Here is a 57671-nt window from a genome sequence, read left to right on the forward strand (position 1 = left end):
GAACGATTAATTTATATTTCAACATACTAAATATCAACATATTAATCATACAAACATCCATATTTAAATTCCATAATCAATTGTAAGTAATCAAATACCTGCAACCATGGCATAACAGAATTTACCATGAAAATAGAAATGAAAATCTCTGATCCGAATTGGGGCCTACAATCAACAGAACTTCTGTAACAATGCTGAATTATATAGTACTTTCAATTGCAAATTTCCAATTGAAATCTACCTGAAAAAACTTATAAATGAATAAATTCAATTAATATTTGCTTTTATGCAAATGAATGTTGAAATTCGTAAATTCAGAGTAATTTAATCCTTCAACATATGAAAAGATTTGTTCTTCTATTTGTTCTATGCAGTAGTATACAGCTAATTGCACAAGAATACCACCCCGAAGAAGCCTATTACGGCAGTGCATTCTGGGAACCGGATTCCTTGGGTAATCACCGGATTATCGTACGGATAAATGAAAAAACGGATATCGCACGGGCAGTTCTCCCTTGGAGAAGAAGAGATTCGGAACCGGAGAAAAAAGGCATGATCATTGTGGATGCAAATACAGGCAAAAAAATCGATAACTTTTACAGGGAAAATATCAATTCCGAATGCGGTACGATTTTATTCCAACCGCAGACTGTTCCCGGAGAATATTACATTTACTACATGCCTTACCACTCTTCCGGGGGACCTTATCCCCGGGTAAATTATCCCCGGGAAATAACCCGGGCGGCATCAGCCTGGGTTGCTAAGGCACAAAAAGCCATCGAAAGCAAACAGGCTATCCCGGAAACAAAACTGATACAGTTTCAATCCCGAGGGACATTCAACAGTTTTTATCCCATGGAAATTGTCGCTACTGAAGCAGAAAAAGAAAAACTGCTTCAAAACTATCCGGATAAAAATTACCTGATATTTCCGGAAGACCGGCAACATCCGATAAAAATGTACAAACAAATACCTTTCCGCTGGACAATACAAGGAGCCCGGGAATCATTCTGGGCAGAAGCCGATCAAAACGAATACTTCGTTTTTCAATTAGGCATATGGGCCTTGCATAAAAATATGGAAAACGTAAAGGTCGAATTTACTTCTTTACAAGGCAATGGCAACAATATCCCCGCATCTGCGTTTACTTGCTTTAATACCTCCGGAACGGATTGGTTACAAAGACCTATGGACATCAGTTACCGGATACCGGAAAATGAAGTGCGTCCGCTGTGGATCGGGTTACAAATACCTACAGGTATAAAACCCGGAGTCTACAAGGGAAAAATTACCGTTTCAGCAGTTGGGACCGAATCACAATCCGTAAATATCAATATCTGGATTTCAGACCGTATTTTAACCGACCACGGCGACAGCGATATCAACCGTTTATCGCGTCTGCGCTGGTTGAATTCGGAACTGGCCTGCAATAACGATATCGTGCGCCCTTTTATTCCTTTATCCGTCAACGAGCGCACCATACGTTGCTTAGGACGTTCCGTAAAATTAAACGAATACGGCCTTCCGGAGGCAATATCCAGCTACTACACGGAAGAAATGACGGCAATCGGTTCGAAAGCGACACCTATACTTCAAGCCCCTTTTCGTTTTATCTTGGAACAAAACCGTAAAATCATTCCGTGGCAAAACAAATCATTCCGTTTCGTTCAAAAAGAACAAGGGAAAACAAGCTGGGAATCTCTCAATAAGGCCGGAAATATCGGGATAAAATGCGAGGCGAATATGGAATTCGATGGATTCATGGAATATAAAATAACCCTCAAAGCCGAAGAAACGACCGCATTGAACGATATCCGGCTTGAAATTCCGATGAATGCTCAAATTGCAGAATACTGGCTCGGCATGGGACATATCGGATCAGTCGTTCCCAACCGGTACGAATGGAAATGGGATGTCCGGAAAAACCAGGAAGGTTTCTGGATCGGGACAACGAATGCAGGATTACATTGTGTATTCCGGGATGAAAATTACATCCGCCCATTAAATACGAATTTTTACCATTCCAAACCGCTGATTATTCCGGAATGTTGGAATAATCGAGGAAAAGGCGGTATTAAATTTGTACGTAAAGGAAAAGAAATGCTGATCCAGACCTATAGCGGCAACCGCACTTTAAAAAAGGGAGAAGAAATAACGTTTATCTTCCTGACTTCCGTAACCCCGTTTAAACCGATCGACACGGAAAAACAATGGCATGACCGGTATTTACATAGTTACGAGCCGATCAGTCGTGTTGTAAACGAAGGCGCTAATACGATCAATATCCATCACGGGACAGCCATTAATCCTCACATCAATTATCCGTTTTTCCGCCCGGATTATATGAAAGCATATATAGACGAAGCACACGGGAAAGGATGTAAAGTGAAAATATATTACACCGTACGGGAATTAACAAACCGGGCGCCGGAAATCTGGGCCCTGCGCTCATTAGGCCATGAAATATTCTCTGCAGGTCCGGGCAACGGCTATTCCTGGTTACAGGAACATTTGGGAGAGGACTATATCGCTGCCTGGTTTGTCGAGAAATACAAAGACGCTGCCATTGTTAACTCGGGTGTATCCCGCTGGCATAATTTCTATGTAGAAGGCTTAAACTGGCTCGTTAAAAACGTAGGAATAGACGGCTTGTATATCGATGACCTGGCTTTCGACCGGACCACGATGAAACGCATCCGCAAAATTCTGGATGCCGGTTGTCCTGAACCCCGTATCGATTTACATTCTGCAAACCAATTCAATGAAAAAGACGGCTATATCAACAGTGCCTGCTTATACATGGAACATATGCCCTACCTCGACCGCCTGTGGCTGGGTGAATACTTCGACTATAACGCCGGACCGGACTACTGGCTTACAGAAGTCTCCGGTATACCTTTCGGAATGATGGGTGAAATGCTACAGGACTGCGGAAATCCGTGGAGAGGAATGATATACGGCATGACGTCCCGCCTCCATTGGGAAGGATGCGAGATTGCCCGGCACATCTGGAAAGCATGGGATAATTTCGGCATAAAAGGAAGCCGCATGGTAGGTTATTGGGTTTCTTCAAATCCGGTAAAAACAAATAAAAAAGATATTTTAGCAACCACATACATAAAAGACGGGAAAGCCATGATCGCAATTGCAAGCTGGGCAAAGAAAGACTGTGAAGTAAAACTGGATATCGACTGGAAAAAATTAGGTCTGAATGCCCAAACGGCAAAACTGTATGCCCCTGAAATTCCCCAATTTCAGCCGGCAGCCGATTTTGATCCGAACAAACCGATACAGATTCCCGAAGGCAAAGGCTATTTACTGATACTTGAAACAAATAACAACAAATAAAACCGATATGTATTACCTATCCATTCTCATTCTCACATTGTTCTTCTTTTCCGGATTACACGGACAAGATTGGAAACCTTATGACAATCAAAGTAAGAAACAAAAAAACCTGGAAAAGTACGACTACATTTATTTGCTGGACAGCACTGGTGTAAATGTTACGGAAAACGGTTCAGGCTCGTTTGCCATCCGGCAAGTCATTAAAATTCAAACACCGGCAGGAGCTCTGAAAAACCGGATCATACGCTATGACTACGATCCCCTCACCGCTTATGCAGAATTTAAAAGCGTAAAGATATACAAGCCCGATGGACGGGTCATCGAACTGGATCCGGCAAAATCATATGATTATGCGGCTCCGGCAAGGGCTATTTATTGGGGAGCCAGACAAATTATGATTGAACCGGGACGTTTGGATTGCGGAGATATCATCGATTATGAAATATCCAAAAAAGGTTTCACTTACGCTCTTTTAGCTGCAAATGACGACGAAGAACGATTTATTCCGCCGATGCGCGGACAATTCTACGACATTGTCCCTTTCTGGAGCAATCAACCGGCAATACACAAAGTCTATAGAGTAAGTATTCCCCAGGAAAAGGAAATGCAATACGAATTTTACCAGGGGAAATGCACTTCTTCCGCCAGAATCGAAGGAGACCGTAAAATTTTCACCTTCGTTTCCGACAACATACTGCCTTTCCCTAAAGAGCCCAACATGCTGGACCTTTACGACGTCGCTCCGAAATTAATGATGTCAACAACAGCCGATTGGAAAGCCAAATCGCGATGGTTCTATAAAGTCAATGAAGACTACGGGAGTTTCGAAGCTACCCCGGAAGCACAAGCAAAAGTAAATACATTGATTAAAAATTGCCGTTCTGAAATGGAAAAAATTGCCGTTCTGACCCATTGGGTCGCCGATAATATGCGTTATTCGGGTATTTCTATGGGCAAAGGGGAAGGCTATACATTACACAATACACAAATGAATTTCACTGACCGCTGCGGCGTATGTAAAGACAAAGCCGCATTGCTCATTTCCATGCTGCGCATGGCCGGATTTGAAGCTTATCCGGCCATGACAATGGCAGGCTCCCGGGTAGAATCCATCCCGGCAGACCATTTCAACCACAGTGTAGCCGTAGTAAAACTTTCAAACGGGACATATATACCGCTGGACCCCACATGGGTACCATTTTTAAGAGAATTATGGTCCAGTGCGGAACAACAGCAAAATTACCTGCCCGGTTTGCCGGAAGGCTCCGATTTACTGATTACGCCGGTGTCCGATCCCGAAAACCATTATTTCAAATTAAATATTACGTCAAATCTGGACAGTAAAGGGACTCTGACCGGAGAATTTACAGTGGAAGCCGAGGGACAATCCGACGGAAGTATACGCCGGATATTTACCGGAAGATTTATGAGCGAATGGAAAAACTACCTCGAAAAAGAATTGCTGAATGTTTCTCCCCGTGCCTCCTTACTGAGTGTGGATTACGGCAAAGACCCCAAAAATTATACGGCTGCCCCGATCAAAATCAAAATGAAATTTTCAATTCCCAACTATGCAATAACCGGAAAAGACATTCTGATATTCAAACCTATGGCTCTGAATAATTTATACAACAGTGTACGTTCTTACTTGCGTATCAATACCCAATTGGAAGAACGCAAATACGGTTTTAAAGATGCCTGCTCCCGGCAAATCCTACTGAATGAAAAAATAAACCTGCCGGAAGGATACAGAATGATTCAAAATAAAAAAGAAGACCATTTCACAAGTCCCGCAGCCGATTTTTCAGGCTATTTAAAACAGGAAAATAATTCTATCTTATTAAATAACAACCTGAAACTCAAGAAAAGAGTTTATGAAGCAGAAGATTGGGACGGTTTCAGAACAGCTGTCAATACGCATAAATCATACGGAAAAGAGTTGATTTTAGAAAAAATAAAATAAGTATATAGATTATACTTAAAATAAATGGATTACAATTAATAATATAATGTGATGAAAAAAATAAAATATACTATATTACTGATTATTTGTATTCTTTCCATATCCACAGTCAGCAAAGCACTTCCGGAAGCTGAATTTACAAAATTGTTGAAGGAATATACATATAAACCCGACGGAAGCCTTGAATTACATTACAGTAAAATATTGAAAATCAATTCTCATATTGCATTCAATAATTTATATGGAGAGACATTCGTCGTATACAATCCGGCTTTTCAGGAATTGAAAATCAACGAATCCTATACGAAGCAAGCCGGAGGAAACATTGTAAAAACACCTCAAAATGCATTTAATGAAGTACTTCCCCGTGCCGCAAGCGGAGCTCCATACTATAATCATTTGAAAGAGATGGTTATAACCCATACAGGACTTGAAATAGGAGCGACTATTTATTTGGATTATACGCTATTCAGCAAACCGGTATCCTATAACTGTATTGATATAGATGAAATCTTACAGGAAGCATGTCCGATAAAAGAATATACCGTCATTCTCAATATTCCCGCCGATCAGGAATTAAACTACACTTTGTGCAATCTATCGGCAAAACCGAAAATAACAACCCAAAACGGTATCAAGCAATATCGCTGGACATTCAAAAATATTCCCGCTGCATCTCAGGAAGCTTTTCAACCGGTCAACCGGGAAAATAAACCGAGATTTATCGCCTCCGGAAATAAATCCTGTAAAGAAGCCCTGGAGATATTAAAGAGTAAAATCCAACCGGTATTATCTCCCGAAAACACGGCCTTTGCCCAAAAATTGGCTGAAAAAGCAGAAAATGAAAGAGAAAAAGTATTTTGCATTCAAAACTATATGGTCAATCAGGTAAATACAATTGACCTGTCGTTGGAAAACACAGCCTATACTTTACGTACTCCGGATGAAGTACTCCAAACTTCCTACGGTACAAAAGCAGAGAAAACGGCATTATTTGCAGCCCTGTTGAAAGCTAACGGGCTCACACCCGAGCCGGTAGCTGTTTATCCCGGGAATTTGAAAAACAAGTCCAAAGGAATCAATACCATACAAGAACTTAAAATAAAAGTCAATGCCGACAAACATCCTCTATTCCTTTCTGCTATGTATCAACCGGCAGAATCATTGGAATTAAGAGGTGGTAAAAACGAAATCTGGCTATTGTCGGATTCCGGTATACGGCCCTTGACGGTAATACAAAGCCAAGGGCAAATCCGCTGTCAGGCAGATATCATTTTAAAACCCACAGAAACGACTGCTAAAGGTATTATAGACATCCAGGGCGGTCTCCTGCCTATGGCATCAAAAAACAGCCTGGAAAAGCGTATAAAAGCTTTTTCAGAGCCATTCGGTCAAACAACGGAATCACAAATCAGTTCCGAATCGGCAGTCAACTATCGTTTGAGCTTTAAAGCCAACTCACCTTTGGTATCTCAGGACGGATACATCGTATACAATCTACCGGAAACGGAACAAGGCATAAAAAGTTGGGAAATGTCCCGGCTCAACACCGACAGAAAATCGACATTGGAAATTCCATACCTAATCACAGAAACTTATGATTATCTCCTTTCTATTGAACCCGGGATCGAATTTAAAAGCAATCCTGTAGAAATCAAAAAACAAAACAAAATCGGATCTGTAAATATCCGAATCCGTCAAATCAATAACACAATTCAGGTTCATAAAGAAATCCAACTGTCCAAAAATACAATCACTCCGGCAGAATATGGAGATTTCAGAGCATTATTAACAGAATGGCAAAATCCGCTGGGACAAAAATTAATCTTTAAGAAAAACGATATAAATAAATAAATCGGATAAAATACGGCATGGAATTCAGATTCCATGCCTAATCAATACCCCACAGATCTTGCGGATATCTGAATTCCAAAAGGCTGTGGGGTATTGATTTTTATAATTAAAGAAAAACATCATATATAATATCTTATCCATCTGTAATATAATTCGTTTCATTCAAAATGCTGAAAATCGCCCGATCTTTTAAATTAAAAAATTGATTTACAAACAGTTATACCATTCATCCTATCTTATAAAATAAAATACAATACTTATTTTTGAATTCAAGATTTTTCCCACACTCCGCAAAAGCCCTTTATCAGCCTCACAAACCGAACGCCTGTATTACAGGTTGAACCCATCGAATGAAAAATTTAAGTAGCAAGATACCTTACCACCATTGAAAAGAAGAATACAGAGCCTTTCCCGGCTGAAATTTGAAGGAATAATAAATACTGTTTCATACTTAAAAGAACGATTAAAATCCCTTTACAAACGGCTCCATACAGAATATTAAAAACCGAAATCCAACAGTATCGGTCAACTTATCAGGGAAGTATCGGGATGGAAATAAACATATACCATTTCAGCTTTTTTTATGCCGACCACAGTAGCCAATTCTGCAATAGAGGCTTTCTTTATGTTCTCTACGGATTTAAAATGCCGGACCAACTGTTCCTCGCTTTTGCCACCGATTCCTTTAATAGAATTTAATTCACTCTTAGTCAACGGTTTCTCTCTTAATTGACGATGAAAAGTAATGCCGAAACGATGAGCTTCATCCCGGATATGCATCAATGTCTTCAAAGCGATTGAATTTTTAGCCAGCAAATAAGGATCTTTATCTCCCGGATAATAAACCTCCTCCATCCTTTTGGCCAAACCGATGACCGGAACCTTACCGTACAAATCCAGTTTTTTCAAGCTATTTACAGCCGAATGCAACTGTCCTTTCCCGCCGTCGATAACAATCAGATCCGGTAACTCGCGGCCTTCATCCAACACACGTTTATAACGTCTGAAAATAATTTCTTCCATAGAAGCAAAATCGTCCGGTCCCTCAACAGTTTTCACGTGAAACTTACGATATTCCCTTTTAGCCGGTTTCCCGTCTATAAAAACCACACAGGAAGCCACTGGATTGGTCCCTTGTGTATTCGAATTATCGAAACATTCCATCCGGTGAGGAATTGCCGGCAATTTCAATTCAGTTTTAATCGTTTTCAAAATGTTGAATTTTGAATCTTCCTTCACAACTGCCCGTTGGCGATCTTTGTCCAGCTTAAAATAAGCCACATTTCGTTCCGAAAGCTCCAAAAGTTGTTTCTTATCTCCTATTTTAGGTATAATATATTGTAAACCAGACAATTGAACATCCGGAAGAAAAGGAACAATGATTTCTTTAGATTCACTGCGCATCAATTGACGGATCTCATAGATAGCAAAAGAAAACAAAGCCTCTTTATCCTCGTCCATCTTCTTCTCCAATGCTATAGTATGAACCTGATTGATGGCCCCATGCACAATCCGTAAATAATTTATATAAGCATAGCGCTCGTCTTCCAAATAAGAAAAAACATCGATATTATTCAGTGATGTACTGACAATCGTTGATTTAGACTGATAATTACGCAAAGCTTCTACAGACTCTTTCATAAACTGGGCCTTCTCAAACTGCATGTCAGTGGCATACTTTTTCATACGGCCCGTCATAAATTCGATCACCTGGGAAACATTTCCTTTTAAAATATTCCGGATATTGACAATAAATTCGTTATACTCTTCTTCCGAAACAATACCAACACAAGGCCCCAGGCAATTTCCGATATGATACTCCAAGCAAACCCGGAATTTACCGGCAGCAATAGTTGCAGGAGACAATTGCAAATTACAATTGCGCAGTTTATACAATGAATTGATCAGAGACATCAGCATATGAGCAAAGCGGCCCGAAGTATAAGGTCCGAAATATTCAGATCCGTCCCTCACCAAACGCCTGGTAATAAATACCCGCGGGAAATACTCTTTCTTTATACAAATCCAGGGATAAGTCTTATCATCTTTGAGTAAAATATTATAGCGGGGCTTGTATTTTTTAATCAGATTGTTTTCAAGTAATAAAGCATCCTGCTCCGTATCAACGACAATATAACGTAAATCATTGATTTTACGAACCAATAATAACGTCTTATTAGATTGATTTGTTTTATTAAGATAAGATAATACTCTGTTCTTTAAATTTTTAGCCTTACCTATATAAATAATATTACCCGAAGCATCAAAATATTGATAAACTCCGGGTTGTGCCGGTAATTTACTGATCTTTTCCCGTAAAGCGTCATCATACAAAGCCATACCTTGTCCAATTAATCATTTATATGAATTGCCGTTATAGCGTTAATCGGCAATAAAATCAAATTTATTAAAATCGAACAAACCCTTTTCTCCGATCTTCAATTCAGGAATTACCAAAAGAGACATAAAAGCAAGAGTCATAAACGGAGATTTTAAGATACAACCTGATCTTTTCAATTCTTCATTTAAAAAATTATAACGTTCTGCGACATGCTCCGCAGGTTGATCCGTCATTATTCCGGCTATCGGCAAAGACAATACATGTATGCCGTTTTGATTCTTCACAGCTAAACCACCTTTCAATCCGATAACCCGATTGATCACCTCTGCCAAATCCGCATCAGTTACTCCTACGGCCAAGAGATTATGAGAATCATGAGCGATTGTTGTTGCAAACGCTCCTTCTTTCAACCCGAATCCCCGAATAAATGCAATCTGAGGTTTTCGATTTGCATAACGATTCAAATAAACAATTTTCAATATATCCTGAGAAAGATCTGATTCCAGGTTATTGAGCGGAACCGAAGGAAGATTATATTCGTACTTTGCCGTTACAATTTCATTTTCCTTAATTTGTATGACAGGTATATGCTCCATAGTCACCGGCTTTTGCAAATCCGTAAATGAAATCAAATCGTGTTGAAAACAATTCAACCCCTCATGATTCAACCGATTTTGATTCGACAGATCGGGAAAAACAGTCAAATTATACTTTTCGATACCATCAATATAAGTAGACAATATACGGAATGACTCCAAATTTTCGACTATTACGAAATCTGCATCATCGCCTTTTCGAAGCATACCGACAGGTAAATGATAATGTTCTATCGCATTTATTGAAGCAATTTTCAAAACATCAAACAAATCATACCCCAAACGAATAGATTCTTTCACCAACCTATCGATTTCACCATTACGCAGAATATCGTCCGGATGAGCATCATCCACACAGAACATCAAACGATCGGGATACATTTGAATCAATGGATGCAGATTTTGAAAATTTTGAGCAGCACTTCCTTCCCGAATGATAATTTTCATTCCTGAAGCAATTTTTTCCAATGCCTCCTCCAAACTCACACACTCATGATCCGTAGAAATACCGGCTTCAGCATAGGCTTTCAATTCGTACTTACTTAAACCAGGTGCATGTCCGTCAACCGGCAATTTCCGGTTCCGGGCAATTTCTAATTTCCGTATCACCTCCGCATCCTTTTGCAATACCCCAGGAACATTCATCATCTCTGACAAAGCCACAAACTGATCATGTCCAGACAAAGCCAATATATCGTCAGAGGTTAATTCACTCCCGGCAGAATCAAATGGAGTTGCCGGTACACAGGAAGGAATTCCGAAAAATATTTTAATCTCAGCTTTCGTTGCATTTTCCAACATAAACTGCACACCGGCTATTCCCATCACATTGGCAATTTCATGCGGATCGTTTACAACAGCTACGGTTCCTCTCCGAATAACCATCTTTGAAAATTCTACAGGGATCAGCATAGAGCTTTCAATATGCACATGAGCATCGACAAAACCGGGAAGAATGAAACAATCATATTTCTTATTCGTAGGCAGAATTTCAGAAATTTTTCCATCGGGAGAAATTAAAATTTCTCCCGGATAAATCCGCCGTTCAAAAACATCTACAATATTTCCTTCTACTTTCTTCATAATACATCAAAGAAAAAAAATGTTTCACGTGGAACATTCAAAAAAGGTGCGACTACCTGCCCATCAAAATTAACAATACATTGATATCAGCCGGAGAAACACCGCTGATCCGGGAAGCTTGCCCAATGGTACGAGGCTGAATCTTCGATAACTTTTGCCGGGCCTCAATTGACAAATTTGTCAGTTCATCGTAATTAAATTTTCCTGCAATAACCAAATTTTCCAAACGAGCCAATTTATCAGCAATCATTTTCTCTCTTTCAATATAACCGGAATATTTAATCAAAATCTCCGCCGCTTCCAAAATTTCATCCCGGATAGAATGCTCGGATACAAATTCTTTCAAAGGACTAAAATGATTCAATAAATCAAAAAGAGAAACCTGAGGACGTCCGAGTACATCCGTCAATTTAACACTTTGCCGCAAAGAAGCCGATCCGATCGAAACCAAATAATCATTGATCACATCCGGTTTAACACTAGAATTTCGAATAAAATCAATCAAAATATCTCTTTTATTCAATTTATCAATAAAAATATTATATCTATCTTGATTAACTAATCCTAGGGCATAGCCTTTAGGCGTCAAACGGACATCGGCATCATCCTGACGCAACAAAATACGATACTCAGCCCGGGAAGTAAACATCCGGTATGGCTCATCCACTCCTTTAGTCACCAAATCATCAATCAAAACACCGATATAGGCTTCGTCACGCTGGAGAACAAACTCCTGGTCCGAATGCAAAGACAAATGTGCATTAATACCGGCCATCAATCCCTGAGCTGCCGCTTCTTCATATCCTGTCGTTCCGTTTATCTGACCGGCAAAATAAAGTCCTGCCATTCGTTTCGTCTCCAAAGTATGATAAAGCTGAAGCGGCGGAAAATAATCATATTCGATAGCATAACCGGGACGATAAATCCTCACATGCTCAAAACCTTCTACCAGACGAAGCCCTTTCAATTGCACATCCCAGGGTAAAGAAGAAGAAAAACCGTTCAAATAAAATTCAGTCGTCGTTTCCCCCTCCGGCTCCAAAAAAAGATGATGACTGTTGCGGTCCGAAAAAGTATTTAATTTAGTCTCTATACTCGGACAATAACGCGGTCCGATACTCTGAATGGTTCCATTGAATAAAGGACTGTCTTCAAAACCTTCCCGAAGGGCATGATGAACACATTCGTTCGTATAAGCCATGTAACAAGACCTTTGAACCAAAGTATTCACATAATCAAAATTCAAATAAGAAAAACGGTGGAAATCGTTATCTCCGCTTTGTTCAGTCAATTTTGAAAAATCAACACTCCGGCCATCGATCCGGACAGGAGTCCCTGTTTTCATACGCCCCGTCTCAAATCCCAATTCCTTTAACTGGGCTGTAAGCCCATAAGAAGAAGGTTCCCCAATTCTTCCACCGGGAAAACTCACATTTCCGACATGCATCAAACCATTTAAAAACGTCCCGTTTGTCAAAATAACCCGCTCTGCCCTAAAATCGACCCCCAAAGCAGTCTTCACGCCTATAACCCTATTTTCCTGCGTCAACAAACCTATTACATCATCCTGCCATAAATCAAGATTATCCGTATTTTCCACAATAGAACGCCAGGTAGCCGAAAATTTCATCCGGTCACATTGAGCACGCGGACTCCACATTGCCGGTCCCTTCGACCGGTTTAATATCCGAAACTGAATAGAACTTCGATCCGTAACTATAGCCGTCATTCCGCCCAATGCATCTATTTCCCTGACTATCTGACCTTTAGCTATACCACCAATGGCAGGGTTACAGGACATTTGAGCTATCTTATTCATATCCAATGTAATAAGTAGTGTCTTCGATCCCAGATGTGCAGCGGCACAAGCCGCTTCACATCCTGCATGACCCGCCCCTACGACAATAACATCATAATCGGGTAACAAATTTGCCATTTTAAAGCGTTTTAAGAAGTTCTAAGCAAATATTTTCATTCAGACGCATAATTTTACTATCTGCATCTGTTTTATCTTTATAGCCTATTAAATGAAGCACAGAGTGACAAATCACCCGATGAAACTCATTTTCAAATCCGGATTGAAACTGAAGAGAATTAGAATAAACAGTATCGAGGCTAATAAAAACATCCCCGGAAAGAAGGTCTCCCTCACAATAATCAAAAGTAATTACATCCGTGTAATAATCGTGGGATAAATAGTTACGATTAACATCCAGGATATAATCATCAGAACAAAAAATAAAAGACAATGCACCTATCTTTTTCGAATAATAAACAGCTATTGAATCAAGCCATTTATTAATCAGAGCTTCTGAAAAAAAAACAGGATATTCTACACCCTCTTTAAAAAACAAAACCTCCCTCATCAGAATAAGGATTACAAATTGAAAACCAAAGTCACTTTCGAACCGTTGTTTTCAAATACGAGTTCGTCAGTCAGGGTTTTCATCAAATAAAGTCCCCGTCCGGCATCTTTTGTCAGATTATCGGGCAAAGTAGGATCAGGAATATGCGTATAATCAAAACCTTCACCTTCATCAGCCACAGAGACATAAAATTTCTCCGGATCCATCCAGGCTTCAAGAGTCACCAGTTTGTCCGCCGACAGTTTATTTCCGGATAAAATAGCATTATTCACTGCTTCAATCACAGACAAACTAATCTTTCCAAAAAGTTCAGGCTGCAAATTGAAAGTTTCCGTAAAACTTTCAATAAAATTCTCAACTTTGATAATATTTCCGATTTCAGACGGAATAGATAATTCTGCTTTATTCATCACCAAGCTTGATATAATAATTATTGTACAAACTCTTAAAATAAGGATTCAATTTCATATCCGATTTATTTAGATCAGTTTTCACCATACGAATACGACGTTCTGCCGATTTAAAATACGCTTCCGGTCGTTTATATTTCATCTCTGTAGCCGTCACTGACTTTCTTTTCTCTTCATATTCTTCCCTTTCCTTAGAAGCTTTTTCAGAAAGAAGTAATTTATTACAAACCTGATTATTTCTATACATCAAATTATCCGAAATCGAATAATTAGACAAATCCCGGATATTATCATCCAGAAGTTGATTGATTTCGTTCAATAATTGCCTTTCAGCCGGAGAAAGAGTAGCAGCTTGTGACATAAAATCATTCAGACTTTTTCTAAAAAGTTCATTTTCCCGAATCATATTACTGACACCTTGCTGTAAAGGTTTACCTTTTTCCCCGTTTTTCATTTGAGAAATCAAATTTTCCAATTGTTTTTTCAAACCACTCTGAATTTTTTTCATCCCTTCATACCCCTCTTTTCCACTTCCCTGACCTTCCCCGTTTCCTTTCTTCCCCTTCTGATCAGAACCCTTACCGGAACCTTTACCCTCTGATTGACTCTTTTGCAAAGCATCACTCAACGCCAAAGCCATATCATTCAAATAGCTGATAATATACTGCTGTTCTCTGGACAACTCGCTACGCTTATTATTTTGAATATAACCAGGCAACAAACCGAATTTAATTTCTATATCGTAAAATTTATCACTCAATACCGAAGCTAACATCAAATTACTTTTCGCCAAAAGAGACAAACTGTCTTTGACAATCTTATATTCCATTTTTTTCAAATCCTGCAACCGACCTAATTCATTATAACGCGCGCTTTGAGCAGGAGTTTCCGAGAACTGTTTTAACAACTCTTCCTGAGATAACGAAATTACTAAAATATTTTGAATAATCAATTCAATATCATTCTCAGGAATTGACATTTTCGTAAAATTTTGTTGCCGTTGCTCTTCCAACTCTTTGGAAATTTCCCCGGATTTTTCCTTTATATCTTCAGATGTCTTTGAATTGTCTTTCTTATTCGAAATATTATCTTTTTGTTTATCAATCATTTGTGACAATTCACTAAAATCATCACTCATTTTTTTCAAATCAAAAGGTTTTGATAACTGCTGATTATCATTCAACATTCGATCATAATTATTCCTGATATTTTCTAACTTATTTTTTAATTCATTATTTATTTTATTCAAGGAATCCCTACTCAAATCGTTCGATTTCAACGCTTCCTCCAAATTTTTCTGAGACTGTTTAAAGCCATCGAATTGTTGGGAAAGCATGTGATGCTGTTCTTCTACCTGATAACGTTTCAATAATTCAATATTCCGATCCAACTCTTCACTCATTTGATCAAAACTAAGCTTCATCTTTTCATCCAAATCCTGAAACTTATCTTTGGAAAATTCATCGGATAACCTGGAAAATTCATCCATCAGTTTTTTCATCTCGTCATCCATAATTTTATCCAAAAGCTCCTGAATCTTTTCCTGCTTAGATATCAGAATACTGTCCTGACTGGTAAAACTATTATTAAGAGCCGATTTCTTCAAATGGTCTTCCTGAACTTTGTGCAGAAGTTTGTCAAGTTTTTCTTTTTTCTCAACAATATCTTTCGCTAATTGTTGTTTCTCCCAATTATCAACGGAATTATCCAACATTTTTTTCTGAAGATCCTTAACTCCCGAAACAATGTCTTTTGCCAATTTCTCAGCTTCATTCAAAGAATTGTTTACCTGAGCATTTACTTCTGCATTATAATCAAATATCGCATTCAAATCCGGAATCAGGTATTCTTTTGAATCCGAACGGGTACTCTTGGGACCGGAAATACAATCATTATCAAAAACCTCAAAAAAGTAATCAATTTTTGTCTTATCCATACCCGCAAACTCCGCAAAATCAAATTCAAAATAAAACTCCTGCGTATTCGTATTCTTTAAAATATTGACAGGTACAACCGTATTTGTTTTTCCATTCATTGAATAATTGAAACGCAAAGCTGAAAAACCGTAATCATCGGTAATGATACCATAATAATAAAAAACGGAATTCTTTAATGAGTCCTGCACAACGGATAATTGAATACCCGGATACAGATCGGGTATACAGGTCACGTTAAAAGTAATTAATTTTTTTCGGCTAAAATAACGATTGGAACCGTATAACACATACTCGGCAGAACTTCTGATGTCCTTTGAAAAAACAACATTCGAATTATTTTTCAACTTTAAAGGCATCAATTGTCCCCCTGTTTGTCCTATAAAAAGAGAGTCGACAGAAGACAAATGGACATCAAATTTCAAGACAGAACCGAAAAGAACCCTGAAATCTGCAATATTTTTCAATAATTCCGGCTTGAGTCCTGTATAAGCCGGAGAAATCAGATTAACCTGATAATCCGTTATCTCCGGAGAAGGCAATACATTGATCTGAAAAGAACGACTTTCAACACCCGATGTTTTAAAAGAAAAACGTATATCGTTATTCACGACATCAAAATCGTAAACAAACACGGAATCCTTCCTATTCATGTAAAATTCACCCCCGCCAAAACAAACGAATACATTATCATCCGGCAAATATTCGTTTTTTACCAGCAACTGCAATTGAAACGGTTTCCCATATTCCACATTTAAAGATTCATTCAATAAATGAAAATCGATATTCATTCCGGGAACCGATACTTCCTGATAATTTGAGAAATCTGCGTAAATACGCAAAAAAAATTTATGACTACCAAACAATACAAAAATCAGAAACAAAGTACTCACGATAAACCGGAAACATTTTTTCCGAAAAGGTACGAAAACAACAGACCTTTCCGCAATAAGCGATTCATATTTCTGTACAAAAGCAGCTTTCTTCAAATCCGGGTCTCCGGGTACTGCATCAAAACGAAAAGCCAAATGGAATAGAGTAATAAAAATATCCCGCGGTACTTTTACCTCCCGCAAAAATTTTTTTAACAGAAACGACCTCTTAAAATTCCGGGAAATAAAAAACAAAACTACCGGATAGATAAAACAATAAAAAATACCTGTAAATACCCCTGTCCAAAAGAGATAATAGAGAAATGATTTAAAACCGACAGTCAAAAAGGAGCAACGGAATAGAACCCAATACAATAATAAATAGACCAGAATATAGACTAAAAAAATAACAACACCTTTCAACAGATTAAAACCTAACAATTCTAATCCGAAACGATTTAAAAGACGTTTTAAGTTATTTCTTAAACCTTCATATCTATTAATCATCTTCCTTCTCTACACTACCGCAAATATAATAAAGTCTCTAACAATTACTCATAAAAAAGAATATCTTATCGGGCCAACCATATTTCAGGATTTTGTTTATCGGGATCTTGTTTAGTTTTAATAATCCATAACTGAAAATTTAAAATACTCCCTTTTTCAGTATCATAAGCTACTTTTCCGATCGTTTGCTTAGTCGATACTTTTTGTCCCTTTTTTACAACAATATTCACCAAATTAGCATATACCGTAAGAAAATTTCCGTGCCGGACAATTACAGTGTTGTTAAATCCCGGAATCAGTATAATTTCTGAAACCACTCCATTAAAAACAGCCCTTACATCAGCATCCCTCAAAGTTGTTATATTGATACCGTTGTTCGGCATTTTAATCTGTTTATATACAGGATCCGAATTGATTCCGAACTTTTCTGAAATGATTCCCTGATTTACCGGCCAAGGCAATTTACCCTTATTTTTAGCAAAATCATCCGATATCAGTTTTTCTTCCGGAGTCATTTTATAACTACCCGAAGAACTACCAGACTTTTTAGCTTGTTCAGCAATAAGCTTATTTAATTCCCGGGTCAATCGCTCTCTTTTCTTCTGCTCATTCCGTAATTTTCCCGTAATCTCTTTCTCCTTTTTCCGAAAATCCCCGATTATTTGATTTTCATTTTGCTGCTGCTGTGAAAGGTCTTTATTTTTAGCATTGATATCATCCAAAGCTGCATTTTTCTGAAGTATATATTTCTTTAATCTATCATTCCGGATATAAAGTGAATCATTGATCCTCGAAATTTGAGACAGTTGCCGCCGAGAATAATTTTGAATTTGCTCAAAATATTTATAACGGTTATATGCCTGATTAAAATCGGAAGAAGAAAAAATAAACATCAAACGATCCGTCTTATTTCTTTTTTTCCACAAACCGTAAATCAATTTACCATATAAATCCAGCATAGATTCCCTGTCGGCAATCAACTCTGAAATTCTTTTTTCATTACTCTGAATCTGACCTTCAAAATAACGGACTTCCTGATTTAAAGAATTAATTATGCGCTTACTCTGCACTATTTTCTGTTGAATAAGATTCAGTCTTTCCAAAGAAAACGATTTACTGTTCTGTGTTTCCTTCAACAATTTATTCAAATAAGAAATCTGCTTTTCACTTTGTTCTTTTTCCTTTTTAATCTGATTGATAGATTGAGCAGTAAGCGATCCGCATAAAAACAGAAATAAAATCAATAATATGCCATTATATGGAAATTTCATAAGCATAAATTTACTACTCTGTGGAACTGATTAATTGTTTATATTTCGCAGGTACCCGAAAAGTAGGTGTTACATTTACATCAAATTCCAAACGGGAAAGTTTCAACACAACTTTTATTCTATTCTCATCGAAATTTGAACTAAAAATCATTTTTTCCGGAAAAATTTTTCCGTTAATATCTTTAAAATCACTGTATACGGCAGTTATACCCATATCTTCTTCCAAATCTTCCAAAGTCAATTTATACGGACGAAAATACTCCGGATCGATATGTATTTTTTGCAATACCAATGCAAAATCCTTGTTCTTTCTTTTCTTTTTAAAAAATTTCTTGATCTTTCGGTTTATCGCTCTTTTCTGGATATTCGAAAGCACATAATCATTGTCTGTCCGCTCAAATTTAAACTTATCATTCCTGGATTCACTACTGCTACAATCCTCTAAATTGAAATATACATTAGTCAATATCTTCTGAATGCACGAAAAACTGATACTTATACCAAATCTATCATAAAAGAATCCGTAATCTGTCAACAGATATTTCTTGTTGTAAGAATCTAAAAATTTTACACTGTCAGGCGTCAGATATATTCTGGCTACTTCAATTCCTAAAGGAGCAGTTACAGACATCCATATAAAACTGTCCCTTCGAATCCTCAGCATACCTTTGAGACTGTTTTCTTTCCCGTTTATATCGACTGAAAGTTCTACTTTTTTAGAATATAATGTATTATAATTTAATTCACTATTCTCTATATTTTTAAACAGTTTAACTTCACCGATATTACTGGTTTCCTTATAAATAACTGCTTTTTTCATCGGACTGCAAGAAAACAGCAAACATGAAAACAACAGAAAGAAAAAAAATCTGTTCATTTGATACCCACTTTCAACGTTCCAAAGAAATTAAAATTTATGTTCTCCGGAAATTTTAGCCGGAAGATCACTGCTTGTCTCGTCTCCTGCTTCCATAGCCTTCTTCCACATTTCCACAGCTTTCTCCTTATCTCCGTTCATATACAATATATCACCGTAATGCTCATATAATACACCGGAAACCTCTTTTGAATATTGCATAGCTAACTTCATATAATACAAAGCTTGAGAATAATCTTTCCGCATATACAAAACCCAGGCATAAGTATCGAGATAAGTTCCGTTCTCAGACTCCAAAGTAACAGCCTGGGAACTCATTCTTTCGGCTTTACTCAGATTCTCACCCAAAAGTGAAAGATAATAAGCGTAATTATTCAAAACCATCGCATCGTTCGGATTAATATTCAATACATTGTCAAACATACGGAACGCCTCCTGAACACTGTCCAGATTATAATAACAATCTCCGAGATACGAATAAAACTGAGCCTTTAAATGTATATTTTCATCAGTAAGCTTTAATCCGTCTTTAAAGAAATCAACGGCATCCTTATAATTCTTCTCCATCATTAAAGAAATACCCGCTAAAACATAAGGCAAAGGTTGCTCCGGAAAATATTTAATAGCTTCAACACTTTTTGTATACATACAGGCCGTATCCGTCATTTCATTGCACAACAGCAATAATTCCTGCCAGATAGCGAAATTATTTTTATCCTGAGAAAGAATATATTCCAACTCACCTCTCGCTTCATTCAATTTATTTTCTTTTTTCAGAAAATCAGAATGCAAAGCCCGGATCGAAAGATCGTCCCTGTACTTATTAACTAATAAATCCACATAAGCATTCAATTGATTGTCAGAAACTTTAATTGTATCACCACTTAAAACCAATTTCAAAATATACTGTACCTTAAAAGAATTATCAAGTTCATCACTCAACAATGCCTTCCTTACATGTTTATCAGCATTTTCCAATTGATTTTTATCCCTGTAATAATCAGAAAGATATAAATGGACGAAACCGTTATCCGGATCTGCAGCCAACAACTTATTCAATATTTGCAATCCTTTCTTATCCTGGTTATAATTAAAATAAAGCTCGGCCAGCAAACTCAAATATTCATTTTTCTCCGGATATTTCCGAATCAATTTCAAAAGTTCATTAGAAGCTCCTTTTAAATTATTAAGTTTTGTATAAAGCTTTATTTTTTCTATCGTAACAGGCTCCGTTATGCCATTCTGTTTTTCATAGCGGTCGTATACATCTATTGCCTGTTGCCATTTTTCGACAGAAGTGTACAAATTCGCTTCTATCAAATAAAACTCTTCCTTATCCGGATATTTTGCTATGATATCGGCATATACATTACAAGCTTCTTCAATCATAGCTTTTTTCTGCAATACATTAGCCAGTAATAATTTATACCATAAATTTCCCGGATTACCGGCTACAGCTTCACGGGCCAATTGCAAAGCACCGTTATAATCTTCCGTCAATACAAGAATATTGGCTATTTCATACTTAACAACAGGACTTTCCGGATATATTTTCAAACAATTATCATACCATCCCAAAGCCGTTTGTAAATCACCCGTAATTTTAGACCGGATACCTTCCATAAAGGAATAATCAAATTCCAGTTTTGATTTTTCATCCAAACTCTCATAACCGTCCACTTTCTTTTTATCGTCAGCAAAAACACTGATATTCAAAAGAAAAATAAGAAAAAAAACAAATCCTATCTTCATATTCCTTTATTCAGTTAATCTGTTAGATTTAATTTTTACCGGTATGCCCGAATCCGCCGGATCCTCTTTCTGTCGCATTCAATTCGTTTACTTCAATCAATTCAGCCTGCTCAACCTTATTGATCACCATCTGGCATATCCGTTCTCCATCCTTAATACTGATTACATTATTCGACAGATTTACGACAATAACTCCTATTTCTCCCCGATAATCTGCATCTATCGTACCCGGACTATTCAATAACCCCAATCCTTCATTTAAAGCCAAACCGCTGCGCGGACGTATCTGAGCTTCATATCCTTCCGGTAATTCTATATACAAACCCGTAGGTATCAGTTTTCTTTCCAACGGTTGCAAAACAATTGTGTCTTCAATATTTGCTCTAAGATCCATACCCGCTGAAAAACGAGTTTTGTATTCAGGCAGCGGATGCTTCGATTTGTTTACGATACTTATTTGCATTTTTCCAACTTTAAATCAACTTTATTTGCATTTATTTATTGAAGAGCAAAGATACTACTTTTTGCGAAACATCTTATAAATAAAATCTTTACTAAATATAAACTTCATTTCCCGATATAAAAATAACAGTATAAAAATAAATAACAAAGGCATTCTGGCTATACAGGTAAGCCAGGCATTTTCAAACCTGATATATTTTCCGATAAAATAAAAGACTAATGCCACCGAAAAATAAAAAGCAATTTTTTTCAAATCATAACTGATCTTATAAAACTTCTTTCCCCAGATTAAAGATAAAATACACATCACCAGAAAACAACAGAAAACGGCATATGCCGATCCCATATACCCGATTCGGGGCAATAGTATAAAATTCATAGAAACAGTAATAATACAGCCTATTACAGACATATAAGCACCGTACATTGTTTTATCCGTCAGTTTATACCATAACGAAAGCGAATAATACATTCCCTGAAATAAATTAGCCATCAACACCCAGGGAACAATAATAATACCTGAATAATATTCCGGAGTACGCACAAAATATTTGATAATATCTATCCAATACATAATCCCTAAAAATATAATCAGCCCGAATCCTGTAAAATATAAAAATACGTCCTGATAGACCTTTTTGGAATCTTCGTGTTTGGAATAACTGAAAAAGAAAGGTTCGAAAGCATATTTAAACCCTTGGGTAAAAATATACATAATCAAAGCCAGTTTATAGTTAGCACCGTATATTCCGGTCATCGCCATAGCTTCCTGCGAACTCATCACCTGCCCGAGTACTTTAGGCATCCAGGATTGTGCCCCTTGCAAATTGATCATGCCGGCCAGACTGACAATAAAAATAGGAAATGAATACTTCATAATGTCTTTCAGTAATCCCCAGGAAAAATAAAACCGGAATTTAGACATATAAGGAACCAGCATCAGAAATGTCACTACAGAAGCTATCAAATAGGCAATAAAAATATAGATAATCCCTCCTGCCGGATCATAGAACGGTATGTGAATTCCGTTTTTTTCCAGATAAGGACACAATACAAGAAAAAATAAATTGAGAGCAATATTCACCCCGACATTGACCAATTTAACGACACCGAAACGTATCGGTCTGCCTTGAAGTCGCAACAAAGCGAAAGGTATGGAACTAATAGCGTCTATACCAATAGTCAGTATCAGCAAAGTAAGGTAATTCTTATGATCCGGTATCTCTAAAAAATCAGCAATGCCGGGAAGAAAAGAAAAAGCAACGATAAAAAACAGGAGAGTCGTACCTGTCAGTGAAAACATCAAAGTAGAAAATACTTTATTACTGTTATCTTTTGTACTGAATCGGAAAAATCCTGTTTCAGTACCGTAAGTAAGTATTACCATTAACAAAGCAATGTACGACATTAAATTGGTTACTATGCCGTATTCACTGGCAGGAAAAATCCCTGCATACAAAGGAACCAGTAACCAATTGACAAAACGTCCCAGAATCGTTGTGAAACCATAAATAATGGTATCACCGGCCAGTTTTTTTAAAGGATTCATAATTCGCTGTATTTTCCCATATTGGTGGCAAAGGTAACGAATGGACGTTTTAAACGAACATATTATTATTATTATATTTCTATTTTTTAAAAATTATTATGAATATGAATATAGGATGTTAGTATATGGAAAAACTCTTGATTAAAATTGTTGTTTATTTCGTTATTAAAAATCAGATATACGGTTATAAACAATAGAATAAAATTGAATCTATTGAAAATTAAATAGATAGAGTAGTTATTAACAAATGTTAGTATCGAGAACAGATAGAAAAAAATAGTTATTTATTTTAAAAAATATGTTGGTAATTTGTATAAAGATTTTCGGTTAAATCTGTTTTCTATTTTTTGAAATTTCCGGAAAAAACATAATGAATTTCAAAATCCGAATTATCAAATTTTTTTTTCATTTTCAGTTCATTTTTTACTAACATTCAATCGACAGTTCGTAACAACTTTTTAACAGGCAGTAATGTACTTCCGATTTGTTTTTTAGCCGGGATAAATTATGGAATATACTTTTTGTAACTATACTTTGTACTGGTTATCAGTTATTTGATAACTGTATATTTTGATGGATACATTACGTTATTTTAAGATATTGAAAAAAGAAAAGCTACCGCCTTTTGAACGGTAGCCTTATTTTTTTGAGGTGTTTTTATCAGATCAACTGATTAGTGGTTGTATCTGGAAATACAAGAGTAGGTTTGTGTTGTTTTGCTTCTTCGAAATCCATAGAAGCATAAGAAATAATGATAACGATGTCTCCGACTGCACATTTTCTGGCTGCCGGACCGTTAAGGCAAACTATTCCTGAATTTCTTTCTCCTTTGATAACGTAAGTTTCTATTCTTTCTCCGTTATTCACATTGACGATTTGTACTTTTTCGTTTTCAATGATGTTTGCAGCTTCCATTAAAGCCGCATCAATCGTAACACTGCCTACATATTGCAGGTTTGCTTCGGTTACTGTTACTTTGTGAATTTTTGATTTTACAACTTCAATGAACATATCGGTTATTTTAGATTGTAAATTTTAAGTTCAAGATCAGAGTATAATATTGTCAATCAAACGAATTTTTCCGGCATAAACCGCTACACACACAACTTTCGTTCCTTTTTCATTCCAGTTTTCAATAACTTTAAGTGTAGTATCATCGACGATTTCAACATATTCGGTTTCCAGATAGGGATTGTTGTTGATTTCTTCTGTGATCCATTTTTTCAGATCGGCTACACTCATTTCGGCAACTAAGTTACGTGCTTTTTTTAAGGTAGCGTATATATGAGGAGCATTTTTTTTATGTTCTTCCTCCAGTAAGGCATTTCGGGAACTGAGTGCTAAACCGCTTTCTTCACGGACAATGGGACAGGGAATGATTTCGATGTTGTATTTCAATTGATTTACCATATTTTTAATGATAGCAACCTGTTGAAAATCTTTCATTCCGAAAAATGCTTTGTGCGGTTGAACGATATCGAATAAACGGCTTACTACCTGACCTACACCATTGAAATGTCCCGGTCTTTTAGCTCCTTCCATAACAGTTTCCAGATAACCGAAATTGAATTTTCGGGTATCTTTTTCCGGATAAATTTCTTCTACGGAAGGCATAAATACAAGATCGCACCCGGCTGTTCTTAATAATTCAGCATCTTTTTCCGGAGTACGTGGGTAACGTTTTAAATCTTCTGGATCATTGAATTGAGTCGGGTTGACAAAAACACTTGTCACGGCTATATCACAACTGTTTTTACATGCTTTTACGAGAGAAAGATGTCCGTTGTGCAAAGCACCCATAGTGGGTACGAAACCAACACATTTACCTTCTTTTTTATAGCCTTCAATGAGGCTAAACAGTTCATTTTTAGTATAAATAACTTTCATGATACTTGTTTAAAATCCGGGGTGCAAGTTTACAAACTATTTTCGAGATAAGAGCACAAATAATTTATAAAGTTTGTTTTATTCGGATTTTGAAGCGTATTTATGCCGGTTGATTATATTGTTTTTTGAATTGCAGTTATTTGTATAATGATCGCATGTCCGGATGAACGGAGGTGAGTACTTCTACCAGCTGGCTCCGGCTGACACCTTCTCTCATAACGATAACAATAGTATCTTCTCCGGCAATTGTACCTAATATTTCAAAATAATTTTCGCTGTCAATCAATACAGTAACAGCATTGGCATAACCCGGTAATGTTTTTATAACGGCGATATTACCGGAAAAATCAATACCTAAAATAGCATCCGTAATAATGGAAGATATTTTCTCTTCCCGTTGTTCATTTACACTTTCAGGTACTATATATATATATCCTTTTTCTTTATGAGGTATTTTAGCAACCTTCATGAATTTAAGATCCCGTGAGAGAGTACTTTGGGTAGCTTCTACACCTAATTCTTTTAAGCGGAATAACAACTCCTCCTGGGAAGAGATCAGTTCAGATTCAATTAATTTCCGGATAGTCAAAAGTCTTTTGGTCTTGTTTCTCATAATGAAGCTTATTTTAGTGGAACAAAAATAATAAACCCCTTCGATATATAATAATGAATGCTTTATATTTTTAAAACGTCTTAAATGCATAAATATTAAAAAATATTACATATTCATTCCTTGCAAAAGCAAAAAACAATAGCTACCTTTGTCCCAATTTGGACATAAGGTATTTAATGAATATGCAAAATCTGAAAAAAGCACAACTGGTTCTGGAAGACGGAACCATTTTTGAAGGGACCTCTTTCGGATACGAACAGTCAGTATCGGGAGAGGTCGTTTTTTATACGGCAATGACGGGATATCCCGAAAGTTTGACTGACCCGTCCTACAAGGGACAGATTTTAGTACCCACTTATCCGATGATTGGTAATTACGGAGTACCTGTCGATACCAAGCAAGATGATTTGCCGGCTTTTTTTGAATCGGATAAAATTCACTGTACGGCGTTAATTATTTCCGATTATTCATTTGAATACAGTCATTGGAATTCTCAAAAAAGTCTCGGGCAATGGTTAAAAGATCAGAAGGTACCGGGACTTTTTGGTATAGATACCCGGGCTTTGACGAAAAAATTACGCGAACACGGAGCTATGTTGGGCAAAATCGTTTTTGCCGGACAGGATGTCGATTTTTACGATCCCAATAAAGAAAATATAGTAGCACAGGTATCTACCTCTGAAGTGAAAGAATATGGAAATGGGAAATATGAGGTGGTATTGGTAGATTGTGGAGTGAAGTATAATATCATCCGTTGTCTTTTAAAACGGGGAGTAAAGGTGAAACGGGTGCCCTGGGATTATGATTTTACCAGTGAAGAATGCGACGGTATTTTCCTGTCAAACGGTCCCGGTGATCCGGCCCAATGTGAAAAAACGATTGAAAATATTCGGAAAGTCCTTGATAAGAACATACCTATTATGGGTATTTGTTTGGGAAATCAATTGATGGCCAGAGCTGCGGGGGCAGAAACCTACAAATTGAAATACGGTCATCGCAGTCATAACCAGCCGGTTGTCGAGCCGGGTAAAAATCGTTGTTACATTACTTCTCAAAATCATGGCTTTGCTATTGACGATAAAACTTTGCCTGTCGATTGGGAACCGCTTTTTGTCAATGTAAATGACGGAACGAATGAAGGTATACGTCATAAAAACAAACCGTTTTTTTCCGCCCAATTTCATCCGGAAGCATCCAGCGGACCGGTAGATACCGAATACCTGTTCGACGAGTTTATTAAAAATATAGAAGTGAGTAAAAATCGGTAAGATTATAGGTGAAAAATAAGGTAGAAAGTTATAATCTGTAATTTGCATTTGAAAATGAAGGAAATAAATAAAATATTATTACTGGGGTCCGGAGCATTGAAAATCGGGGAAGCCGGAGAATTTGATTATTCCGGTTCTCAGGCATTGAAAGCCATCCGGGAAGAAGGAAAATACAGTGTGCTGATTAATCCGAATATTGCGACAGTACAAACTTCAGAAGGAGTTGCCGATAAAATTTATTATTTGCCGGTTACTCCGGAATTTGTAGAAAAAGTAATTGAAAAGGAAAGACCAGACGGTATACTTCTTTCTTTTGGAGGACAGACGGCTTTGAATTGTGGGGTGGCTCTGTATAAAAGCGGGGTATTGGAGAAATACGGAGTAGAAGTATTGGGTACGCCGATTCAGGCGATTATTGATACCGAAGACCGGGAAATCTTTGCCGGAAAATTACACGAGATCGATGTAAAAACACCCCGCAGTATTGCTGCCAATAATATGGACGAAGCCTTAAAAGCTGCTGAAGTATTGGGATTCCCTTTGATTATCAGGGCTGCATATACTTTGGGAGGTCTTGGTTCCGGCTTTTGTTCGGATATAGAGGAATTGAAAAAATTGGCCGGAAGTGCTTTTTCGTATTCTCCTCAGGTGTTAGTGGAAGAATCTCTGAAAGGTTGGAAAGAGATTGAATATGAAGTAGTGCGTGACCAGTATGATAATTGTATTACGGTATGTAATATGGAAAACTTCGATCCGTTGGGTATACATACGGGAGAAAGTATTGTAGTAGCGCCTTCACAGACATTGAGCAACAGCGAATATCATAAATTGCGGGAAATAGCTATTAAAATTATCCGTCATATCGGTATTGTAGGTGAATGTAATGTACAATATACATTGGACCCGAATTCAGAAGATTACCGTGTGATCGAAGTAAACGCCCGTCTGTCCCGTTCCAGTGCATTGGCATCTAAGGCTACAGGATATCCTTTGGCCTTTGTAGCGGCTAAATTGGCTATGGGATACGGTTTACATGAAATCAAGAATTCCGTTACCAAAGTTACGACGGCTTGTTTCGAGCCGGCATTGGATTATATCGTTTGTAAAATTCCCCGCTGGGATTTGAACAAATTCGAAGGGGTGTCTAAATTGATCGGCTCTTCCATGAAAAGTGTAGGAGAAATCATGGCTATCGGACGTACTTTTGAAGAAGTAATTCAGAAAGGACTTCGTATGGTCGGTCAGGGAATGCACGGTTTTGTTGGAAATAAAAAAGAAGTAAAAGATATCGACGAAGAGTTGATGAATCCGACGGATAACCGGATTTTTGCTATAGCAGCAGCTTTCGATAAGGGATATTCTGTAGATAAGATCCACAATATGACTAAAATCGACAAATGGTTTTTGGTGCGTTTGGAAAATATCCACAGGATGAAAGAAGAGCTGAGTAAATATACGACAGTGCGGGGAGTGATGCCTGCTACCTTGAAGAAAGCGAAACAGATGGGATTTTCCGATTTTCAGATCGGCCGCCTGACAATAAAGGACGATGCTCTTACTGCACATCAGAAAATGTTGAAGGTAAGGGAATACCGTAAAGAATTGGAAATTACACCCTGTATTAAACAGATTGATACATTGGCGGGAGAATATCCGGCGAAAACCAATTACCTGTACGCTACTTATAACGGAGCAGAAACGGATATAACCTACGAGCATGACGGAAAATCGGTTATTGTACTGGGTTCCGGCGCTTATCGGATCGGGAGTAGTGTGGAATTCGACTGGTGTTGTGTAAGTGCTGTCAATGCAATTAAAAAAGCCGGCTATCGTTCGGTAATGATTAATTATAATCCCGAAACGGTAAGTACGGACTATGATACCTGTGACCGTCTTTATTTTGACGAGCTTTCTTTCGAGCGGGTAATGGATATTGTGGATTTGGAAGAGCCGAAAGGGGTCATTGTGTCTACCGGCGGACAAATACCGAACAATTTGGCTATGCGTTTGTATGGGCAGCATGTCAATATCCTGGGTACTTCGGCTTTGTCTATTGACAGGGCGGAAGATCGTCAGAAATTTTCCACCATGTGCGACCAACTGGGAATCGATCAGCCGAGATGGCGGGAATTGACCAGTATTGAAGACATATATAAATTTATAGATGAAGTAGGATTTCCTTTGTTGATACGTCCTTCTTACGTTCTTTCCGGTGCTGCTATGAATGTGGTTTCAAATCGGGAAGAATTGTTACATTTTCTGGAATTGGCAGCAGAAGTATCGAAAGACCATCCGGTAGTTGTAACCGAGTTTGTACAACAGGCTAAAGAAGTGGAAATCGATGCTGTTGCGCAGGATGGAGTTGTAAAGGCCTACGCAATCAGTGAGCATGTCGAATTTGCAGGAGTGCATTCTGGAGATGCGACCATTGTCTTTCCGGCTCAAAAATTGTATATCGAAACCATTCGCCGGATCAAGAAAATAGCCCGGTCGATTGCGAAAGAATTGAATATTTCGGGTCCTTTCAATATGCAGTTTCTGGCAAAAGACAACGATATCAAAGTGATTGAATGTAATCTGCGGGCTTCCCGGAGTTTCCCCTTCGTATCCAAAGTATTGAAGTACAATTTTGTGGAGATGGCTACCCGGATAATGCTGGGAGAACAGGTAGAAGAATTGCATAAATCGGTATTTGATTTGGATTATGTCGGAGTGAAAGCCTCTCAATTCTCGTTTGCCCGGTTATTGAAGGCGGACCCTGTATTGGGAGTTGATATGTCTTCTACCGGAGAAGTGGGTTGTATAGGTGAAAACTACTATGAGGCGATCTTGAAAAGTATGTTGTCTGTAGGGCACCGGATTCCCGAAAAAAACATTTTGATTTCATCCGGCCCGGCCCGTTCGAAAGTAGAACTGCTTGAATCGACCAAAATGTTGATAAATAAAGGTTATAATATTTTTGCTACTGCGGGTACAGCTAAATTTCTGGCGGAAAACGGAATTGACGTTACAATATTGTATTGGCCGGATGAAGCAAAAGAACCCAATATTATGGATTACCTGAAAAATAAGAAAATCGATATGGTAATCAATATTCCGAAAAACCTGACCAAACGGGAATTGGACAACGGATATAAGATTCGCCGGGCTGCTGTCGATTACAATATTCCGTTACTGACGAATGCCCGTTTAGCAAGTGCTTTTATTTATGCGATTTGTAAAGTAGATCGTAAGGATATAGCAATTAAAAGCTGGGATGAGTACAGATAGGATGAGTATTTTGTAGATTGACGTAAAAAAGAACAATTGTCAATCACAATCAATATTGAATTGTGAACAGAGAATATGGGGGCAGATTGCTCCCATATTTTTTAACCTTGTTAAACTCTTCTTTTCTTCTTTTTTTAATTTATTTTTCTTCTATTTTTATCACGTGTTAATGATGTGAACGAATAGTTGAGTGTGTATGCGATATGATAGACGTGTGGGAATATTGTGCGTGTGTGTGTGGTGTATATGGTGTGGGATTTGTAAGGGAGAATTGCCGGATGGCTTGGTTTTGATAACCGGACAGGATGAGTCTGAACGGGTTTGTCATAGGATATTACAGGATGACGAGTCTTTAAAAACTTTATTCGATCCGGAGGAACGTAGTTTTTACGTCAATGAGCCTTTACAAATCCGGTTGGTAAAAAAACGGGAGCTTTTGCTGCGTTTTTATTCTCCCCGTAGTGTCCGGAATGTGATATTATGGGCAAGGCTATCCTCCTCCGGAGAGCAGTTTAAATTGGCGGAATTTTCTTATATTCCGGCTTTTGCCGAATATCGGATTCCTTTGTCTTTTCTAAAAAACCGGTGTAAATATCATACACGTTCGGGTAGGGAAATCCCGCTTGAAAAAAAAGATTTTGATAAAGAGACATTTAAGTTGGAAATTGAAAGTTCAGATGCCTATTACCGGCAATTGACAGCGACGGATTGCCGGTGGAAAATTTCTTTTGGAGATTATACCGGTGAGCATTGGAGACCTTTGCAACCTGCACATGCGCGGGAAGCTGTAGCCGTGGCTCTTAATATGGCTTATCTTTTTTCCACGAATGAATTTAGGCAAATGCTGAAGACCTGTCAGGGTAAATTCTTTAAAGATAACCAAGGGACGGAAATAGACATAAAAGAATTATACAATCGTATTTTTAACTTGCCGGCATTGGTATACGGACGTGTTTCTGGCGTAAACGGATTGGGTGGAGGAACTATTTTCGGATTGGCGGAGTGGTGTTATTTGGAGCATTATGCAGATGCAGGATGTATCACACACACACTGTTTCATGAATTCGCCCACTGTCTCGGATATACACATGAGGGAAACATGACCTATGAAAATAATCTGGGACGAGGATGGGTGAGTTTCTGTGGTGAACTTTACCGTAAGTTAGGCATGGAAAAGAAATTACCCGTATATTCCTGCCGTTTTTTGGATACGCGAAACAGTGGTATTGCCATAAAGCGATAAAATTTAAATAGACGGATAAATCAATTTATTATTGAATGGGTTTAAAATTTGGAATTTGGAATCGTTGATATAACTTTAAGGCTGTTTAGTCGTAAAACTTTAAAAATTTTAATTATTGTACTATGCCTTTTTTGAGATTTCATTCCACTGATGCAGGAAAATTGTCGGAAATAAGTCGGAAAATGACCGATTTGATTCAGGAAACTTTACAATGTCCCCGGGAACATATTGTATTGGAAGTAATACATTCTGAAATAGTTTGTGATGGAGCAATAAATTGTGGAGATTGGCCTTTTGTCGAAATCTCGTATTTTCAAAGAAGCCGGGATTTACAGGATAAAGTGGCTCAAATCGTGTCTTCCTGTTTGCAGGAAATCGGATATACCGATTCGGATGTGTATTTTCTTTATCTGGATCCGCGGAATTATTATGAGAACGGTCGGTCGATGTGATCGATTTATTAAAATAAAAAATGTCCGTAAAGACGGACGTAAAAAATGAAAATCGGACTTTTTTAGATAATACTTTACGCTGTTATAAAATTCGGATAAAACTTATGACAGAGTAGGGGGTTGTCTAAAAGGTATTTGGTACCCTCGATGTATTCGTATCCCTATCGGAGAGTGAAATTAAATATCCGATTCTATAGGGGATGTTTTTACTTTTTCGGTAGCCTTATTTTCTTTTCTTTTTTGCCCTTTATCATATCTCTTTTTACTTTTTAATCCTTTTCGATTTTTCCGGCTTTTAAATTGATTATCTTTGTGGTTTGGAAATCAATACGAATAGGGATGTTTAAAAAGTATAAGAAATTATTCGTCATTTTTTGGTGTGTGTTTTTAACCGGATTACTGTTGGCAGTTCTGTTTTTCTGGTTGATAGCCGAAGGTAAACTTGGTTTTATGCCCACTTTTGAAGAATTGGAGAATCCTAATAATAAATTCGCTTCCGAAGTTTATTTTGAGGATGGTCCGATGATCAGCCGTTATTTTCAGGGGAGTGAAAACAGGCGTTATACGGAATATAAGGATATACCGGAATCGGTAAAAGATGCTTTGGTTGCTACGGAGGATGTTCGTTTTTACGACCACAGTGGAATCGATGTCATCGGGCTTTTCCGTGTAGCTAAAGGATTGCTGACGGGAAGTTCTTCTTCCGGTGGAGGAAGTACGATTACGCAGCAGTTGGCTAAAATGCTTTTTCCGCGTGATCCGGACCAGAATTTTATGGAACTGGCTGTTCGGAAATTCCGGGAATGGGTAATTGCTGTACGTTTGGAAAGGAGTTATACAAAGGAGGAAATCATGACGATGTATCTCAATAAATTTGATTTTCTGAATTTAGCGGTAGGTGTAAATTCTGCGGCAGAGGTATATTTTCAGAAACCTTTGGATTCTTTGAGGATAGAAGAAGCGGCAATGTTGGTGGGTATGGCGAAAAATCCGGCATTGTTTAACCCTGTACGTCGTCCTGAAAAAACCTTGGGACGTAGAAATGTGGTTTTGGGACAGATGCAGAAATATGGGAAAATTACAAAAGCACAATACGATTCCTTGAAAATGCTTCCTTTAGGTTTGTGCTTTAAAAAAGAAGATCACAAAGAGGGATATGCGACTTATTTCCGTGAATATCTTCGGATTTATATGACAGCAGGTAAGCCGGAAAAAAGTAATTACCGTTGGAATCCGGAGCAATATTACCAGGATTCTTTGGCTTGGGAGCGCAATCCGTTGTATGGATGGTGTAAAAAAAACTTAAAATTGGATGGTACACAATATGATATCTATTCTGACGGATTAAAAATTTATACGACATTGAATTCCCGGATGCAGCGCTATGCAGAGGAAGCCGTTGTAGAACATTTGGGAAATGACTTGCAACCTTTATTCAGCCGGGAGAAAATCGAAAAACAAAATCCTCCTTTTTCCAATGATTTGACAGCGGAAGAAGTGCGGGATATCCTTGACCGTTCGATTAAACGTACGGAACGTTACCGGATATTGAAAAATGCCGGAGTTGCTTTTGAAGAAGTACGTAAAATTTTCAATAAACCGGTTGAAATGCAGATTTTTACCTGGAAAGGAATACGGGATACGGTCATGTCTCCTTTGGATTCGATTAAACATTATAAATCGTTTTTCAGGGCAGGATTTATGGTTATGGAACCTCAAACGGGGAATATCCGGGCCTATGTCGGAGGTCCTGACTATCGTTATTTTATGTACGATATGGTCAGTGTCGGTAAACGCCAGGTAGGTTCTACCATTAAACCGATTCTTTATACTCTGGCTATGCAGGAAGGATTGGGGCCTTGCGATAAAGTTCCCAATATTCCGCAGACGTTTATTTTGCCTGACGGAACACCTTGGACAGCCAGGGGAGGAGGTAAGCGGCCCGGAGAGATGGTTACTCTTCGTTGGGGATTGGCGAATTCGGAGAATAATATTTCCGGTTGGGTATTGAAACAGTTTACACCTTTAGCGGTTGCTCAAATGGCCCATAAGATGGGAATCCACAGCTTTATTGATCCGGTGCCTTCTGTATTTTTAGGTACGGCTGAAATTTCAGTAAAGGAAATGACGGCAGCTTATTCTATTTTTGCGAATAAAGGAGTGTATAACACCCCGATGATGGTGTCCCGGATTGAAGATAAATACGGCAATGTATTGGCCGAATTCAGACCGGAATCCCGGGAAGTAATTACGGCCCAAACGGCCTATCTGATGTGTAATCTGCTGGAAGGGGTTGTAAATAGCGGAACCGGAATCCGGTTGCGTTACAGATATGGTTTTACGAATCCGATGGGAGGAAAAACGGGAACGACACAGCAACATTCGGATGGTTGGTTTATGGCAGTAACTCCCGGTTTGGTCGGGGGAGTATGGGTTGGAGCAGAAGACCGGTCTATTCATTTTCAGAATATAACGAATGGGCAGGGAGCTAGTATGGCTTTGCCCATATGGGCTAAATTTTTGGGAAAAGTAATCAAGGATCCGAAATTGAAATTTGATACCCTGCCTTTCGAGAAACCCGCAGGAGTAAGTAAAAATTTGGATTGTCAGGATGACGCAGACGATCAGGCAACGGAAGTAGAATCGGATTATCAGGAAGATAACGAGGAGTTCTATTAGTAGGAAAAGACAAAGCATTATGAAATCAAAAACAGTATATGTTTGCCAGAATTGCGGTGCGAAAGAATCAAAATGGGTCGGGCGCTGTCCGATGTGTGGCGAATGGAATAGCTTCGAGGAAGAAGTCGAGATAAAAGTTGCGAAAGGCAAAGCAAATGCTGTGATGGGACAGCCGATGTCCAAAGCCCTCCGGTTGTCGGAAATAAAAGTAAATGCCGATACTCGTATCGATACCGGTGACAGCGAATTAAACCGGGTGTTGGGTGGTGGTTTGGTGCCGGGTTCCATGATATTGCTGGGAGGAGAGCCAGGCATCGGGAAATCGACTTTGGTATTGCAGTTTGCACTTCACAATAAATGCGGTAAAGTGTTATATGTATCCGGGGAGGAGAGTATTGCCCAGATCAAAATGAGGGCGCAACGCTTGGGTGCGGAAAATGACGATTGCCTGTTTTTGTCCGGTAATTCCCTGGAGATGGTCCTCGAACATTCCCGTACGATACAGCCGGATTTATTGATTATCGATTCCATACAGACCCTGGCGACAGAGACTGTAGATTCTATTCCGGGAAGTCTTTCGCAGATCCGGGAATGTACGAACACTTTGTTGCGTTATTCCAAAGAAAATACGATTTCTACGATTTTAATCGGTCATATTACAAAAGACGGCCAACTGGCCGGGCCGAAAATATTGGAGCATATGGTCGATACGGTATTGCATTTCGAAGGCGATCAGCAATATATGTATCGTATATTGCGTTCGATGAAAAACCGTTTCGGTTCGACTTCGGAAATCGGTATTTACGAAATGTTACAATCCGGTTTACGGCAAGTATCCAATCCTTCGGAATTGTTATTATCCAATCATGGTCAGGATTTGAGTGGAATAGCCGTTTCTGCTACAGTAGAAGGGGTAAGGCCGATTCTGTTGGAAGTACAGGCATTGGTTTCCACTGCTGCTTATGGTGTCCCGCAGCGTTCCGCTACGGGATTCGATTCAAGACGGTTGAATATGTTATTGGCTGTATTGGAAAAAAGGGTCGGTTTCCGTCTGGCTGCGAAGGATGTCTTTTTGAATATTGCAGGAGGTATTCGGGTAAGCGATCCGGCTCTTGATCTGGCTGTGGTTATGGCTGTATTGTCTTCGAACATCGATGGAGCTTTGCCTCATGATACGGTTTTTGCCGGAGAAGTCGGATTATCGGGTGAGATCCGGGCGGTCAGTCGTATCGAACAACGTATTTCGGAAGCGGAAAAGCTGGGATTCCGCCAGATTTTTGTACCTTTGGGAAATAAAAAAGGCTCAACAAAAGTTCCACAACATCTGGAAGTGAAATTTGTCTCTAAAATTTCTGACATTTGCCGGGCGTTGTTTGGTTGAGAGTGATAGCACCCGGGGACGGGGGTAAAGTGCTATGATTTTGTGTTTTACATTTTTTTTCATAAATTTGGTATATGTCTAATACATTTGAACATGTCCAGGCAGGCGCGTCAACGGTCGATTACGGATATATATCATGTTATTCAACGTGGTATAGACCGAATGGTGATTTTCCGGGATGATGATGACCGTCAGATGTTTTTAAATCTTTTGCGGTTACAGGTCTGTGAATCTTTTAAAATCTATTGTTATTGCCTGATGGATAATCATATCCATCTCTTAGTAAAAAGTGACCGTCTTAGTTTTCATATCCATCATATAGCCTCGATTTATGCAATGTGGTTTAATCATAAATATAATCGTAGAGGTTATCTTTTTCAGGATCGTTTTAAAAGTGAAGTAATAGAAGATGAAGGATATTTGCTGAGATGTTTCCGGTATATTCTGAGGAATCCTGTAAAAGCAGGTATATGTGAGAAGATTGAAATTTACGGGTGGAGTAGTTACCATTTGTGTTTTGGTGGAGATGGTTCTTTTGTTGTTGTGGATTTTCTACCTTGCTTTTTTGAAACGAAGAAAGATTTTCAGACTTATTTGCAAGGAGAGGATTTCGAGGAATTTATAGATGTTGATCAGGATAATCGACTGACTGATAGTGAAGTAATTGAATTGTTAAAGCAACAATTGGGCGGTAAGAGTTTAGAAGAATTTTCTTCTGAAGAACAAAAACGGATTTTGAAGACAATGAAACAAAGTCCCGGAGTGAAAAACAGGCAACTTGCCAGGATAACTGGGGTCGGTTTCAATATAATCAGGCGTTTATGAGATCATTATTGTAATTGTAGCACTTTACCCTCGTCCCTGAGTTTTCTTTAGCTTTTCGTTCATTTCTATTATTTTGCGGTACACTCCTGTTTTATATTTGTAGAGTGTAAAGCCGGACAGCATCGGATAAAAACAGAAAAATGCTCCCATAAGGCTGAAAGCAGTTGCTGCATCGTAATCCCTTACTGCATAAAATCGCGAATAAGCATAATATGCAATTCCTCCGCATAACAGAAGACCTGCCAAAAGCACAAAAACGCTTCCGCTTGTAGAAAATTTTTCAACGATGGCACTGCCCGCGGAATAATTGGCAGCAAAAAGTCCCAAGATAAATACCACCGCAAAAGTAATGATTGAACTTATTTCGCCATACTTAGAATATTCTATCGTAAATAATACGCCTGCAGCTGCAGTAACTACCATTGCCCCTATACACAAGATTCCCAACCGTCTTTGTCGTTTTAACATGGAAATAATTTCCGGTTTCAATTCTGTCATGTTCTTTTTTATTTTCTTACGTTCTTATTAAACAATTATTTTCTTTTCTGTTGTATCTGCCTGATAGCACTTTAGCCCCGTCCCCGGGTGCTATGGAAGTTTAAAGCTAATTGGCAAAACATATCTTGTTGCAACTTTTTTTCCTTTATTTTCGCCCGGAATCCAATTAGGCATTAATCCTACTATTCGTTCCGCTTCTTTTGCCAAGACTAAAGACGCAGAAGAACATTTATTAAATCGGCAACGTACTACACCGAATATATCAGAAATTTCTCCCGTTGGGGATACAATAAATTGTACCATTACATTCCCTTCTTCTTTATATTTTATTGATTCGGCAGGATATTGCATATTATCTGAGATAAATTTTTGCATCGCACTTATTCCGCCGGGAAATTGAGGCATCTTGTCTGCAATAGTAAGAACTTCGCCTTGGTACTGTTCTTTCTGTCGTGGAGGCAAAGGATATAATTTAAGTTTGCCATTTTCCGACTTATAAGTACCACCGAGTAAATAAGTAGTCCGTACTATTTCTCCGTTGGCACGTTTACCGGGGCTCCATTTGGTCATGGTTTTTGCTACACGCAGTACTTCAGCATCCAAAGCTGGGTAACTTCCGGCATATAGGCTAAAATTATTCAGAGAGCCATCTTTTTCTACTATAAAATGTACGATAACACTATTATCACTTCTGTTTAATGTTGTTTCTGCCGGAAAACGTACATTATCATTGATATATTGCCATACGTCACCTGCTAAATATTCTGGCAAGGTTCCGCCTTCTCTGACAATATGAACATCTTTAGCCAGTTCTTCCTCTTTCTGCTTAAGATTCTTATTGGTTTCTGTTGCATTTAATGCAGTGACTATAAATAAGAAACTAAATAAGATAATCGATTTTTTCATAACTGTATATTTTAATAAAGCGTCACAGAATAACAGCTAAATACTTAAATTGAGTAAATATACGATATTTTTTTAGTAAAAAGCAAGTATTATATTAACCTAAATTTTATTCAGAAAAAAAATACGTTAAAAGCAGAAAAAGGATGACTGGGATAGCACTTTAGCCCCGTCCCTGAGTGCTACCTGAGTGCTAGGAAAATAGGAACAAAAAGAAAACCACTTACGAAAGTAAGTGGTTTCATTTCTGTGACCTCGGTGGGACTCGAACCCACGGCCCATTGATTAAGAGTCAATTGCTCTACCAGCTGAGCTACGAAGTCATCTTTGATTTGCATGACGGGCAATGCCCATTTTGCGGGTGCAAATATGCAATAATATTTTTAATTCTGCAAGAATAGCCGGATTAATCTTCTTTGATGTTGTGATAAACGTTTGTTACATCATCGTCTTCATCCAGTTTATCCAGAATTTTATCAACTTCGGCTCTTTGTTCCGGCGTTAATTCTTTGGTATCGGTCGGGATACGGGTAAATTCTCCGCTGACGATGTCGTATTTGTTTTCTTCCAGGTATTTCTGAATATTACCATAGGCTTCAAAAGAACCGTACAAATTGATAATACCGTCTTCGTCTTCAAAGATTTCGTCAACTCCGTAATCGATCATTTCCAGTTCGAATTCTTCCGGATCGAAGTTTTCGGGTTTATTGATTTTGAAAACACTTTTCCGGTCGAACATGAAATCGAGTGAGCCTGTTGTTCCTAAAGAACCGCCGAATTTCGTAAAAGCGTGACGTACATTGGCTACCGTCCGGGTATTGTTATCTGTAGCTGCTTCGACTAGGATGGCGATGCCATGAGGCGCATATCCTTCATAAGTAATTTCCTTGTAGTCGGAAGTATCTTTGGAGATCGCCCGTTTGATGGCCCGTTCCACATTTTCCTTCGGCATGTTTTCAGCTTTCGCATTCTGGATCAGGATACGAAGGCGGGTGTTGTTAGCTGGATCCGGTCCACCGGCTTTAACTGCAATATCGATTTCTTTTCCGATTCTGGTGAAAACGCGGGCCATATTGCCCCATCTTTTCAATTTCCGTGCTTTGCGGTATTCAAACGCTCTTCCCATATATTGTATTCTTTATTAAAGTTAAAGGATTGAGGCGCAAAGTTATATATTTTAATGGAAAATTGAAATCTGAAACCTGAAAATGGACGATATTTTAATTTCCCAGTGTATAAGTGTATGGATATTTTTTGAGGTTTAAAGTTATTGTATATTCTCCTTCCTGCGGTACGACGATCTGATTGCCGTTATCCATGAGTTGATTACCGAAGTAAGTTCCCAATATCCGGTTGCCGGCTCCCGTTTCTTTAAAGACGAACTCACCGGACGTCAGGTGTGCATTTGTTTTCAGGGTCCGGTCAGACTCGTTATAGGTCAGGGGGATTGCCGTATTTGAGGTGGCGCTTCCTGAAATGCTCCAACTGACAGGCGTTACCGAATAAGTTAATTTGTTGATGTCAGCAATCACTTTGTATAGGCCGGCTGTGCTGTTATTAACTGAGATGTCTCCGCCGTTTTTTTGTAGTTTACCGGCTCCGCCGCTTCCCCATTGCAACGGATTCCAGTCTGGCTGTCCTGTGATTTTAAAGTTTGTGTTCGGGGTAAAATAAAGGTAGCCTTCATATACATCGTCTGCTTTCGGAGAAGTGAGTATTGTTGCCGAGTCACCGGGATTCCACCCCTGGTAACTACCCGGGGCGAAAAGAATGGGATAGGTTACTTCAACATTGTAGGCCGTCATTGTCACCTGGACGGCTTTGGAGCGTAGTGTCTGTAAATTTTCATTGACCATGGCATTTACACGTAGTTCGATCTCTCCCGGAGTTTCCGGTACCAGTCCTGCAATCAGGATGCTGTTGTTCAGGGTCGCATAGTCTACTTTGACCTGTTTTTCCTGGGTTTCCGCGATTTTAACGGCCGATTCGAAATAAGTACCTGCTTTGGCTACCTGAACGGTGTAGAGGGTGGCGGCAGGGAAACCGAATTCGGCAGTTGTCCAGGCTACAGTCAGAGAATCGTTGGCTGTAGCTTCGGTAAGGATAAAATCGTTTCCGTTTTCCGGCGTTTTGACTTCCGGATTGATAAAGTCTCCGGCATAGTACTTTTTATTTTCAGTTTCACAGCCGGTTAATATGAATGACAGGCTTGTAAAAACGATCCAACATATCTGTTTCATAGGTATTTCAATTTTTCAGTTTCAGTTTTAATATCCGGGATTCTGTTTCAGGTTCGGATTTGCTCCTAAATCGGAAGACGGTATCGGGAATAAATTGTAATTGGAGTTTGTGCTTCTGCCTCCTATGACACCGCCTTTCCAGGGCCAGGTATAGTTTGTCTCACTGAAGCGTTTGAAGCGGATTAAGTCTGTCCGGCGATGTCCTTCCCAATATAGTTCGCGGGCCCGCTCTTCCAGGATAAAGTCGAGGGTGAGCTGGGAAGCGGAAATCTGTCCGGAATTATCGCCATAAGCGCGGTAGCGTAAATCGTTGATATAACCTAAAGCCGTATTCAGGTCGCCTCCCGTTCCGCCCCGTAAAATGGCTTCGGCATACATCAGATAAATATCTGCAATCCGGTACATCGGAAAGTCGGTATCTACGAAACTCAGATTGGAACCGGTGCCGCCGGTCGATTTCATATTTGAGAATTTCGTGACGATTACTCCTTGTTTAAAGTCGCTTTGTTGATTGACTTCAATGCTGGTTTGGCCTTTCGTGAAAAATTGGGCCCTTCGGTCACCCGGATCGAATTTAGCCATGAATTCAGCCGTCGTTCGGTTGCCTGCCCATCCGGAGTTAACACCGTAATTCTGCGGGACGATACTGTCTCCCCCTATGGCTGCAAAAATGAGAAAGGTGGTTCCTCCGTAGGTTTGGGTATGTTGTCCGTCAAAAGCAATCGGGAAGATAATACCTTTGGCCGTGTGGTTATCGGCCATAAACAGATGCTGATAATTGTCGTCCGGTTGGTAATGCGGGATAATTTTATTACAGTAGGTTATAGCGTCCGTATAGCGGGGTGTTCCGGTATAAACTTCTGCATTCAGGTATAATTTGGCCAGGATTGTCCAGGCGAGAGCCTGATCGGCACGACCGTATTCGTTGGTATGCGGGTCTTTCAACTGAGGAATGATTTCGATCAGGTCGTTTTCAAGCCAGGTAAAAAGGTCTTTACGTGAAATCTGCTGTGGATTGAAAGTGCCGACTCCGTCTTTTTCTTCGACAAAAGGTACATTGCCGTAGAGGTCTAAAGCCTGATAATAAGCCAGGTCTCTAATCAGGCGGGCTTCGGCCCGGTAATAGCCGATTTGGGTGCGTAAATCGCCGGTAACTCCGCGGCTGTCCAGCTTACTGTCAGTCGTTGCTCTTAAGTATTCGTTAGCAATGGATATCTGATAAAATATCCGGTCGTAGGTGATGGTGATATAATCGTTTGCGGCCGACCAGCTTTGATTGTGGAGGTCGGGGAGTCCGGCATTATTCCAGGCACAGATGGCTTCGTCGGTAGTTAATTCCTGCATATTCCAGAGTTGCCGGAGATAATTGGAGGAGCCTTCATCATTGGTCGCTAAGTCCGGGTTTCCGTCCGGCCCGACTTGTCCGCTGAGTGCAAATACGGCATATATTTTGGCCAGTACCTGTTTGTAAGCAGCGGGATCTTTGTAGGCATCGTCTGCGGTCGTGATATTTTTATCGATGGGTTTTGTGTTCAAATCATCGATACAGGCTGTCATTCCCAGGGCTAAAAGTAGCCAGAGGCTGTATAACCGGATTTTCGGATAGTGGAAGTATGTTTTCATAATTTTGATGTTACGTGTTACAATGATTAGAATCCGAGGTTTACACCGAAAACAAAGTTCCGGGGACGGGGGTAGAAATTGTTATCGATACCGTTGAATATTTCCGGATCCAGACCTTTGTATTTTGTGATGGTGAATACATTCTGTACGATGGCATACAAACGCAGGTCGATACGGTTGTGCCAAAGTTTCTTGAAATTATATCCCAGTGTAATATTGTCCAGTTTCATGAAAGAAGCGTTCTGGACATAATAGTCCGAGAAATATTGCGGGTTTCTGAAATTGGTTTTGGAGACGTCCGAGGGGATGTTACTATAGAAACCGGTATTGTCGTACATCCGGGAATAGATGGCTCCGTTGGACTGTATGTTGTTATAAACATAGTTTCCGAAGCTAAAACGGCCGGCGATGTTCAAATCCCAGTTTTTGTAAGTCAGGTAAGAGGAAAAACCTGCCAGCCATTTGGGAGCCGGGCCTTTGTAGCGATACAGGTCCGATTGGTTGATAATGCCGTCTTTGTTCAGGTCGGCATATACACCTTCAATCGGTTTTCCTGCTTTATCGTATACTTGCCGGTATACGTAAAATGCATTGGATTCGTGTCCTTCACTGTGTATTTGTATTGTACTGCCGGTACCTCCAGAGATACCTCCGGTAAGGACTCCCATGTAATTTGGATCTTTGTTCCGGATCAGTTTGATGATTTTATTTTTGTTGTAGGATAAATTGACATTGAATTCCCAATGCCATTTGTCGTTGTCGACCGGGACGGTGTTCAGGACAAATTCGAAACCCTGGTTGGACAAGTCTCCTACATTCGTTACGATTTTATTGGTCAGGTTCGAGCCGGCTGCAATCGGAATTTCGTTTAACAGGTCTTTGGTTTTACGATAGTAATAGTCGATAGAACCGTTGATCCGGTTATTGAAAAAACCGTAATCCAAAGCGACGTTCCAGGTTGTCGTTTCTTCCCATTTGATATTGGCATCGTAACCGTTAGGCCGGAGTGTGTATATAAAGTCGTTCCCGAACTGATACTGGGCTTTATCGTTACTTATGGTATAGTTGGCCAGATAAGGGTAGTCATTTCCGATGATGTCCTGTTGTCCGGTGACACCGTAACCAAGCCGCAGTTTTAAAGAGGATAGTTTTTCAAAGCTTTTCATAAAGTCTTCCTGGTCGATACGCCAGGCCAGGGCGAGGGACGGGAAAGTTCCCCAACGTTGTTTTTTGGAAAAACGGGATGAACCGTCTCCCCGGATGGTAAATGTAAGCAGGTATTTGTCCATAAAGGTGTAATTCAAACGACCGAAGAAAGAAAGCAGGTAGTTTTCTGAAGCACTTTCGATGTCTTCTTTGACATAGGTACCGGAGGTATTGGTGGCATAAGAAGAACTGCTCTTTTTAAAGTGTTGCCAGGAATAACCGCCGATGACATCGATGACACTGTATATGTTGTCGATCTGTTTGTTGTAGTTCAGGTAAAATTCCAGCAATTCGTTGTATTTTTTTTCACCGAATTTTTTATGATATCCGCTTCCGTACTTTTCATCGTAAGTCCAGGCTGCATTTTCAGGTTCTATGACTTTTCCGTCGCTTTTTGAGTAGTCATAGGCCAGGTTTAAGTTGGCCCGTAAGTCCGGGAAAAAATGTAACCGGTAATCGAATTGGATATTACCGATGAAACGTTTCACATCGGCTTTATCACGGTGTTGTTCCAAATGGGCGACGGGGTTTATTGTAGCAATCTTATTGGGATCGCCGGTTGCCGATTGTGTCCAGGTAAAATACCCGCCGTAACGTTCGTTGCCGTCTCTGACGGGCCGGGTGGGATCGAATAGTACGGCTTCACCTATAGAACTGGTATTACCGAAATTATTTTTAATATACATTCCTTTGGCCTGAAGGTTGATTTTCAGGTAGTCGTCAAAAAAGGAAGGATTAAGATTCAGTGCTCCGGTGTACCGTTGCAGGCTGCTCGTTTTTAAGATTCCCTGTTGATCTGTAAAACCGAAGGAGATCCGGAAGGGGGTATCAAATTTATAACCGGAAAAATCGATTGTATGGTCATTGCTGACGGCTGTCCGGTAGATTTCATCCTGCCAGTCTGTATTTGCATTCCCCATGTTGTCGATAATACTGGTGTTACCGGCAAATTGTTTCCGGATGGTTTCGCGGTATTCGTCGGCATTGAGGACGTCGACTTTGCCTTCCCGCCAGCCGATACTAAGCTGGCCGGAATAATTGACCCGGAAAGGTTGTCCTTTTTTTCCCTTTTTGGTGGTAATCAGGATAACGCCGTTGGATGCTCTGGCTCCGTAAATGGCTGTAGAGGAGGCGTCTTTTAAAACGGTAAATGTTTCGATATCGGCCGGGTTGATGCTATTCAGCGGATTACGCATACCGGATATGCCGGAATTGTCTAGGGGAACACCGTCGACAACGATCAGGGGGTCGTTACTGGCTTTCATTGAAGAGCCTCCCCGGATACGAATGGTTGCACCTTCTCCCGGTGCTCCGCCTCCGGTTGTGATCTGTACACCCGGGGTTTTCCCGATCAGTAAATCCTGGGGTGAAGACATGACTCCGGGGTTAAAATCATTGGCTCCGATAGAGATAACCGAACCGGTAGCGTCATTTTTTCTTACTTGTCCGTATCCGATGACAACAACTTCCTGAAGTTGCTGTGTATCTTCCTCTAAGGCTACGTTTAACGTATTTTGGCCGGTTATGTTAAAACTTTTAGTTTTGTAGCCGACGAAAGAAAATTCAACCACATCTCCGCGATTTACTTTTAGCGAGTAGTCACCGTCGACATTGGTTGCCGTTCCGGTAAATGTACCTTTGATGATAACACTCACTCCCGGCAAAGGTTCTCCGTTGGCAGCGTCGGTTACTTTTCCCGTTAGGTTTATTTCCTGTGCCCAGCTATTTAGGGAAAAAAGCAGAAAGCATAACAAAATAGGAAAAGAAGTTAAGCTTAGTTTGTTTCGTTTCATAATTGTACGATTTAGCGTAAAGGTTCTCTTAAAAGTATGGAAACATACTTTTTATCTTTTGACTTTACGCGGTATACGGATACAATTAAGGACGATGTTTACTTTTTTTGGCTAAAAGATGTAAATTCGGTCAATGCCATCCCTTATCCTGAAGAATTTGTGCCTGTTGTTTTGAAACACCGGGATTCATAGAAAAATAGAGAGTTGCGTAATCTGTGGCTTTTTTTTCAGGAAGACTTTCGATGAGGCGGTCTAAAACGGAGGTAGGAAGAAAATTATGACTGATGTTCAGATTGTTAATGGAGTGGCAATCACTTAAATCTAATTCATACAAATGACAGTGGGAGCAGTATAAACGTTGTAAAGAATGTGCGTTTTTTAAAACCAGTACACTTAGCGAATTGTGAGACAGGTTTAGGTAGTTCAGATGATTGTGCAATGGAAGCTCGAATTCGGTCAGGTTATTGGAGTTACAATGTAATTCTTCAAGACGGGGGCAGTTACTGAGATTCAACTCTGTCAGTTCGTTGCCTTCACAATGTAAATATTCTAAAGAAGGGCAATTGGATAGAAGCAGGTTGACCACCCGTTGATTGGTTAAAGAGAGAAAGCTGATTTTGCTGCCGAATATCTTGATTCGGTGTACTTCTTCCGTTCTATAAGCATGTTGCAGGTTAAAATAGATATTTTGGGGATCGTATGAGAGGCATTTACCATCTCCCCAATCTATGAAGAGCTTTTCTGCGTATAAAGTCATTTGAAAGGGGACAGAAGGAGCGCTGATAAATTCGAGAATGATAAATTCGCTGGATATCTGGGCATTCATTACAATCAGTTTTAAAAAAAGTGTAGGGCTGAAGATTTTGTTTGACAGGAGGCGCCGCCAAGCACCCAAAGGACAAACAATAAATACAACAGCCTACACTTATGCGCAGACGTCACACTTATTCCTGTCCTTTTTGAAAAATTGGCGGTTTTCCTGTCAAGAATAATATTAACGATCAATATCTTAAATTTTAGCTAAATCTGACACTTCGTTAAAAATCAGCTACAAACATACTAAAAAATAAGATATAAAAATCGAATGTGACCTTCTTTTTACGCAAGAGGTAGGCTGTCGATGGGATATTTTTTATTTTATTTTCGTGATAGTGTTATTTCTATTTTGTATTATCTTATTCTCCCGTTCATATCCAATAATTTATATTATGTAATAAAAATTTGATATACAAACCACAGGGGCATTAAAGTCCTTGGAGTCCGGATATCGGATTTTAAATTCACAGTTTTCATATTTATATAGTAAAATACTGTAGGCATCGGACTGTCTTATTTAAATCAGGCTAAGGTTGTAATGCTCTCCCGATTGAAAATTTAAATTATTCAGCCCTTTTAAATTACGAACTGTAAAGCTATTCGATAATATTTGTTTGTATGCTAATTTAGGTAAAATAAAGAAGAAAAGAAACAGAAATCGATTTCTGATTGGGATTCGTTTGGATGCAACTTAATAAAAATGCAGCCGTTTAACGTGAAAACAGAATTCAGAATATATGCAGGTAACCCTAAAAGAGTTGGCCGAAAGATTGAAACTTGCTCCTTCAACTGTATCCAGGGCTTTAAAAGGGCATCCTGATATCAGTGAGGAGACACAATTACGTGTGCGTAGATTAGCCGAGGAGTTACATTATGCACCTAATGTCATGGCAACGAATCTTCGTTGTCAGAAATCGAATTTCATTGCCGTTGTAGTTCCGGAGATCCGTCGTGATTTTTATGCTGCTTTTGTAAACGGAGCAGAAAAAATTTTCCGGGAAAACGGTTATTTTCCGGTCCTGTTTCAAAGTTGTGAAGATTTCCGGCAAGAGGAAGCGATATGTCGCAGTATCGGCGTTTCCCGGATGGGAGGGGTATTAGTATCAGTGGCGCAGACGACACATTTTTTTCAACATTTTTATAGTTTGCAGGAACAGGGGATTCCGCTTTTGTTTTTCGATCGTATAGCAGGGGAATTGGATACTGATAGAGTGATTACGGACGATTTTATGGGGGCTTATGAAGTTGTACGGCATTTGATCGTTCAGGGATACCGTAAAATAGTCCATTATGCAGGAGTACAGCATTTGCAGGTAGCACAAAAAAGGCGGTTGGGATATTTACAGGCTTTGCAGGATTTTCATATCCCTGTGGAAGAGGATATGATTGTATATTGCAATACGGCGGCTGATGTCAGCTTATATACTCCGCAATTGATGCAGAGTTTGGCTCCGGATGCTCTGTTCGCAGTGGATGATGATATGGCCGTAGAGGTATTGTCGGTATTGAAAGAAATGGGATATCGTATTCCGGATGACCTTGCCGTGTGTGGATTTTCGGGCGATAATATCACGAAGGTGACAGAACCCGGCTTGACTTCGGTAGACCGGCATGCTGAAGACATGGGAGAAATTTCGGCCCGTTTATTGCTGGAAAGGATACAAATGCCCCACAAGTTCCCTACGGTGACGAAAATGATAAAACCTGCTTTAGTGGTCAGAAAAAGTACCGAGCGACCTGTGAGGCCTTTGGAGTAATACCGGTTTTGTAGTTTTACAAAGTTTGTATTATCTTTAATGTTTCCGTAAACAATAAAAATAGATAATTATGCCGAGATGTGTGATTTTGCTAGCATGGATTTTTTTAGTTTATGCCTGTCGTGAAGATATACGTTTGCCTGAGCACCCGGCGATTTACGATTTAGCGACACCGATCCGTTTAAGTGGCGATACGACCCGGGTATATCTTACTGATTACTTTTTGGAACCGGCGAAAATAAAGAAGATAACTTCTTCTGAAGATCTGAAGCTGGTATGGAAAAAAGGGAGAAATGAAATTCTGTTGTTGCCTGAAATATCGGCGAAACCTATGGGAAATATCCGGGTTAAGACTGAAGGGTATACGTACGACATACCCGTACTGAAATCTATGGGGAATGATCATACGGGGAAAGCTCCTGTAATTTTCACGGATAGGATAAAAGGGGATACGGTCTGTCTGTTGAACCGGAATCCGGTGGAGGAATGGGCGGTGTATGTAGAGAATCAAAAATTGAAGAAAAGCTGTCTTTTTCCGGACAGTAATGGTATACGGATTGTCATTCCTCCGGTGACAAAGGAATTCGGGCGAATAGAATTGAGGGTTTGGGCCTTGAACGAATCCGGAGTCTCTAACGATATTTTTATTCCTTTGGAAAAGGGGAAAGTGATTATGGACGCCGGTTTGTTGAATCGGTTCGATAAACGGGCTTCGACTCTTTATTTTTTGATGATCGATCGTTTTAAAGATTCATTACCCGGTAATAATCATCCGTTGAATACCAAAGAAGTGTTGCCTATTGCCGATTATATGGGAGGAGACATTGCCGGTGTGGCCCAAAAACTAAAAGAAGGGTATTTTGATTCGTTGGGTATCAATACAATATGGCTGTCGCCGATCACTCAAAATCCCGAAGGTGCGTATGGTTTGTGGAAGAATCCGAAGACTAAATTCTCGGGTTATCACGGATATTGGCCGGTATCTTCTTCTCGTATAGACTATCGTTATGGAACACCGGAAGAGTTGAAAGAACTTATTACAGAAGCACATAAACGGAATATAAATGTGATTTTGGATTATGTTGCCAATCACGTACATGAGGAACATCCGTTGTATCAGCAGCATAAAGATTGGGCGACAAATTTACACCTTCCGGACGGTAGCCTGAATACGGAACGTTGGGATGACCATCGTCTGACAACCTGGTTCGATACGTTTTTGCCCACATTGGACCTGGAGAGGGCAGAGGTGTATGAACCGATGACGGATTCGGCTTTGTATTGGATAAAAGAATACGATCTGGACGGTTTCCGTCACGATGCGACAAAGCATATTCCGGAGGTATTTTGGCGGACACTGACTTATAAACTCAAGAAAAATATTGTATTTCCGCGAAATATAACCGTTTATCAGGTTGGGGAAACGTATGGCAGCCGGGAGCTGATAGCTTCCTATATAGGTTCCGGGTTACTGGACGGACAATTTGATTTCAATGTGTATGATGATGCTGTGGCTGTTTTTGCACGGCCGGAGATCGGGTTTCAGCGTTTGAACCGTTCTTTGGAAGAGAGTTTCCATTGTTATGGAGTACATAATCTGATGTCTTATATTTCCGGTAATCAGGATAGGGCTCGCTTTATTTCATATGCTGCCGGAGATATCCGTTTTACAGAAGACAGCAAAGTTGCCGGATGGACCCGTAAGATTGGGGAACGGAAACCGTCGGATGAGAAGGCTTATGATAAATTGATACAATTGATCGCTTTCAATGCGACAATACCGGGGATACCTGTTATTTATTACGGGGATGAAATCGGTATGACAGGCGGGAACGATCCGGATAATCGCCGGATGATGCGCTTTGATGGATTGAGTGAAGAGGAACAGAGGGTGAAGGAGAAGACGGCAAAACTGAATAAGTTCAGACGCAATAGTATGGCATTGATGTATGGAGATTTTGTGCCTTTACGGGTGGAAGATAAAGTATATGCTTACCTGCGTTCTTATTTTGGGGAGGATGTCGTTGTGATTTTCAATAAGCATGAAGAAGAGATAACTTTGAAGCTTGATCTGCCCCAGCGGGATCGGAGAGGTACATTTAAGTCTATGTTCGGCAGTCGTTTCAGTTATGATAATTCGAAATTAATCGTCGATGTTCCGGGAAATGGGGTGGAGGTATTTTACAACGAAATAAGAAGTTTGTGATTTAGGATAAAAAACTCCCTGAAGCTTTATTTTCAGGGAGTTTTTGAAAGTCAGACGGTATTACATTTCGATAATAATGCTTGAGTAAGCCGGCATATAAATCAGGTATTCATTGTCACTGATTTTTTTCAGGCCTGTGCCTTTGGTATCGGCTATCGGCTGTTTGATGGCTTTTTTCAAAGTATAAGTCTTCAAGGTATTGGAGACATTGTGGATTACCAGTAATTTTTCTCCTTCGGCTTCCCGATAGAATACCATAAAATTCTTGTCGTTGTCTTCTGCGTCGTTAAATGCTTCGGTTAGTGTCATTTTTCCGGTTGCTAAAGCAGGATAGGCATTACGCAATTTTATGAAATAACGGTAGATGTTGTAAATGGAGTTCACTTTTTCGGCTTGTCCGGCTACTGTTCCGACGGTTGCTTCGGTGGAATAAACGGATGTACGCCAGGTTGTGCGGTAATTATCCTGTGCCCGCACGTCCCATAGCATCGGATCGCGTACGTTTTCGTCGCCGTTGGTTTTCATACCTAACATACCGATTTCTTCACCATAGTAGATATAGGGACTTCCTACCGATGTCATAAGAATGGCTGCTGCCATTTTGGCCCTTTCCAGACTTAGATTGCCGCTGCCACCCAATACTGAACGGGCACGGTCCTCGTCGTGATTGGAGAGTTTCGTCGCATCGATAAAATCGCTCCGGTAAGCGGCATATTCATCCTGGTAGCTGATCATGTCTTTGGGGAACCATTTGGCGTGGCTGTTCTGGATGGCATACATCATCCGGTACCAACTGCTGAAATCAAATAGGGCCGGAAGTCCTTCGTAATAAGGAGCTACCGTATTATGTTCGGCCAAAGCTTCCCCGACCATATAAAGATCGGCTTTGGTTTTGGCCAGTTCCGTATAGAATTTTTTCAGGAATGTGGGATTTTCATCTGAGTTTTCATCCTGGTAGATGTGTTTTACGGCATCCAGCCGGAAACCGTCAACTCCTTTACTCAGCCAAAAACGGCCCGCATCGCAAATGGCTTTAAAAGCCGGTGAATTTTCACATTCGTTTACTGCTCCGTAATTAATTTCAGGCATCCAGTCGGAAAACATACCCATGTATTTGTATTCGGTGGTACCGGTAGCTACGGAATGCCATTGTCCGGCATTGTAAGTTTTCGTCATTGGAATACGGCCGGCAGCAATGTCTGCCTGTGGATCTTTGGAAAAGAGGAAATAATCCCGGTAAGGACTGTTTTCGTTGCTGCATGCGTCGGTAAACCAGGGATGAGTTTTGGATGTGTGGTTGATGACAAAGTCCAGGATCACTTTGATGCCGAGACTGTGTGCTTTATTTACTAATTCTTCGAAATCGGCCATCGTACCGTATTCCGGTTTGATGGAAGAGTAGTCGTCCACATCATAGCCGTGGTAGGAAGGACTCGGATTAATCGGGGTCAGCCAGATGCCGGCAACTCCGAGTTCATTCAGATAATCCATTTTAGCTGTAATTCCTTTGAGATCACCGATTCCATCGCCGTCACTATCGGCAAAAGAGCGGACAAATATTTCATAGAAAATTCCGGCCCGTTTTATTCCGTCCCATGTTTTGGATTGGTATTGGGAGATGGATGTCATCTGGTCCGGGTCGACAGGCTCGAAAGGACGGGCTTCGAATTGCATTTGTCCCAATAGCCATTGCCGGCTGTTTTGTTGCAGATATACTTTTTGCAGGTCGTAGACTGAGGGGGTTGTAAAGCTGATGTTGTAATCGGTAAATTTAAAGTTCGTAGCAGGAATGTAAGCACCTGTATCTGCGGCCGAACGGAAAGCTATAACGCTGGATTCAGTAAAGCCGTAACCTCCGATAGAAATTGTCTGTCCCGGTTTATAAATGGCCGTAGCCGACGGCATCGATAAATTGACAATCGGCATTTCGTCCGGGTCAGGGGGCGGAGTTCCGTTATCGTCGTCGCTGCAAGCACCGAGTAAGCAGACAAAAGCCCAGAGTAGACAGAATATTTTGTGTTTTAGTATCATGTTGTATTTCGTATTAAATGTATAAATAATCGATGAGGATAGGACGTAATTTTTCTATGCGATAGAAAGGATCTCCTGCCAGCGTATGGATATTATGCAGGAGATCCTTCTTATTTCGGGAACGGTATATCCGGATGATTATTTCTTTGTAATGGTCAATTTATAAGGTTTGGTAAGGATATTCAGTACAAGGTCGTAGTTCCCTGCTTCGGCTACCGTCATATTGCTTCCGTTATCCGTTGTCAGGTCTGCCGGATCACCGCCCAGACTCAGATCCCATCCACCGTTAAAGCGTATTTTGAATCCGTCGCCTCCGGCAGGCAAGGCGAGCGCGTTCAATACCCAGGTCCCGTCGGTTTCATTGTACGTGAAAGCTGCGTCACCTGCCCAGTCATTGAAGGCACCTATCAAACCGACCTGTGTAACCGGAGTAAGCGTGAACGTCTGTTCGGCCAGATTTACCTTGACATAATAGTAGGCTGAAGGGACAGAGATATTGGAGGTTCCGCCGGTTTCTCCGCTATTGGTGGACGAATCGAAACTACCTCCGAAATCGTTGTTATTCCAGTCCTGATCGGGATTGAATTTGAATTCGCAGTTTTCTTTTCCTTCCTTATCCTTTAACATCAGGAAGCCTTCATAAATACCTTCTCCATTGCCTTTCAGACCGGGTGCTGTTGAGGGCGACCAGCCCTGATGAGAACCGACTATATACAGATAATCGGAGAAAGCGGTGTTGATTAATTTTATCTGATAAGGATATACTCCCGTATTCACAATAATCTTGTATTCGCCCTCGGTATTGGCAAATGTGAAATTGCCGCCGTTCTCGAATTGACCGTTATCGCCGATGGAATAGGTCCAGTTGTTGTTCATGCGGAATTTGTATTCACCGCCAATCAAATTTGTTGTCAATGACCAGCTATTGGCTGCGGGATCGTATGTCATTTCCGTATCGCCATCCCAGCCGGTCGGAGTGGCAGAACCGATAATACCGACTCTTTCGATTTTTAATGCTGTGAAAGTTTTGGTTTTATAGTTTACCCGGATACGGTAGATTCCGCTTGGCAATACCAGATTTCCGGCTGATAGATCGGTATTAAGGGCATAATCGGTAATCACTAAATTTCCGTCAGCATCTGTAGTCGGAGTAATATCGCCGGATTTACCGAGGTTGGTGCCATCCCAGTCCGGCTGACTGGCAAATTTGAATTCTGTGTCAGCACCGTCGGCTGTTGTCAGGTTGACAAAACATTCGTAAATACCTTTCACATCAGTCATCGGCATTGATGGGGCAGAAGCCGGGGTCCATCCCTGATGAGAACCGACAACGTACAGTTTTTCCGGATAGCTTACGGAATAGGTCGTTACCAGAATATTGACACTGGCCGATTCCAGGCCTTCGGGAATTTCAGCAGAATAAGCTTTGATATAGAGGGTAATTTTGCTTTGTTGTCCTTCCGGAGCACCCGCTTTTACGATAAGCTCGTTAAAAGCTTCCTGTGTCATGGAAAAAGCGGTTTCCGTTGTCCGTACAAGTTCGACAGCTTCGTCGGGGATTGCCCGGCTACCTGGTCCTGCGGGAGCATTGAAATAAGCAAATACGGCATATTCAATTTCTGCTCCGACTTCCAGGCTGGCGGGTTCCCATGCAAAAGACAGGTTCTGGTCCCAGGTTGCGGAACTCAGTTCAAATTTCTGACCTTCTTCCAGGCCGGTAAATTCCGGTTCGATCAGGTCGCCCTGGCTTTGGATATTTACGGTTATTGTATTGGAATTGACAGAAGTATTGTCGTAATATGCTTTTACGAAGAAGGTCATTTCAAACAGTTGGTTTGCCGGAGCACCCGCACTTAATACCGTTTCATTGAAAACTTCTTTAGCAATGGTCAATGAAAGACCGGAAGCAGAACCGAAGCTGACTTCGGCTCCTTCTTCTCCGTATTTACCGAAAAGTTCATAATTCACCGTTGTTTTGTATCCCGGTCGAAGTGCATTCCAGGCAAAAGTTACGTTTTCTACTTTGGAAGAAGGAGTGACCAGAATCATTCCGTGGGTTTTCAATACCGGAGCGACGACCGAAGTCTGACGGAATTCTTCCGGATCTTCGGAGCAGGCAACTGCCAGCAGGCTGACGGCTATGAGAGCCAGAATATATTTGAAGTATTTCATAATTCTTTCGTTTTTAGGAGAGGGAACTTTTTTGAAAATTGTTCCCTCTCGTGTTCTATATTACTGTTTTTCGTAACTCAGACAATATTTGTAAGTCTCATAGTTATAGAAGAATTTCACAAGATAAGTTCCGGCTTCTTCAATGACAATATTACCGCCGCCTTCTGTCAGATCGTTGATATCGCCTCCGAAATTGTAATCCCAATTGCCGTTGAAACGTATTTTGAATTCTCCGTTAGCCTCTACCGTGATCGTAGCCGAATAGATTTTACTAGCCCAATCGTATGTCATCGGCAGATCTTCGGCCCAGTCGTTGAAGCTACCCATCAATCCTACTGTTTCCATCTTCGTAAGTTCAGCTTTCATATTGACCAGGTCTAATTTTGCCTTATAGAATCCGGAAGCAGTTGTCAGGTTGCCTGCACCTCCGTCATTATCGATTGCATCCAAAGAACCTCCGTAGTTTGTACCGTTCCAGTCGGGCTGAGAAGTAAATTTGAATTCTGCGTCAGAGCCGTCTTCTGTATTCAGGTCGAGATAGCCGATATAAACATCTGTTTCCGCCGATTCGAAAATCATTTGAGCAGCATCCGGAGCCCAGCCTTGGTGTGAGCCGGGAACATACAAGCCTTTGGCTTTTACGACAGCCTGGGCTGTTGTTACCTTGGATGTTATATTTTCTGCCGAGCGTACGACAGTGTAGTCGGTGCCTATCGTAGCGGTAACATAAAATCCGACGGTAACCGTAGCATATTCGGCGATGCCCAATCCGCCTTCTTCTACGGCAGTACAGAATTTCACATTCAGTACATCCTTGGTCGTAGCATAAGAAGTTTCGTTGATTCCGGAGAATAGCAGGATGTCATGTTCTCCGTTTTCATCGGTGTAAACGGCATGGATACCGTAGTCGATCATTGCCTGGTAGCCGAAATCAGCCGCGCTCCAGGTAAAAGTCACTTCTTCTTCCTTGTTACTGTCTTTGATCGAGATATCGCCCAGGGGATTCAAAACCGGGATGCGAATATCTTCTCCGTCAACAGCGTTCGTTTTATCCAGTTCATCGCAACTTGCGAAGCCTAGTGCTATCACCAAAAGGGATAAAATATATCTGGTAAATTTCATATTATTTGGGTTTTAAAATGATTAATATCCCGGATTTTGTACCAATTTTGTGTTCGCAGCCAGTTCTGAAGACGGGATTGCGAATATTTTCTTATAATCGGGGAATGTTTGTCCGTCATAGCTTCCGCCTTTGTATCTCCATACAAAAGATCCGGATGTAAATTTGTTCCAACGGATCAGGTCGGTACGACGATGACCTTCCCACATCAGTTCACGGGCCCGTTCTGCTATCAGGTAATCCTGATTGAAATTATCGATTGTGCCTAAACCGGCGCGTTGACGCAAGTCGTTCAAATAACCTACGGCTGTAGCATCGTTTCCACTTCCCATATTCAGTACGGCTTCTGCATAGATCAAATAGATTTCACCCAAGCGGATACAAGGGAAATCGATATTGGAGTAAGCACATTGCTGGGCTTCGGATTCATATTCAGCGCCTGTTTTGTCGTGCGGAATATTGTTGTATTTGAATAACGACCAGCCACTGTTAAAATCGTCGATATTTTCCATCGTTTCTTTCCGGCCTTTGATATAAAATAACTGCCCGCGCTTATCGCTACATTTGTATGTGCCGTTTTCATAATCCGGATCGGATACGTTGAAATAATCGCGTGCATATTCGTACGGTACGCGGATACCTCCCCAGCCGTTGTTGATACCCAGTAAGGTCGTATATTTATCTGTTGCGGCAATAGAGGCAAAAGCCAGGTAGGAAGTACCTCCGTAAGATTGTGTTTTGAAAGCTTCGTAGTCGATGGTGAACATCAATTCCTGCCGGGCTTCCGGGTTCTGTCCGTTATCTCCCCGGAACAGGTCTGCATAGCTGGGGCAAAGATCGTATCCCAGGGCAAACACTTCTTCACAGGCTTTTTTGGCATCGGCCCAACGGGCTGTTCCTGTGTATACTTCAGCGTTCAGGTAAAGGCGTGCCAGTAATCCCCATACAGCCCCGATGTCTGCTCTCGGATAATTGGAACGGGCTGCCGGCATTTTGGCTTCGGCTTTTGTCAGATCGAGCAATTCGGATTCGATGTATTCAAAAACTTCTTTCCGGGGTTTTTGTGCGGGCGAATAAGCCCCGAACGGACTATCTTCCGTTACAAAAGGTACATCCCCGAAAATATCCATAGCCATCCAGTATAGATAAGCTCTTAGAAAACGGGCTTCAGAGCGGTAGCTATGGATTTTTTCCACATCGGCGCCTCCGATACCTCTGTCGGACAAACGACTGTCGGTACTTTGGCGTAAAAATTCATTTACATAGGTAATGCCGTGTAAGCTACGGGCGTATACGGCGTAAGTGGCAGCATTGTCGGCATCACTCCAGTTGTTGTTATTGATGTCGTTTACCCAACTGTCGTTTGCCCAGGCACATTTACAGCCGTCACTGGATATTTCCTGTAAAGTCCAGAAAGCCCGGATCACTTCCGAAGCTCCGCCGTCTTCTACAGCCAAATCTTCCGTGTTGGCAAAGTTGTAATAGATTTTAGACAGTCCGGACAAATAGCTTTCCGGAGTAGAGTAGGCATCTTCCGATGTAAAGTCGGATTCGTTCAACGGCAACGTGTCCAGATCACCGATACAGGAATTCAGGGACAGGCAAGCTGCGGCGAACAATAATGAAATATATCTTTTTTTCATATCAATATTCTCCTTTTAGATTAGAAATTAACATTCAGACGCAATGAATAGGTTCTCGGACGCGGCCAAATATTGTTATCGATACCGCCTACACCTGTGCCTTCCGGATCCATACCGCTGTAGTCGGTAATCACAAATACATTTTGTACGGAAGCTGCGACCCGGATATTGAAGCCTTCCCGTTTGGCGATGTTCCGGAACGTATAACCCAGATTCACGTCATCCAGACGGAAGAAACTGGCATTTTCCAGGAACATATCCGAATACCATTGTTCGGTTACGTTGGCCTGTGTAAAACCGGTTTTCTTTACCGTAGTTGCATAATTGGAAAGCGTATTCGAAGCAAAGTCTATATTTGCCGTCGAGTTGGAAGAATAAAAGTCATTGAACATCCAGTTACCGACAGAACCGTGTCCGTTAAAGCCGAAATCCCAGTTTTTATAGGAGAGTTTCAGGTTTATACCATAGAAGAAATCCGGATTCGGTGATTTATTTGTCATATAACGGTCAGCAGAAGTGATCACACCGTCACCGTCACGGTCGACAAGAGCGTTCTGTATGGCATGTCCTCTGCTGTCATAAGCTTGCTGATACAGGTAGAATGTATAAGGAGCCGAACCTACCATGTGACGTTGCAGATAACCGCCGGTTCCCTTGCTGATACTTCCGATACCTACGTAGTAATTCGGATCGTTGCTACCGGTCAGTTTTGTAAATTCGATTTTTTGGAAAGTACCGTTCAAACCGACACTCAAATTCCAATCTTTCGTTTGTACCGGGATAAAATTCAACGCGATTTCCACACCTTTATTTTCCATATTACCCACATTGGTCAATACCGTATTGGAGAAGTTAGAGCC

Annotated in this window: 38 protein-coding genes and 1 tRNA gene (1 of these 39 running past the window's edge); 12 read left to right on the forward strand and 27 right to left on the reverse strand. The window is 40.1% G+C overall.

From position 1 onward, the window contains the following. The first annotated feature begins 339 nt into the window (after positions 1 to 339). Genes DD657_RS10855 through DD657_RS10865 form a run of 3 tightly spaced genes read left to right on the forward strand, consistent with a single transcriptional unit; the run spans position 340 to position 7165 of the window. Positions 340 to 3348 carry a glycoside hydrolase domain-containing protein gene (locus tag DD657_RS10855; RefSeq protein WP_287049848.1) on the forward strand — a complete coding sequence of 1003 codons (3009 nt, stop codon included), beginning with the start codon at positions 340 to 342 and terminating at the stop codon, positions 3346 to 3348. 7 nt (positions 3349 to 3355) lie between these two features. Next, positions 3356 to 5311 carry a DUF3857 domain-containing transglutaminase family protein gene (locus tag DD657_RS10860; RefSeq protein ID WP_287049849.1) on the forward strand — a complete coding sequence of 652 codons (1956 nt, stop codon included), beginning with the start codon at positions 3356 to 3358 and terminating at the stop codon, positions 5309 to 5311. Between the two features lie 51 nt (positions 5312 to 5362). Further along, a complete protein-coding gene (locus DD657_RS10865) occupies positions 5363 to 7165 on the forward strand; it encodes a DUF3857 domain-containing protein (protein ID WP_287049850.1) in 1803 nt (600 codons plus the stop codon). A gap of 525 nt (positions 7166 to 7690) precedes the next feature. On the opposite strand, the gene uvrC is transcribed toward DD657_RS10865, so the two are convergent. The 14 genes from uvrC to DD657_RS10935 form a co-directional block, all read right to left on the reverse strand. Next, positions 7691 to 9505: an excinuclease ABC subunit UvrC gene (gene uvrC, locus DD657_RS10870; RefSeq protein ID WP_287049851.1), complete on the reverse strand. Its 1815-nt coding sequence runs from the start codon at positions 9503 to 9505 to the stop codon at positions 7691 to 7693. Positions 9506 to 9547: 42 nt separating this feature from the next. Next, the gene (gene ade / locus DD657_RS10875; protein WP_287049852.1) at positions 9548 to 11185 is read right to left on the reverse strand and encodes an adenine deaminase; all 1638 of its coding nucleotides are present in this window, start codon (positions 11183 to 11185) and stop codon (positions 9548 to 9550) included. Between the two features lie 52 nt (positions 11186 to 11237). Next, on the reverse strand, positions 11238 to 13121 hold the full coding sequence (gene mnmG / locus DD657_RS10880) for a tRNA uridine-5-carboxymethylaminomethyl(34) synthesis enzyme MnmG (RefSeq protein WP_021987735.1): 1884 nt from the start codon (positions 13119 to 13121) through the stop codon (positions 11238 to 11240). Position 13122: 1 nt separating this feature from the next. Beyond that, the gene (ybeY, locus tag DD657_RS10885; protein ID WP_021987734.1) at positions 13123 to 13551 is read right to left on the reverse strand and encodes an rRNA maturation RNase YbeY; all 429 of its coding nucleotides are present in this window, start codon (positions 13549 to 13551) and stop codon (positions 13123 to 13125) included. Positions 13552 to 13562: 11 nt separating this feature from the next. Continuing rightward, positions 13563 to 13961 carry an ATP-binding protein gene (locus tag DD657_RS10890; protein WP_287049853.1) on the reverse strand — a complete coding sequence of 133 codons (399 nt, stop codon included), beginning with the start codon at positions 13959 to 13961 and terminating at the stop codon, positions 13563 to 13565. Next, positions 13954 to 16971, reverse strand: a complete 3018-nt coding sequence (locus DD657_RS10895) for a synaptonemal complex protein 1 (RefSeq protein ID WP_287049854.1) — start codon at positions 16969 to 16971, stop codon at positions 13954 to 13956. The genes DD657_RS10890 and DD657_RS10895 overlap by 8 nt, the downstream gene beginning before the upstream one ends. Before the next feature lie 368 nt (positions 16972 to 17339). Then, on the reverse strand, positions 17340 to 18545 hold the full coding sequence (locus tag DD657_RS10900) for a murein hydrolase activator EnvC family protein (protein ID WP_287049855.1): 1206 nt from the start codon (positions 18543 to 18545) through the stop codon (positions 17340 to 17342). A gap of 13 nt (positions 18546 to 18558) precedes the next feature. Beyond that, the gene (lolB1, locus tag DD657_RS10905; RefSeq protein ID WP_021987730.1) at positions 18559 to 19422 is read right to left on the reverse strand and encodes a lipoprotein insertase outer membrane protein LolB1; all 864 of its coding nucleotides are present in this window, start codon (positions 19420 to 19422) and stop codon (positions 18559 to 18561) included. A 30-nt stretch (positions 19423 to 19452) separates the two neighbouring features. Further along, a complete protein-coding gene (locus DD657_RS10910; RefSeq protein WP_287049856.1) occupies positions 19453 to 21174 on the reverse strand; it encodes a tetratricopeptide repeat protein in 1722 nt (573 codons plus the stop codon). A 28-nt stretch (positions 21175 to 21202) separates the two neighbouring features. Next, on the reverse strand, positions 21203 to 21637 hold the full coding sequence (dut, locus tag DD657_RS10915; protein ID WP_068691389.1) for a dUTP diphosphatase: 435 nt from the start codon (positions 21635 to 21637) through the stop codon (positions 21203 to 21205). A 54-nt stretch (positions 21638 to 21691) separates the two neighbouring features. Further along, complete coding sequence (locus tag DD657_RS10920; protein ID WP_068691387.1) at positions 21692 to 23185, reverse strand: lipopolysaccharide biosynthesis protein; 1494 nt, start codon at positions 23183 to 23185, stop codon at positions 21692 to 21694. 660 nt (positions 23186 to 23845) lie between these two features. Beyond that, a complete protein-coding gene (gene panD, locus DD657_RS10925) occupies positions 23846 to 24196 on the reverse strand; it encodes an aspartate 1-decarboxylase (RefSeq protein ID WP_287049857.1) in 351 nt (116 codons plus the stop codon). A 36-nt stretch (positions 24197 to 24232) separates the two neighbouring features. Continuing rightward, positions 24233 to 25072, reverse strand: coding sequence for a pantoate--beta-alanine ligase (gene panC / locus DD657_RS10930; RefSeq protein ID WP_287049858.1), 840 nt, complete (start codon positions 25070 to 25072; stop codon positions 24233 to 24235). 136 nt (positions 25073 to 25208) lie between these two features. Then, positions 25209 to 25685 (reverse strand): arginine repressor, encoded by a 477-nt coding sequence (locus DD657_RS10935; RefSeq protein ID WP_021987724.1) that lies wholly within the window; start codon positions 25683 to 25685, stop codon positions 25209 to 25211. Positions 25686 to 25867: 182 nt separating this feature from the next. Here DD657_RS10935 and carA point away from each other — a divergent pair, with 182 nt between their 5' ends. The 7 genes from carA (at position 25868) to DD657_RS10970 (ending at position 36803) form a co-directional block, all read left to right on the forward strand. Continuing rightward, positions 25868 to 26953, forward strand: a complete 1086-nt coding sequence (gene carA, locus DD657_RS10940; protein ID WP_021987723.1) for a glutamine-hydrolyzing carbamoyl-phosphate synthase small subunit — start codon at positions 25868 to 25870, stop codon at positions 26951 to 26953. 54 nt (positions 26954 to 27007) lie between these two features. Further along, the gene (gene carB / locus DD657_RS10945; protein ID WP_021987722.1) at positions 27008 to 30223 is read left to right on the forward strand and encodes a carbamoyl-phosphate synthase (glutamine-hydrolyzing) large subunit; all 3216 of its coding nucleotides are present in this window, start codon (positions 27008 to 27010) and stop codon (positions 30221 to 30223) included. A 196-nt stretch (positions 30224 to 30419) separates the two neighbouring features. Beyond that, complete coding sequence (locus DD657_RS10950) at positions 30420 to 31466, forward strand: hypothetical protein (protein ID WP_021987721.1); 1047 nt, start codon at positions 30420 to 30422, stop codon at positions 31464 to 31466. A 122-nt stretch (positions 31467 to 31588) separates the two neighbouring features. After that, positions 31589 to 31918 (forward strand): DUF1904 family protein, encoded by a 330-nt coding sequence (locus DD657_RS10955; protein ID WP_021987720.1) that lies wholly within the window; start codon positions 31589 to 31591, stop codon positions 31916 to 31918. Positions 31919 to 32257: 339 nt separating this feature from the next. Continuing rightward, the gene (locus DD657_RS10960; protein WP_021987719.1) at positions 32258 to 34597 is read left to right on the forward strand and encodes a transglycosylase domain-containing protein; all 2340 of its coding nucleotides are present in this window, start codon (positions 32258 to 32260) and stop codon (positions 34595 to 34597) included. Between the two features lie 16 nt (positions 34598 to 34613). Further along, entirely contained in the window at positions 34614 to 35978 is a 1365-nt protein-coding gene (radA, locus tag DD657_RS10965) for a DNA repair protein RadA (RefSeq protein WP_068691375.1), read from the forward strand. Positions 35979 to 36071: 93 nt separating this feature from the next. Then, entirely contained in the window at positions 36072 to 36803 is a 732-nt protein-coding gene (locus DD657_RS10970; RefSeq protein WP_068691373.1) for a transposase, read from the forward strand. A gap of 24 nt (positions 36804 to 36827) precedes the next feature. Here the strand turns inward: DD657_RS10970 and DD657_RS10975 are convergent, their stop codons facing one another. From DD657_RS10975 to DD657_RS11010, 8 genes are all read right to left on the reverse strand, one after another. Then, on the reverse strand, positions 36828 to 37301 hold the full coding sequence (locus tag DD657_RS10975) for a hypothetical protein (RefSeq protein ID WP_068691371.1): 474 nt from the start codon (positions 37299 to 37301) through the stop codon (positions 36828 to 36830). Between the two features lie 90 nt (positions 37302 to 37391). Beyond that, on the reverse strand, positions 37392 to 38207 hold the full coding sequence (locus DD657_RS10980; RefSeq protein ID WP_021987715.1) for an energy transducer TonB: 816 nt from the start codon (positions 38205 to 38207) through the stop codon (positions 37392 to 37394). Between the two features lie 247 nt (positions 38208 to 38454). Next, positions 38455 to 38527, reverse strand: a tRNA-Lys gene (locus tag DD657_RS10985). A gap of 83 nt (positions 38528 to 38610) precedes the next feature. Next, positions 38611 to 39330, reverse strand: coding sequence for a YebC/PmpR family DNA-binding transcriptional regulator (locus DD657_RS10990; RefSeq protein ID WP_021988030.1), 720 nt, complete (start codon positions 39328 to 39330; stop codon positions 38611 to 38613). 94 nt (positions 39331 to 39424) lie between these two features. Next, positions 39425 to 40444 (reverse strand): SusE domain-containing protein, encoded by a 1020-nt coding sequence (locus DD657_RS10995; protein WP_287049859.1) that lies wholly within the window; start codon positions 40442 to 40444, stop codon positions 39425 to 39427. Between the two features lie 27 nt (positions 40445 to 40471). After that, positions 40472 to 42067: a RagB/SusD family nutrient uptake outer membrane protein gene (locus DD657_RS11000; RefSeq protein ID WP_287049860.1), complete on the reverse strand. Its 1596-nt coding sequence runs from the start codon at positions 42065 to 42067 to the stop codon at positions 40472 to 40474. 26 nt (positions 42068 to 42093) lie between these two features. Next, complete coding sequence (locus tag DD657_RS11005) at positions 42094 to 45066, reverse strand: SusC/RagA family TonB-linked outer membrane protein (RefSeq protein WP_118774100.1); 2973 nt, start codon at positions 45064 to 45066, stop codon at positions 42094 to 42096. Positions 45067 to 45196: 130 nt separating this feature from the next. Then, on the reverse strand, positions 45197 to 45892 hold the full coding sequence (locus DD657_RS11010; protein WP_021988025.1) for a leucine-rich repeat domain-containing protein: 696 nt from the start codon (positions 45890 to 45892) through the stop codon (positions 45197 to 45199). 727 nt (positions 45893 to 46619) lie between these two features. Between DD657_RS11010 and DD657_RS11015 the strand changes: the two genes are divergently transcribed. Both DD657_RS11015 and DD657_RS11020 read left to right on the forward strand, forming a co-directional pair. Beyond that, positions 46620 to 47639 (forward strand): LacI family DNA-binding transcriptional regulator, encoded by a 1020-nt coding sequence (locus tag DD657_RS11015; protein WP_021988024.1) that lies wholly within the window; start codon positions 46620 to 46622, stop codon positions 47637 to 47639. A 70-nt stretch (positions 47640 to 47709) separates the two neighbouring features. Continuing rightward, complete coding sequence (locus tag DD657_RS11020) at positions 47710 to 49845, forward strand: alpha-amylase family glycosyl hydrolase (RefSeq protein WP_287049863.1); 2136 nt, start codon at positions 47710 to 47712, stop codon at positions 49843 to 49845. Between the two features lie 60 nt (positions 49846 to 49905). Here DD657_RS11020 and DD657_RS11025 read toward each other — a convergent pair whose 3' ends face one another. The 5 genes from DD657_RS11025 to DD657_RS11045 all read right to left on the reverse strand — a co-directional run. Continuing rightward, positions 49906 to 51876 carry an alpha-amylase family glycosyl hydrolase gene (locus tag DD657_RS11025; RefSeq protein ID WP_021988022.1) on the reverse strand — a complete coding sequence of 657 codons (1971 nt, stop codon included), beginning with the start codon at positions 51874 to 51876 and terminating at the stop codon, positions 49906 to 49908. Positions 51877 to 52014: 138 nt separating this feature from the next. After that, positions 52015 to 54048: a SusF/SusE family carbohydrate-binding protein gene (locus DD657_RS11030; RefSeq protein WP_287049865.1), complete on the reverse strand. Its 2034-nt coding sequence runs from the start codon at positions 54046 to 54048 to the stop codon at positions 52015 to 52017. A 60-nt stretch (positions 54049 to 54108) separates the two neighbouring features. Continuing rightward, positions 54109 to 55170: a SusE domain-containing protein gene (locus tag DD657_RS11035; protein ID WP_021988020.1), complete on the reverse strand. Its 1062-nt coding sequence runs from the start codon at positions 55168 to 55170 to the stop codon at positions 54109 to 54111. A 21-nt stretch (positions 55171 to 55191) separates the two neighbouring features. Next, positions 55192 to 56811, reverse strand: coding sequence for a RagB/SusD family nutrient uptake outer membrane protein (locus tag DD657_RS11040; protein ID WP_068691360.1), 1620 nt, complete (start codon positions 56809 to 56811; stop codon positions 55192 to 55194). A 20-nt stretch (positions 56812 to 56831) separates the two neighbouring features. Further along, positions 56832 to 57671 carry the 3' portion of a SusC/RagA family TonB-linked outer membrane protein gene (locus DD657_RS11045; RefSeq protein WP_082989277.1) on the reverse strand. 2199 nt of this gene lie beyond the right edge of the window, so only the last 840 of its 3039 coding nucleotides appear in the window; the start codon falls outside the window, past its right edge — the gene reads right to left on this strand; it ends in the stop codon at positions 56832 to 56834.

Origin of the sequence: Culturomica sp. (assembly GCF_003524185.1) — a bacterium.
GTDB classification, from domain to species: Bacteria; Bacteroidota; Bacteroidia; order Bacteroidales; family Marinifilaceae; genus Culturomica; species Culturomica massiliensis.

What these genes read in the sequence shown, in the direction of transcription:
- DD657_RS10855 (WP_287049848.1), top strand. Translation starts at nt 340, where the DNA reads ATGAAAAGATTTGTTCTTCTATTTGTTCTATGCAGTAGTATACAGCTA.
- DD657_RS10860 (WP_287049849.1), top strand. Translation starts at nt 3,356, where the DNA reads ATGTATTACCTATCCATTCTCATTCTCACATTGTTCTTCTTTTCCGGA.
- DD657_RS10865 (WP_287049850.1), top strand. Translation starts at nt 5,363, where the DNA reads ATGAAAAAAATAAAATATACTATATTACTGATTATTTGTATTCTTTCC.
- uvrC (WP_287049851.1), bottom strand. Translation starts at nt 9,505, where the DNA reads ATGGCTTTGTATGATGACGCTTTACGGGAAAAGATCAGTAAATTACCG.
- ade (WP_287049852.1), bottom strand. Translation starts at nt 11,185, where the DNA reads ATGAAGAAAGTAGAAGGAAATATTGTAGATGTTTTTGAACGGCGGATT.
- mnmG (WP_021987735.1), bottom strand. Translation starts at nt 13,121, where the DNA reads ATGGCAAATTTGTTACCCGATTATGATGTTATTGTCGTAGGGGCGGGT.
- ybeY (WP_021987734.1), bottom strand. Translation starts at nt 13,551, where the DNA reads ATGAGGGAGGTTTTGTTTTTTAAAGAGGGTGTAGAATATCCTGTTTTT.
- DD657_RS10890 (WP_287049853.1), bottom strand. Translation starts at nt 13,961, where the DNA reads ATGAATAAAGCAGAATTATCTATTCCGTCTGAAATCGGAAATATTATC.
- DD657_RS10900 (WP_287049855.1), bottom strand. Translation starts at nt 18,545, where the DNA reads ATGAAATTTCCATATAATGGCATATTATTGATTTTATTTCTGTTTTTA.
- lolB1 (WP_021987730.1), bottom strand. Translation starts at nt 19,422, where the DNA reads ATGAACAGATTTTTTTTCTTTCTGTTGTTTTCATGTTTGCTGTTTTCT.
- DD657_RS10910 (WP_287049856.1), bottom strand. Translation starts at nt 21,174, where the DNA reads ATGAAGATAGGATTTGTTTTTTTTCTTATTTTTCTTTTGAATATCAGT.
- dut (WP_068691389.1), bottom strand. Translation starts at nt 21,637, where the DNA reads ATGCAAATAAGTATCGTAAACAAATCGAAGCATCCGCTGCCTGAATAC.
- DD657_RS10920 (WP_068691387.1), bottom strand. Translation starts at nt 23,185, where the DNA reads ATGAATCCTTTAAAAAAACTGGCCGGTGATACCATTATTTATGGTTTC.
- panD (WP_287049857.1), bottom strand. Translation starts at nt 24,196, where the DNA reads ATGTTCATTGAAGTTGTAAAATCAAAAATTCACAAAGTAACAGTAACC.
- panC (WP_287049858.1), bottom strand. Translation starts at nt 25,072, where the DNA reads ATGAAAGTTATTTATACTAAAAATGAACTGTTTAGCCTCATTGAAGGC.
- DD657_RS10935 (WP_021987724.1), bottom strand. Translation starts at nt 25,685, where the DNA reads ATGAGAAACAAGACCAAAAGACTTTTGACTATCCGGAAATTAATTGAA.
- carA (WP_021987723.1), top strand. Translation starts at nt 25,868, where the DNA reads ATGCAAAATCTGAAAAAAGCACAACTGGTTCTGGAAGACGGAACCATT.
- carB (WP_021987722.1), top strand. Translation starts at nt 27,008, where the DNA reads ATGAAGGAAATAAATAAAATATTATTACTGGGGTCCGGAGCATTGAAA.
- DD657_RS10950 (WP_021987721.1), top strand. Translation starts at nt 30,420, where the DNA reads ATGCGATATGATAGACGTGTGGGAATATTGTGCGTGTGTGTGTGGTGT.
- DD657_RS10955 (WP_021987720.1), top strand. Translation starts at nt 31,589, where the DNA reads ATGCCTTTTTTGAGATTTCATTCCACTGATGCAGGAAAATTGTCGGAA.
- DD657_RS10960 (WP_021987719.1), top strand. Translation starts at nt 32,258, where the DNA reads ATGTTTAAAAAGTATAAGAAATTATTCGTCATTTTTTGGTGTGTGTTT.
- DD657_RS10970 (WP_068691373.1), top strand. Translation starts at nt 36,072, where the DNA reads ATGTCCAGGCAGGCGCGTCAACGGTCGATTACGGATATATATCATGTT.
- DD657_RS10975 (WP_068691371.1), bottom strand. Translation starts at nt 37,301, where the DNA reads ATGACAGAATTGAAACCGGAAATTATTTCCATGTTAAAACGACAAAGA.
- DD657_RS10980 (WP_021987715.1), bottom strand. Translation starts at nt 38,207, where the DNA reads ATGAAAAAATCGATTATCTTATTTAGTTTCTTATTTATAGTCACTGCA.
- DD657_RS10990 (WP_021988030.1), bottom strand. Translation starts at nt 39,330, where the DNA reads ATGGGAAGAGCGTTTGAATACCGCAAAGCACGGAAATTGAAAAGATGG.
- DD657_RS10995 (WP_287049859.1), bottom strand. Translation starts at nt 40,444, where the DNA reads ATGAAACAGATATGTTGGATCGTTTTTACAAGCCTGTCATTCATATTA.
- DD657_RS11000 (WP_287049860.1), bottom strand. Translation starts at nt 42,067, where the DNA reads ATGAAAACATACTTCCACTATCCGAAAATCCGGTTATACAGCCTCTGG.
- DD657_RS11005 (WP_118774100.1), bottom strand. Translation starts at nt 45,066, where the DNA reads ATGAAACGAAACAAACTAAGCTTAACTTCTTTTCCTATTTTGTTATGC.
- DD657_RS11010 (WP_021988025.1), bottom strand. Translation starts at nt 45,892, where the DNA reads ATGAATGCCCAGATATCCAGCGAATTTATCATTCTCGAATTTATCAGC.
- DD657_RS11015 (WP_021988024.1), top strand. Translation starts at nt 46,620, where the DNA reads ATGCAGGTAACCCTAAAAGAGTTGGCCGAAAGATTGAAACTTGCTCCT.
- DD657_RS11020 (WP_287049863.1), top strand. Translation starts at nt 47,710, where the DNA reads ATGCCGAGATGTGTGATTTTGCTAGCATGGATTTTTTTAGTTTATGCC.
- DD657_RS11025 (WP_021988022.1), bottom strand. Translation starts at nt 51,876, where the DNA reads ATGATACTAAAACACAAAATATTCTGTCTACTCTGGGCTTTTGTCTGC.
- DD657_RS11030 (WP_287049865.1), bottom strand. Translation starts at nt 54,048, where the DNA reads ATGAAATACTTCAAATATATTCTGGCTCTCATAGCCGTCAGCCTGCTG.
- DD657_RS11035 (WP_021988020.1), bottom strand. Translation starts at nt 55,170, where the DNA reads ATGAAATTTACCAGATATATTTTATCCCTTTTGGTGATAGCACTAGGC.
- DD657_RS11040 (WP_068691360.1), bottom strand. Translation starts at nt 56,811, where the DNA reads ATGAAAAAAAGATATATTTCATTATTGTTCGCCGCAGCTTGCCTGTCC.